Genomic DNA, 45,669 nt, shown 5'->3' with positions numbered 1-45,669 from the left:
CCCCCCCCCCCCCCCCCCCCCCCCCCCCCCCCCCCCCCCCCCCCCCCCCCCCCCCCCCCCCCCCCCCCCCCCCCCCCCCCCCCCCCCCCCCCCGACCCTCGCGGCGGGGAGCCGCCTCAGGACGCGGTGAGCAGGGCCTCCAGCGCGTTCGCCGTCCCGGGGTGACGGGCGAGGAGCGCCGCGCCGGTGGCCGTGCCCGGCTCGTCCCAGGTGCCCTCGCAGCCCAGGAGAGCCGCGATCGCGTCGCAGGCCGCCGGGTGCGCGGTGAGCAGGGGCAGCGCGGCCGGGCCCGACGGGCGGCCGGACCCGGGGGCGGCGGCCGGGGCGGGCCGGGCGCGCCACGGCGGTACCCAGGTGTCCAGGTCGTCCAGCCGTCCGGGGTAGATCCGGCCGGCCTCCCGTATCAGCAGCGGGGCCAGCTCGGAACCGCTGGAGCGCAGGCCGGTGATCAGGCTCGGCAGCCAGGGCAGCAGGACCGGATCGGGGAGCTCGGCGAAGGCGTTGGAGACGGCCTCGACGACGAAGTCGGTCAGCTGCGGCACGGGCTCCAGCGCGTGCAGGAAACCGCTGAGGTAGCGCGGGTAGGCGGGCACGATCAGGGGGTTGCCCAGCAGGGCGGCGCAGCGGGCGCGCAGTTCGTCGCGGGAGAGCCGGCCCAGGTGGGTCTGGGCCGCCCAGAGCAGGGCCGTCCTGTCCGGCTCCTGCGGATGGGACTGCGCGACGGCCAGTTCGAGCTGGGTGCGGTCGCAGCCGAGCGACAGGGCCAGGCTCTCCATGCTGAACAGGAAGCCGAACATGGCCGCGACCTGGCGGACGGTGGCGTCCTCGTCGGTGAACGCGGTCGGCAGCAGCGTGCAGTAGTGCGCGTAGCCGGTCTTGACGAAGGACTCGATCCAGCCGGGGAGCACGGGTTCGCTGGTGCGGTAGTACGCGAGCAGCCCGCGGACCCGGCGCAGCACCTCGGGTGCCCCGTCCACGCTGCGTTCCTGTGCGAGCACCTCTAGGGCGCGGGTGCCGAGTTCGTCGGCGAGACGGCGGCTTCGCAGATGGAGGATCGCGTCCTCGACTGCCCCGAGCACGGTCGCGGCCGTGGCCTTCGGGTCGTACGCGGTGCGTCGCAGCCGCTGTTCCAGGACCTGTTCGATGCTGACGCCCTCGTAGCCCAGCTCGATGAGGGCGCGTTGGTGGGTGCCCAGGGCGAGGTCCCAGGACTCCTGGATGGGCTTCTCGCCGAGCCGCCGGTCGCCCATGATCGGGCGGGCGGCGCCGTGCGGCATCAGGTACTTCAGGATCCACAGCACGTCGGAGCACTTCGCCAGATCGGGCTGTGAGGCGATGTCGAGCAGGGCCCGCTGGACGCCGCGCTGCTGGAGCTTGAGGTCGAGCGGGGCGAGGCGGTCGTGGACGTCGCGGGCGAGCGGCGGCAGGGCGTCGTAGCCGACCTGGCCGACGCGGTCGCCGCCCATCATGATCTCGACGAGCCTGCGGACGTCGCGCCGACCGGGCACGCTGTCCTTCTCGATGCAGGTGACGGCCGCGTCCTGGAAGTCGTACGGCGTCGGTCGGGCCCGGTCGCGCATCCCGGCCAGCAGGATGGACGTCTCGAAGACGGCGATGGCGTCGGCCGTCGAGGCGAGGTAGCCGTTGCGGCGGGCGGCGCGCACGATCTCCACCGACCAGCCGAGCAGTTCGGCCTCGTCGAGCGGGTCGAGGATCGGCGGGCGCTGCAGGAAGCCGGTCAGCCGGTCGGCGGTCGGGGTGTCCGCCATCGGCGCCGGGGGCGCCGCCGCCTCGGCCGGCTTCCTGGTGCCCGCCTGCCCGGCGAGCCGGTACGGCTTGACGCGGGTGCGCTTGAGGTTCTTCGCCCATTCCGTCGCCGCGATCGACACCGAGCCCGCGGCGAGGCCGAACTGCGCCTCGATCGCCGTGTGGCTGGACGGGATCAGTCCGTACTGCCACTTGGTGGCGGTGCGCGGCGAGATCTCGAAGCCGTCGCTGCCGCCGACGCCGAACTCCGCCACGCGGCTGGCCGCGTGGAAGGCGCCGCAGACGTACAGACAGTCGGCGGGGTCGGTGCCGGAGGCGGCGAGGTGCTCGCGCATCCGGGTCCACATGTAGCGCTCGCGGTCCTCGTCGACGCGGACCCGGCGGGAGTCGCCGGGGGCGAGGCGGCGGAAGAGGCTGCCGATGAGGAACATCACCTGCCGGTAGGTGTCGTGGTCGCTGTCGCCGAGCGGCAGCTCCACGTACTGGTGCCACCACTCCGACCAGTGCCGCACCTTGCCGTGCCGCAGCAGGTGCTCCTCCAGTTCGGCGAACCTGGGGCGCAGGTCGCCGATCTCGACGCCGACGGCGTCGCCGTGCAGCGCGGTCTCCTCCTCGGCCGCCGGCGCGTCCGAGTCGGCGTCGGCCGGGGTGTCCTCCTCGGGTTCCTGCCACTGGAAGACGTGGTCGCTGGAACGGTCGACGAGGACGAGTTCGACGCCGGGGGTGTCCAGGGCGTACGCGACGGCCTGGTACTCGGCGGAGGCCTCGGTGACCGGCGCGACGACCGACAGCGGGGCCCAGTCGGCGGGGAAGCCGTCGAGTTCGGTGGCGAAGGCCTGCACCGCCACCGGCAGGCGGCAGTTGCGCAGCTCGGTGAGCAGCGGGGCCATGTCCTCGCACAGCTCCAGGTACACCACCTTGGGCTGTTTCTCGCGCAGCCGGCGGGCCATGGCGAGGGCGGAGGCGGGTGAGTGATGGCAGACCGGGAATATCTCCAGGGGTTCGCGGACGGCCCGGTCGACGTCGTCGACCATGCCGAGGAGGATGCCCTCCAGGGCGCGGGGCCCGTCGGCGAACGTCGTGGCGGCCTGTTCCAGCTGGGCGCGCAGCGCCGTGAAGGTGGCCTCGCTCATGACAGGGTCGCGATCGCGTCGCGGCCGCCCTCCAGGAACTCCGGCCAGGATCCGCCCTCTTCCTTGCTGCGCGGCTCGACCACGCCGTGCAGGTACTTGTTGAGGATGGCCAGGTCCTCCGGTTCCCGCCGGGCGAGCGATCCGACGAGGGAGGAGGCGAGGGTGTGCGCGGTGAGGGTGCGCTCGCCGAAGAAGTTGCTGTGCAGGATGGCGTCCTCCAGGACGCCGATCTGCTCGGCGGTGGACAGGGCTGACTCCAGCTTCTCGTCGTCGCCCGCGGCCGCGGCGGAGGAGGCCCGCAGGTCGGCGAAGCTCTGGAGCAGGACGTCCAGCAGGGTGGGCGGCACGTCCAGCTCGATCCGGTGGCGGCGCAGCAGTTCCTCGGTGCGGAAGCGGACGATCTCCGCCTCGGCCTTCTTGTTGCTGACCACGGGGATGCGGACGAAGTTGAAGCGGCGCTTGAGGGCGCTCGACAGGTCGTTGACGCCCCGGTCGCGGCTGTTGGCGGTGGCGATGACCGAGAAGCCCGGCTTGGCGAACACGATGTTGTCGCTGTCGAGTTCGGGTACGGAGATGTACTTATCCGACAGGATCGAGATCAGCGCGTCCTGCACGTCGCTGGTGGAGCGGGTGAGCTCCTCGAAGCGGCCGATGGCGCCGCCCTCCATGGCGGTCATGATCGGCGAGGGGATCATCGACTCGCGGGACTGGCCCTTGGCGATCACCATCGAGACGTTCCACGAATACTTGATGTGGTCCTCGGTGGTGCCCGCGGTGCCCTGCACGACCAGGGTGGAGTTCCGGCTGATCGCCGCGGCCAGCAGCTCGGCCAGCCAGCTCTTGCCGGTGCCGGGGTCACCGATGAGCAGCAGTCCGCGGTCGGAGGCGAGGGTGACGATGGAACGCTCGACGAAGCTGCGGTCGCCGAACCACTTCTGCGAGATCTCGCGGTCCAGGCCGTCGGCACGCTCGGAGCCGAGGATGAACAGACGGACCATCTTGGGCGACAGCCGCCAGGAGAACGGCTTGGGGCCGTCGTCGACCGACTCCAGCCAGTCCAGCTCCTCGGCGTACTTGAGCTCGGCGGGGGCGCGCAACAGGTCGGACATGAGGTGGCCTTTCGTCACAAGTGCGGTGCGTGGTGAGGGGGTGTGCCGGTGCTGCGGCGGGGTCAGGCGAGGAACGTCTTGAGTTCCTGGACGAGCTTGCGGATGTGCCCGGATATCACCGGGGTGCCCTGGTCCTTGAACCGCTCGCGGAACCAGGGGTTGACGCTGCCGCGCCCGGAGCTGGTCACCGAGCCGACGGGGATGAACTTCACGCCGGAGCGGTGCAGGCCGGCCATCGACTCGAAGAGCTGCTCGCCGCGCCACTCGTAGAAGTCGGAGATCCACACCACGACGGTGTTGCGCGGTTCGGCGACCTTCGGCTGGGCGAGGGCCATGGCGACGGTGCCGTCGGTGCCGCCGCCGAGGTTGGTCCGCAGCAGCGTCTCGAACGGGTCGTGCACCCACGGGGTGAGGTCGAGCGCCTGTGTGTCGTACGCGATGAGGTGGACGTCCACCTTCGGCAGCCCGGCGAAGATGGACGCCAGGATGGTGCAGTTGACCATGGAGTCGACCATCGACCCCGACTGGTCGACGACCACGATCAGCCGCTGGGGCGTGGTCTTGCGGGCGGTGTGCCGGTAGTAGAGGCGGTCGACGTAGAGCCGCTCCTCCTCCGGGCTCCAGTTGGTGAGGTTCTTCCAGATGGTGCGGTCGAGGTCGAGGTTGCGGAACACCCGCTTGGGCGGCACCGAGCGGTCCAGCGGGCCCACGGTGCTCTTCTCGACCTGGGTGCGCAGCACTTGGGCGACCTCGTCGACGAAGCGCCGGATCAGCGCCTTGGCGTTGGCGAGGGCGACGCCGGAGAGGTTGTTCTTGTCGCGCAGCAGTTGCTCGATCAGCGACATGCTCGGGGTGAGCTTCGCGGCGAGCTGGGGGTCGGCGAGGACCTCGCGCAGGTGCATGCGCTTGACGAGGTCGGCCTCGATGGCACCGAGTTCGGGCCCGATCTCCGGGATCAGCCGGCTCAGGTCGGGGGTGTGGCCGCCGCCGCCCGTGCCGGTGGGGCTCGCGCCCGCGCCGGAGGCGCCGAGTGCGCCGGGACCGCGTCCCGCGCTCCGGCCGCCGCGCAGTTCGCCCGGCTTGCAGCCGAGGGCCCGCTCCAGCCAGTCGGCGTCGGCCTGCCAGCGGGCGAGCTGTCCCGCGGTGACCGTGCCGGAGCCGCTGTCGAACACGTTCAGCAGCACCTTCGACACCAGTGCCGCGCGGCGTACCTCGGCGGCGCGGTCGCGGTCGCCGTCCTCCTGCTCCGGGATCATCAGGCCGTCGAACTCCCCGGCCAGGTCCGGGTGTCGCTGCACCAGGGAGTCGACGGAGGTCTGCGGGTCGAGCAGCGCGGCCGGCAGGCCGATGTCCTCGACGACGGCGAGGCTCGCCGACTCCAGGGTCTGCTGCTCCTCACGGTCGAACAGCCGGGCCAGCAGGCGCCAGTAGAGCACCTGGCGGCGGTTGTCGTGGGCGTCGGGGGCGCCGTCCGCGGGCTGCCCGGCGGTGGTCGCGGCCGGGGCCTGCTCCGCGCCGGGCCCGGTCCCGGTCGTCTCCTCGGCGGTCGTGGGCTCGGTCATTTCCGCAGCAGCCTTCCGGCGCGCTCGCGCAGCACCTTCACGGCGTCGGTGGCCGCCTTCTCGGCCCTGACCCCGTTCTTGTCGGTGGTGCCGCCGGCCCAGGCACCCGCGTGCAGGGCGACGGTCTTCTTCCGTACGGTCGTCTCCACGGCGAGCGGCTGGACGGTGAAGGTGCCGTCGTCCCAGCGCAGCAGGCCGATGCAGGCGGTGGAGGCGGCGACGGCCTCGGGGGTGAGCGGTCCGGCGGTGGGGATGCGGTCGGTGTCCACGGCGAGCGGACCCGAGGGCAGGTCGAACACCGTGGTCCCGCCGTCGGTCCGGGGCGCGTAGCCCTCCAGGAAGACGGGGACGGCGAGCCGGGCCGGGTGGCGGTCCAGCGGCGCGGTGGCCGCGAGGGCTGCGGTGGGCAGGGCGACCCGGGCGGTGGCGAAGGCGTCGGCGGCCTCGCCGGGGCGGGCGTGCTCCTCGCTCCAGATCAGGTCGCCCTCCGCGGTGACCGGCATGGAGTCCAGGTCCATCGCGCGGCCCTCGCCCAGGGCGGCCAGCAGGGACATGTGGGGCCGCAGCAGCTGCCAGACACCGGCCTCGACGACCGTGTCGGGCTTGGGCACCGAGACGGCCGCGCGCAGCAGCCGGGGCGCGGTGCCGTCCGCGGGTTCGAGGACCGCGTGGACCTGGGCCTGGACCGCGGTGGCGTGTTCGTGCAGGTCCACGCCGAGCGGCAGCAGTCGCCCGGTGACCGTGGCGGGAGCGGGCGCGTCGGTGGCGCCGGGCAGGGCGAGCAGCAGGGCCCGTGCCCACAGGTCGCCCCAGCGGCGGGCCGGGACACGCTCCAGCGAGGCACCCGGGCAGGAGGCGGCGAGTTCGGCGGCGAAGCCGTCGAGGAGGGTGGCGAGGCGGCGCAGCGAGGTGTCCGGGAGCATCGCGGAGACGATCGGGGCCGCGCCCGAGACCAGGTCGTGATCGATGCCCTGCCAGCCCGCGCGGGCCAGGTCGGACAGCCAGGAGCGGGCCGCGGCCAGGAGGTTGGGCGTCTGGCCCGCACCCGGCGCGGCGGGGCCGGCGGGGTCGTCAGGGGTGCGTCCGGTCAGCTCCTCGGCGCGTGCGGCGAGGGCGTCGTAGGAGGCGCCGAGCAGCGCGGAACGGGCGGCGGCCAGGGCGACGAAGTGGTCCTCGCCCGCGCTGCCGGCCGCCGCCTTCTCGGCCGCCTCGGCGGCCCGCGCGGCCAGTGGGCTGCCCGCGACGGCGTCGGCGAGTCCGGTCAGCCCGGCCGTCCGATCGGCGCGGGGCCGCAGCAGGCCCGCGGTGAGCATGCCGTCGAAGGCGTCGACCGCGGCGAGCGCCTCGTCGAGGCCGTCGACCGGCGCGGCCATCGGACCGGCGGACTCGATGTCGCTCCCGGGCGCCTGCCCGCGGGTGGGCGGGAACCAGTGCATCTCCGGCAACGGCCCGGTGCCCGGCGCCAGTTCCAGGTAGGCCAGGTGGCGCAGGAAGCGGCTGAAGACGGGGGCCGCGGCGGCCTTGCCGTCGGCCGCCGCGGGCCGCGTGGCGGTCATCGCCTGGGCGAGGGAGGCCGCGGTCGGCTCGTCGTCGCCGAGGTCGACGCGCAGATAGCGGGCGACGCGCTCGGGGCCGTACTGGAGCACGGCCTCGGTGATCAGCGCCCGGATGTGGTTGCAGAACGAGCCGCGGGCGCCGCCGCAGGGGCGGTTGTTGTTGGTGCTGCACGCGAACGCGTACGTCGCGGCCGCCACCGAGGACACATAGACCCGTTCGACGTCCGAGCCGCTGGACACCACGCCTTGCAGTCGTCCGTCGGCCAGTTCGACGAACGGCACCTTGGCGAGCTTGCGCGGCCGGGCGGGACGCACCACCCGGGCCGTGCTCGACTTCTCCCAGTCGGACAACCCATCATCTCCTTCGCAGCGCATGCCACTTGAGCACGCGAAATCTCACGTGCCGACACCTTCCGGCGGGAACACGACCGAACATAGCGGCGCCCACTGACAACGCGATCTCCCGGCGGCCCGCCCCCGGCCCGCTCCACCGCGAGGCGCCGCGATCTCCCGGCCGCCCGCCCCCGTGCCCGCTCCACCACGAGGCGCCGCGATCTCCCGGCGGCCCGCCCCGTGCCCGCTCCACCACGAGGTGCCGCGATCACCCGACGGCTCGGCTCCCCATGAAGAGTGGTTGACGACTCACAGGTGTGAGTGATTGAGTAGTCACATGAAGACGGAAGCACGGAGACTGTCCACCGCCGAGGAGCGCCGGGAAACGGTGCTGCGCACCGCGATCGGGGCGTTCGCCGCCCGGGGCTACTTCGGGACCACCACCAGCGAGGTGGCGAAGGCGGCCGGCATCTCGCAGGCGTACGTCTACCGCCTCTTCCCGAACAAGGAGGCGCTGTTCACCGCGGTCGTCGAGCACTGCTTCGTGCGGGTGCGGGCGGCCCTGGAGCGCGGCGCCGCCGAGGCAGAGGGCAGCAGCCCGGAGGCCGTGCTGGACTCGATGGGTGACGCCTACGCCCGCCTGATCAGCGACAACGACCTGATGCTCGTGCAACTGCACGCCCAGGCGGCAGCGGTCTCCGAGCCGGCCGTCCGCGAGGCGGTGCGCACCGGGTACGCCCGCACCGTGGAGTACGTGCGCGGCGCCTCGGGCGGCGGCGAGGAGCAGATCCAGCAGTTCTTCGCCGTCGGAATGCTGTGCCATCTGCTCGTCTCGATCGACGCCGAGGCCGTCGACGCCCCCTGGACACGCACCCTCAAGGCGGGTATCACGCACTACTGACAGCGGGGCGACGCCCGGTTCCTCACGGCACCGATGGGTCGCCCTCTCTCGGCACACACGAGTGAGTGGTCAACCACACATCGCGGTCACCACACAACACAAGGAGTTGTCATGCGAGCGACCGAGATCGTCCTCCCCGCCGTCGGCGAGCCCGAGACCCTTCAGGTGCGGGTGCGCGAGCTGCCCCGGCCCGGCCTCGGGCAGGCACTGGTCCGGGTCGAGGCCAGCGGAGTCACCTTCGCCGAGCAGCAGATGCGGCGCGGCAAGTACTACGACATGCCCGCCTTCCCCTTCGTTCCCGGCTACGACCTCGTCGGCGTGATCGAGAAACTGGGCCCGCAGGCGCCGGGCGCGATCCCCCTGGCCGTCGGGCAGCGCGTGGCCGCGCTGACGAAGACGGGCGGCTGGGCCGACCGCGTCCTGCTGGAGGCCGCCGACCTGGTTCCGGTGCCCGACGGGGTGCCGGCCGCCGCGGCGGAGACGCTGGTCACCAACGGCGCGACCGCCTGGCGGATGCTCCACCGCACGGCCCGGGTCCGGGCGGGGGACACGGTCGTCGTGCACGGCGCCAACGGCGGTGTCGGCAGCGTGCTGGTCCAGCTGGCACGCGCCGCCGGAGTCACCGTCATCGGCACCGCCTCCGCCCGCAACCAGGAGGCGGTCGCGGCACTCGGCGCCGTACCGGTCGACTACCGCGGCGACCTCCTGGCCCGCGTCCGTGAACTGGCGCCCGGCGGGGTCGCCGCCGTGTTCGACCACGTCGGCGGCAAGGGCGTCAGGGACTCCTGGCGGATGCTCGCCCCCGGCGGCACCCTCGTCTCCTACGGCAGCGCCTCCACCCGCGACCGGGCGGGCAGCGGCATGGTCACCGTGCTCAGGCTCCTCGCCCGCCTCACCCTCTGGAACGTCCTGCCCAACGGCCGCAGCGCCCACTTCTTCAACCTCTGGGCGGGCAAGGCCCGCAAGGCCGACAGGTTCCGGGCCGAACTGCGCGAGGACCTCACCGAGATCTTCGCCCTCCTCGGCAGCGGAACGGTCCGGGCGACGATCGACCGCGCCTACCCCCTGCACGAGGCGGCCGCCGCGCTGCGGCACGCCGAGTCGGGCACGGCCGTCGGCAAGGTCGTGATCGTCCCGGACGCGCCGGTGACCTGATGGAACGTCAACTATTGCTCAGCGCAACAGAAATGAGAGCTGTGTATGGGCACGGAAACGATCCGCCCAAGGGCGGTTCAACGCCCGATCACGGTTCGCCCACGCCTCGTCATCATTCGGCAAGGGAAGCCGGACAGCCGGCGACACGGCCGTACGTTCGAACGCCGTGACCAACGACGCCACCTTCCCCGCCCCGCCCGTCTCCCCCGCCCCGTCCGCCTCTCCGGCCCGGCGCGCGTTGCTGTGGGCCGGGCTGACGGGGGCCGCCTCGCTCACCGTCGCCGCGCCCGCGCGGGCGGCCGGGCGAACACCCGCCGGGCCACGTCCGGAGACCCCCGCGCAGGCGCTGCGCGCCCTGGCCGTGGGGAACCTGCGCTGGCGTACCTACCGGGAACGGCATCCCGACGAGACACCGGCGGTACGCCACGCGCTGACGGCCGGGCAGCATCCCTTCGCCGTGATACTCGGCTGCGTGGACTCGAGGGTGCCGCCGGAGCTGGTGTTCGACCAGGGCCTCGGGGACCTGCTGACCGTGCGGGCGGCCGGGGAGGTGCTGGACGAGGCCGTGCTCGGGAGCATCGCGTACGGGGTGCTGGAGCTCGCCGTACCGCTGGTGATGGTGCTCGGGCACCAGTCGTGCGGGGCGGTGCGGGCGGCCGTGGAGGCCGAGCGGACCGGGGAACCGCTGCCGGACCACATCCAGTACCTGGCCGACCAGATCCGCCCCGCCATCGACCACACCACGGAGGGCGACGCCCGGGTCGACGCGACGATCGACGCCCAGGTGCGGCTGGTCCGCTCGCGCCTGGCCGCGGTGCCCGATCTCGCCGCGCGGGTCGCGCAGGGGCGGCTCGCGGTGGTGGGCGCGCGGTACGAGCTGACCAGCCAGCTGGTCCACCGGGTGGACTGACCGGCGCGCCGGGAGCGCCTCGGCTCAGGAGGTCTCGACGAGCGCGGCGAGGTTGGCCAGGGCCATGCGCGTGCCGGTCTCGTTGTCGGCCGGCGGCACCACGTCGGGGACGCCCTCGTGCACCATCACGACCTCGGTGCCGCCGCCCTCGCGCGCGGTGAGCGTGGTCGTCATGGTCATCGTGCCGCGCAGGGCAGGGTCGTCGGTCTCGAACTCGAGTTCCTCCACCACCAGACGGTCCTGCTCCAGGCGTAGGAACCGGCCGTGATAGGTGTCGGTACGGGCGCCCGACTTGCCGGTGGCGTCGGGGAGTTCGTAGGTGAGCGACACCCGGAAGCGGCCGCCCTGCCTGGCGTCGAACTCGTGGACCCGGCCGCTCATCCCGTCCGGCACCCGCCAGCGTCCGACCGCGTCCGCGTCGACCAGCGCGCGGTAGACGGCGGCGGGCGGGGCGTTCACATGCCGGGACGTGCGGGTCACGTACATGGGATCAGCCTAGGGGGTGTCACGAGAACCTGGCCCGCCCCGCGACGTCCGGGCGCCAAGGAGGACCCGTCACTCCATGAGCCCCGCGGCGAGCACGGCTCCCAGTTCCCAGCAGGCCTGGAGGTCGTCCTTGGACGGTTCGCCGGTCACGGTCACGGCGTCCGTGGCGCGGCGCCAGCCCAGGCCGGTGGTGATCGCCTCGACGGCCCGTACGGCCCCGGTCACGTCGTTCCCGCCGTGCACGTAGTACCCGAACGGGCGGCCGCGCGTCTCGTCCAGGCAGGGGTAGTAGACCTGGTCGAAGAAATGCTTGAGGGCGCCGGAGATGTAGCCCAGGTTCGCGGGGGTGCCCAGCAGATACGCGTCCGCCTCGAGCACGTCCGACGCCGTCGCGGACAGCGCCGACCGCCGTACGAGCCGTACGTCCTCGATCTCCGGGGCCGTCGCACCCGAGACGACGGCCTCGAACATCGCCTGGCAGTTCGGGGAGGGCGTGTGATGAACGATCAGCAAGGTGGCCACTCCCGAACCCTGCCCCGCCCCGGCCCCCGCGCGCAACCACCGCCGGCCACGGTGCCCCGGTGCTGCCGCTCCCGGCCGGTCAGCCCGCCGCGACCGGCGCCAGCTCCGGCCGCTTCGCGCTGCGCCCGTCCCCCGAGGAACGTCCCCGCAGGCGGCGGCCCAGCCAGGGGCCGAGGAAGGAGGCCGCCCAGCGGACCTCTGCGGCGACGGCGTGCCGGCCGGCCGGTGCCGGGGGGCCGGCGGGCAGCGGGTCGGTCCACGCGGTGTCGCTGCCGGGCACGTCCAGGGCCTGGGCCATGGCCGCGGCGATACGGTCGTGGCCCAGCGGGCTGGCGTGCAGGCGGTCCTGGCTCCAGAGCCGGGGGTCGACGGCGACGGGGACGACGGCGGTGTCGGCCACGATGACGTCGTGGCGGCGGGCGGCCTCGCGGATGCGGTCGTTCAGGACGGTCACCCGAGGGGCCAGGCCACGGGCCAGGGGGCTGATGCGGGAGGGGTCCGGGAAGGTCAGGGTGGCCACCTGCGCGCCCTGGGCCGTGAGCGCGGCGAACATCGCCTCCAGATGGCCCACCACCTCGTCCGGGTCGAAGCGCGGGCGCAGCAGATCGTTCACCCCGGCGAGGACCGTGGCCAGGTCCGGGCGCAGGGCGAGGGCGGGGGCGAGCTGCCCGGCGCGGACCTGGCCCGCGAGGCGGCCCCGGACGGCGAGGTTGGCGTAGCGCAGTCCGGGGTTGTGGCGGGCGAGCCGCTCGGCGAGGCGGTCGGCCCAGCCGCGCAGCCCGGTGAGGTCGTCGCCGTCACCGACGCCCTCGGTCTGGCTGTCCCCCAGGGCGACATAGCGGGTGTACGGGGCGGTCATGAGGTGTCGCCTTCCTTGCCGTGCGCGGCCCTCCCGGCGGGCCGCTGTCACGTCTGCCGGACCTCCGGAGACACCTCATGATACTCATCTAGTTGAATAGCTCCAGAAGAGATTATTAGGCGCTGCTCGCCGGTATCCGCTCCAGCACTCCGCCCGCGAAGACGTCGTACAGCGGGAGCGTCTCCAGGTGGACGTAGCCGATGTGGCAGTCGCACACGGCCAGCGGGCAGGCGCGCGGCCGCAGCGCCTCGCGGTAGGAGCCGTCGTAGAGGTTGCCGAGCTCGGCGGGTACGAAGTGGCAGCGGCGGACCGTGCCGTCGCCGTCCACGGAGATCACCGACTCGCCGGTGCGGCAGGGCAGCCCCGCGCTGGTGTGCGGACGGCGGCTGTACGGGAAGAGCGGGTCCAGGTCGGTCCACAGGCGGGCCGCGGCGTCGTCGTAGAGGTGGCCCTCGGCGGCGTTGACCCAGAGGTACACGTGCTCGGGCAGGTCTGCGCGCAGCCGTCGGGCGTGCTCCAGATGCTCGGGCAGCCCGACGATCCCGACGCTGAACCGGACCCCTGCCCCGGCCAGTTCACGGCACTTGGCCAGGAAGCGGTCGTACGGCGTCTGGCCCGGGTGGTACGTGCACCACAGGGCGAGGGTGCCGAGGTCGGCCTCGGCGAGCCAGTCGGTGCGGCAGCTCAGGTTGGTCTGGATGGCGACCCTTCGCACATGGGGAAGGCGGGACAGCCCGGTGAGGGCGCCCCGGTACCAGGAGCGGACCAGGCCCTCGCCCCAGGGCGTGAACAGGACCGACAACCGGTCACCGGTCTGCTCCTCGGCCCATCCGGCGAAGCGCTCCAGACAGGCCCGGTCCGTGCGCAGCCGCTCCGGGGAGTCGCGCCGCTTCGCGAACGGGCAGTACGGGCAGTCGTAGTCGCAGGACGCCAGCGGGCCGCGGTAGAGCAGGGTCAGGTCCATCGCGGTCACTTCCGCTCGTAGGCGGCCATCGCCGCGCTCACGGCCGGGGAGAACAGCTCGGGGCCGATCGCGTCGGAGTGCGCGAGGCCCTCCGGGGTCAGGCGCAGTACGGGCCCGTCCGTGTCCGTCAGCCAGCCACGGGCGGCGAACCGCTCCAACTCGGCGCGGAAGCCGTCCGACGGCAGCTGTCCGAAGCGGCTTTGGAAGTCGGCGGTGTCGAGGCCTTCGGCCTGGAGCAGCGACTGGAGCAGATGCCTGCGCCGGGTCTCGTCCGGGTCCATCCGCCGGCCGTACTCGGCGTGCGCGAAGTCCGCGGCCGGGCGGGCGACGTAGTCGTCGATGATGCCGCGTATCTCGTGCATGCCGACGGCGTAGTCGAAGGAGTAGTGCAGACCGGCCGTGTAGGAGCGGGCTCCGCAGCCCAGGCCGATCATGCCGTCGGTCTGGCAGGCGTAGTCGTCGGCGCCCTGGGGCGGGGCGTCCGCGCGGCGGAACATCCGCATCGACTGCTGGGTGTAGCCGTGGGCGAGGAGGTGGTCGCGGCCGAGGCGGTACAGACGCAGCCGCTGGGCGTCCCAGGCCGGGTCGTGGTCGCCGGCGCGACGGCCGAGGCCGGTCAGGGGGCGGATGTAGAGCGGGTAGAGGTAGAGCTCCTCGGGCCGCCAGGCGAGCGCCGCGTCCAGGGACCTCAGCCAGCTGTCCCCGGTCTGGCCGTCGATGCCGTAGATCAGGTCGATGTTGAGGACCGGCAGGCCCGCGTCCCGGACGCGGCCGAGCGCGGCCTCGACGTCGGCGCGGCGCTGCGGTCTCACCGCGGACCGGGCCTCGGTGTCGTCGAAGCTCTGTACGCCGAGGCTGAGCCGCGTGGCGCCGCGTTCGGCGAGGACGGCGAGCCGGTCGGCGGTGGCGGTGGCGGGCGAGGCCTCCACCGACAGAGGGACGGCCCCGAGGCCGGCGCCCATGCCGTGCTCGGCGATGTCGCACAGCCGCTCCAGCTCGGCGGCGGTGAGGAAGGTGGGCGTGCCGCCGCCGAAGGCCGCGGTGGCGAACCGGACCGGCTCCCGCTCGCCCAGCGCCTCCCGTACGGCCGTCGCCTGCCGCTCCAGGGCGTCGAGGTAGGCACCGGTGAGGCCGTCCGGGGCGCCGATGCGGGTGAACAGGTTGCAGAAGCCGCAGCGGATCTCGCAGAACGGGATGTGCAGATAGAGGGAGAGCGCGTCCTTGGGCTCCGCGTCCCACAGGTCGCGCAGCAGGGGGCGGTCGGGCAGCCTCCGGTAGGCGGTCTTGTGCGGGTAGGCGTAGACGTAGCTCTGGTACGGGCGGACGGGCTCGGTCACCTGGCCGCCCCCGCCTCGAGGAAGAAGTGGGCGTACGGCACGGTCCACACGGACTCGTGGCCGATGCGGTGGCCGGTGTAGCCGTCGTCGCCGTAGGCGGTGCCGTGGTCGGAGCAGACGATGGCGAAGGCGGGTCGTCTGCTGCTCACAGCGGCGAAGAGACGGCCGATGTGCCGGTCGACGTACTCCAGGGCGGCGGCGTGCGTCTCGCGGGAGTCGCCCGCCTCCCGGGTCGCGCCGGGCAGATGGAACCAGTTGGGCTGGTGCAGGGCGGCCACGTTGACGAACAGGAACAGCTTCTGTTCCTCGGGCAGTCGGCGTACGACCTCCTCGGCGCGGGTGACCTGGGCCTCGAAGGAGGTGGGTGAGGTGACGCCGAACTCCGGCTCCCAGTGGGACTCCTGGAACAGGCCGGGCAGCACGGAGCCGAGCGGGCCCTGCTTGTTGAAGAAGCCGACACCGCCGAGGCAGACCGTGCGGTAGCCGTCCGCGGCCAGCGCGGAGACCAGGTCGGGGGTGTCGTAGGTGTACGTCCGCTCGGCCGTGGTCTCGCTGCCCGCGAAGCTCGCCGCGAACAGCCGGGGGTGCCGGCCGGGTGCGGCCGGGGTGGGCAGGAACCCGGCGAAGATCGCCTGGTGGGAGGCGTAGGTGAAGCTGCCGGGCGCGTGCCGCCGCTCCCAGCGGCCGCCGGGCAGGCAGCGGGTGAGGTGGGGGATGCGCCCGGCCTCGGCGAGCTCGGCGGCCACGTCGTGGCGGAGGGTGTCGAGGGTGACCAGGAGCAGGTCGTGGCTGCCGACGATCTCGTTCATGTCGAGGGGTGTGTCGGCCCGGGGTTCAGGCGCCGGCATGGGCGGGTTCCGTTCTGTGCGGGTGGTGCGGTGCGCGGCGCCGTACGAGGGCGGCGAGCTGCGCGGCGTACGTGTCGAGGCCCTCGGCGCCGCTGCCGGGCAGGCCGGTCAGCCGGGGCAGCAGATCGCCGAAGGCGTTGACCTCGGCGACGGCGGCGCGGCGCCAGCCGGTGGCGGGCAGCAGGTCGACGCCGACGCACAGGGTGCGCGGGAAGCAGGCGGCGGCCCGCTCGCACACCTCCAGCACGTCGGCCCAGCGGGCACCCGCCTCCTCGAAGGCCTGCCGGGCCAGGGCGAGATCGCCCCGGCTGCCGCCGAGGTGCAGGTTGGTCATGGGCGAGGCGCTGGTGCGCACGACCGCGTGGGTGGCCCGGCCGTCCACCACGAGGACCCGCAGGTCGGCGGCCCGGCCGCGCTGGGAGGCCTTGGGCAGCCAGCGCTCCAGGTGCAGTCCGTCCGGGGCGAGCGCGTCGACGACGGCCGCGATGTCCCGCTCCCGGTCGTAGCGGCGCACCTTGAGGGAGTTGAACAGGGCGCCCCCGTCAGTCAGTTCGACCGAGGTGGTGGCCCTGATCCGGCCGTTCGCCGCCGACTCGACGGCCAGCACCCCGGACCCCGAGGAGCCGTGCGCGAGTTTCACGAACAGCCGTGGCATACGGTGCTCGCGCATCAGCGCGCGGACGTCGTCCCAGCCGTGCACGGGCGCGCCCGACGGACCGGAGGTGGGCGAGTACGGCACGGGGACGCCCGCGGCGCTCAGGACCCCGTGGCAGCGCCGTTTGTCGAACAGCACCGCGAGTTCGTCGGGGTCGTCGAGGCGGATGCCGCCGCGCAGCGAGCGCACGGCCGCCAGGAAGGCCGTGTGCCAGCGCGCCGAGCCCTCGACCCGGGTGGGGTCCTCGGCGCCGCGCAGCAGCCGGTCGACGTCCGCGCTCTCACCGGGCGAGTCGAGCCGCACGGTCTCCTCGGGCGCGAAGTCGGCGCGGCCCTCGCTCAGCACGCGCGCCCAGGGCACGACGCGGGGCGCGGGCAGACCGGCCGCCCGGACCGCGTCGGCGAACAGCGTCACCCGCCGGTTCTCGGGGTTGCCGACGACGGCGAGGCGCACCGGGCCGCCGTCATTCGCCGACGGCGACAAAGCGGGCCTCCGGGTCGTGGTTCGAGCGCCGGGACGGTGTCAGGGAGAGCCGTACCCCGTGGGGTTCCAGCGTCCGGCGCAGGCGGTCGGTCAGCTCCTCGGAGAGGAAGTGGTGGTCGAGGTTCAGCGACCGCAGATGGGTGAGCGGCTGCCCGGCGAGCAGCGCGGCGCCGCCCTCGTCCCCGAGGGTTCCCATGCTCAGGTCGAGGTGCTCCAGTCCGGCGACGACGGGCGCTGCGGCGAGGGCCGCGGCGATGTCGTCCTGAATGTCGCTGTTGCGCAGGCCGAGACGGCGCAGCCCGGGGCAGCGGGCGAGTCCGGTCAGCAGCGGGGCGATGTCCTCGGCCGTGCAGTCGCCGCCGTACCAGGTCGTGCCGAGCCACAGTTCGAGGCGCTCCAGGGCGGGGAACTCGCAGGCGCCCAGGGCCCGTACGGGCTCGCCCGGCAGTCCGCCGGACTCGATCCGCAGGTCGCTCAGCCCTTCGTGCCGCAGGGGTTCGACCATGAGGCCCTCTCCGCCGCGCACGCCGAGCTCACGCAGACCGGGCCAGGCCCGCAGCACCCGGGTGACCTCGCCCTGCCGGATCCAGGAGATCTCCATCTCCTCGGACACCAGGTCGCCCAGGAACACGCCCCGCAGACGGGGAAGGCGCCCGGCGTCGGCGGTGATCAGTTCGAGCACCTGGTCGATGCGGCTCGGGTCGTAGTCCTCCCACCAGGGCCCGAGGACCAGGGCGGTGACGTCCTCGCCGGACACCTGGTCCAGGAAGCGCCGCCAGATCGGTTCGAAGGGGAGGTCGCCCTCGGTGGTGAGCCGCCAGGCCACCGAGGCGGCACCGGGCAGCGGGCGGCCGCCGGGCACCTCCTCGGGCGGGAAGGTGTGGACGGGCAGGCCGTGGAAGCCCCGGAGAGGGGAAGGGTAGTAGCGCGGCACGGCGTGGTCACTCCCCCACGGCCACGTAGCGCCAGACCGTGCCGTCGTCGTCCTCGTCGGCGTCGGCGTCGTCCTCGTCGAGGTCGAGCTCGACACCGGCCGGTCCGAGGGTCTCGCGCAGGCGGTCCTTCAGGGGGCCGCTGATGTAGTTGTGGTGCAGGTCGAGCCGCTCGAGGTGGGTGAGCGGCTGGCCGCCGAGGAGGGCCGCGGCGCCCTCGTCGGTCAGGACGCCCATCGACAGGTCGAGCGCCGCCAGACGGGCCACGACCGGGGCGGACGCGGCGGCCGCGGCGATCTCGTCCTGGATCTCGCTGTTGCGCAGGGCCAGATGACGCAGGCTCGGCAGGCGGGTGCCGGACAGCAGGGGTTCCAGGTCGGACACCTCGGAGTCGGCGCCGTACTCGGAGGTGCCGAGCCACAGGTCGAGGTGGACCAGCGCGGGCAGGTCGCTCGCGCCGACCCCGCGCACGAAGGCGACCGGCATGCCGCCCGTCTCCGCGGTGAGCTTCCTCAGCCGCTCGTGGCGCAGGCCGCTCAGACCCAGGCCGCTGCCGCCGCGCACCCCGAACTCCTCCAGCTCCGGGAAGCCGGTCAGCAGTGCGGTGACATCGGTCTGGTTGATCCAGGAGATCTCGCACTCCTCGAAGACCATGTCGCCGAGGAACAGTGCCCGCAGCGCGGGCAGCCGGTCACGGGCGGCCAGCAGCGCGGCCACGACCGCCGAGGGGTCGGTGTCGTACGCCTCCCGCCAGGCGCCGACGATCAGCGCGCGGACCCCGGTGGTGTCGACCTGGGCGCAGAAGCGCTCGAAGGCCGCCTCCCACTCCTCGTCGGCGTCGTACACGTCGCTGGTGACCCGCCAGGCCACGGCGTCGGCCGCGGGCAGCTTCGCCTCCTCGCCCGGCCCGGGGAAGGTGAACGCGGGCAGGCCGTACAGCTCCCGCAAGTGCTCGCCGATGGTCATGCGCGCTGCTCCTGACGTGATGGACGGGATCCGTGGTGCGCCAGCAGTTGTATCAACCGGCACCGACAGCGCGGGCCGCGGGCCCGGGGCCGTTGTCAGTGGCGGCTCGTACTGTCGAAGTCATGGCCGGTGCGCCGTGCGCCGGGCCGGAGGGGAGAGCCGTGTACCGGCAGGGAGATGTGCTGATCGTGCCCGTCGCCGAGGACGCTGTGCCCTCGCAGGCGGCGCGGGCGCCGAGGGAGCCGCGCGACGGCCGTGGCCGGCTGGTGCTGGCCCTGGGGGAGGTGACCGGGCATGCCCACGCGGTCGTGGGGCCGGGCGAACTGGTGCGGGAGGCGGGCCCGTTCGGGCCGATGCTGCTGCATCTGCCGGAGGGCGGCCGGGTGGTGCACGAGGAGCACGCGGCGATCGCGCTGCCGAAGGGCTGGTTCCGGGTGATCCGGCAGCGCGAGTACGTGCCGGGTTCCGTGCGGATCGTGGCCGACTGAGCTGACGGGAGCGGGTGTTGGAGGCCGGGGAGATGACGGGGACGGGCGCGAAGGGTGCGACGGAGGTGCGGGGTATGACGGGTTCCGGGACGGTGGACGAGGTCGTGGATCGGGTGGGTACGACGCGGGCGCCCGCACCGGACGCGGTGGCGCTGTGGCGGGAGTGCGCCGCCGCGGCCGTGCCGGCCGACCGGGCCGAGGCCGAGGCGGGTGTCCGGCTGGCGTACCGGCGGGCGGGGCTCGCGGAGCCGGAGCGGGTGGTGTGGGCGGGGTCGCCGCGCGAGGGCGTGGAGCTGGTGCGCTCGCTCCAGGACGCGGGGGCGAGTGTGCGCGAGGCCGTGCGCACGGCCCCGTGGGCGGAGGAACGCGCCCGGATGCTGGCCGAGTTGGGCGCCACAGGATGGTCGCGGCACTGGTCCGCGACCGGGGAGCGGCTGTGGGCGACCACGCAGACACTGGTCGACCGCGTCCGCCGGGGGGTGCTGGAGGAACTCGGCACGGACCGGGCGCTGGAGACCCAGGTCCGGCTGATCCTGCTGGACGCCGTGCTGGGGCAGCACGACGCGCCCTGGCTCGCCGCGTTCCCCACCGACCGGGCCCCGCTCGACGGGCTGGCCCGGGTGAGCCGGAGCGCGGGCTGGTGGTGGCCGTTCGAGAGGGCGGCGGTCGTCTGCGAACGGCCCGTCGCCCTGCACCGCGACGAGGCGGGCCGCCTCGACCGCGGGGACGGCCCGGCGCTCGCCTACCCCGACGGATTCGAGCTGTACGCCTGGCGCGGGATGCCCGTCCCGGCGGAGTTCCTCCGCGAGCTGGGCAGCCTGACACCGGAGCGCATCCGCGGCGAGGAGAACGCCGAGCTGCGCCGGGTGATGCTGGAGCACTACGGCTACGACCGCTACCTCGACGACTCCGGCGCCCGTCCCGTCCACCGCGACGAGACGGGCACCCTGTGGCGGATCGACCTGGACGGCGACGAGCCCGTGGTCATGGTCGAGGTCCTCAACTCGACGCCGGAGCCGGACGGCACGACCCGTACGTACTGGCTGCGCGTGCCGCCGGGCACCATGACGGCCAGAGAGGGGGTCGCCTGGACCTTCGGGCTGAGCGCCGAGGTGTACACACCGCTGCGCGAGACATGAGGTCCCCGGTCCCGCCCCGGCCGCGCGCCCCGGCTCCGGCTCCGGCCGCGTCAGTCGTCGATGACGTCCAGGACGTCGCCGAGGTCGACGAACTTGAAGCCGGTGCCCTCGCGGTCGCCGTCGGCCGGGGTCTCCTGGCCGTCCTGGACGACGAGGAGACCGTTCGGGTAGCGAGAGCCCAGCGAGGCGTTGAGCACGGCGGCGCCGTCGCAGGCCTCCGAGCCGTCGAGGGTCTCCGAGACGCCGGTGACGCGGAAACCGGCCTCGTACTCGTTGTCCTCGGCGCGCTCGCGATCGTAGGCGGCGAAGGTGTCGTCGCCCTGGCTGGAGGCGAGCAGGTAGCCGTCGCCGTCGCGCTCGGTGAGGATCGTCAGGCCCTCGACGTCGGCCGACAGGTGCTCGCCGCCGTAGCCGGGGTCGGCGCCGGGCGCGCACTCCTCCGTCTCCTCGTCGTACGTGCCGGGGACGCCGTACTCGCGGACCTTGTCCATGAGCCGGGGCTTGCCGGTCAGGTCGGCGCGCAGCCGCCAGATGCCGACGTCCTCCTGTCCGGCGTACAGGGTGCCGTCGGCGGGGTCGACGACCATGCCCTCGACCTGGGGGCGCTCGTCGGGCTCGCCGCAGGGGGACCAGGAGGTGCCGTCCGGGAGCCGGAAGGAGGAGGGCAGATCCAGGGTGCGCACGGTGCGGTAGCCGACGGTGCCGCGCGGGCCGGCGGTGAGTTCCAGCAGCGCGAGCCGGGTCTCGTTGCGGCGGCTGACGAGCGCGTAGGCCTTGCCGGTCGCCCGGTCGGTCCAGGTGGCCAGGCCGTAGACGGTGCGCTGGTCGTTGATCTCGGCCTGGTCGGCGGAGAAGACCGGGCGGGCGGCCGGGTCGGTGACATCGGTCAGCGGGCCGCTTGGGCGGTCGCGGTCGATGCGGTAGATCCGCAGCCGGTCGCTGCCGCGGTCGCTGACCACGGCCAGATCGGCGCGGCCGCCGGACAGTCGCATGCCCTGCACCAGGTCGACGTTGTTGAAGCGGCCCGGGGCGTCGTCCGCGCCCGGGGCGGCCGGGGCCGGTATCGACTGGACCTCGCGCGCGTCGAGGTCGTAGACGCGCAGGCCGCCCTCCTTGGCGGTGGCGACGACCAGGCTGCGGTCCGGCGAGGCGGCGTTGCGCCAGATGGCCGGGTCGTCCGCGTTGGCGTTGCCGCCCGCCTCGTCGTCGTACAGGGCGGCGGTCTCGGCGCGCGGGTGCACCTGCGGCAGCGAGGCCGCCTCCGCCGGAACGGTGGCCGCGGCGGCCATCACCAGACCCAGCACACAGGTCGCCGCCCGAAGCGACTGACGCGTCGTCACATTTTGTCCTCTCCATGGGGGTTGCCGGACGGCCTCGACACTGTCCTCGGGTGACTGACGGGCGAGGGCCGTTCGCCCAAGGACAGGTGAACGGCAGGGCAACGCTGCGAGGTGTTCGGCGGGCCGGACACGCGCGCCGGCCGGCCCCCGTCTTCGCCTAGGGCGTCGGGTCGGGGTCCGGGGAGCCGGTGAGGGCGTGGGCGAAGGCCCTCAGCGTGCCGAAGTCCGGGGTGCGCAGGCCGCGGCGGGCGTCTATGCGGTGCAGCAGGGCGCTGGCGGGATGGTGGGCCGCCACGTAGACGCGGTCGGCGTCCCGGAGTTCGTCGTCGACCCAGGCGAACGGGCGCCCCGCGGCGTGCGCGAGGACATGGCGGGTCTTCCAGAACGTGCCCTCGGGGCCTTCGTCGAACATGCCCGGCCAGTCGACGAACGGCAGTTCGGGCAGTCCGAGGACGGGCGCGATCAGGGTGTTGGCGTCGCCGCACCAGGTCGTGGCCCACACCAGGTCGTACAGCTCGCTCAGTTCCCGCAGCCGTAAGCCGTGCTCGGGGTTGAGCCAGACGCGCAGGGGCCGCACCAGGTGCCGTTCCCGGACCGGGTGCCGGGCGAGCCAGCCCTCGGGAGCCATGCGATGGGTCGTGTAGCCCTCGGGGCGGCGTTCCGGCTTGGCGGCGTACGGGTTCAGCGGCCCGTCCACGTCGAGATAGAGCAGCGGGCGTCGCACGGAGCGAGCTCCTCTCCCGGGCGGATCACGGTGGATCGGGGGCGGTTCGGACGGGGGGTGGTACGGATGCGGCGGACCGTGCGGCGCAGCGGTGTCGCGCTGACCGACATCCTGCCAAAGGACCTCCCTCGCGGGGGCGTTCACCCGTGACGACCCGCGCCCGGCACACCCGGATCGCCGACCGCCGCCCCTCGCTCCGGGCCCTTCCCCTCTCACCTCGTCCCTCGCCCCTCGTCCCTCGCCCCTCGTCCCAGGCCCTCACCCCACCGGCCCCGTACCCTGGGCGGCATGAGCCGCCGCACCGACGCGCGCAGGGACCGCGAGGCGCCCGCCGCAGTCGTCGCGCGGCTGACCGGGCAGGAGGCGACCGGGCGGGAGACGACCGGGACACGGAGGGTGTCCGGCGGGCCGGCCGAGGTCGTGCTCGCCGACGGTACGGCGGTGATGGTCAAGCGGGGCGACGGTCCGAACGCGGCGCGGGCGGAGGCGGCCGGACTGCGCTGGCTGGCCGGGGCGGGAACCGTGCGCGTCCCGGCGGTGCTCGGCGCCGACGACACCTGGCTGGTCACCGAACGGGTGCGGACCGGCCCGCCCACCCGGGAGGCGGCCGCGCGCCTCGGCCGGGATCTGGCCGCGCTGCACGCCTCGGGCGCCCCGGCGTTCGGCGCGCCGCCTCCCGGAGGCCCCGCGGACGCCTGCATCGGCACGGCCCCGATGCGGAACAGCCCCGGGGACGACTGGCCCCGCTGGTACGCCGAGCAGCGCGTGCTGCCGTATCTGCGCCGGGCTGTCGACGACGGCACGGTCCGCGCGGCCGAGGCCGTCACGATCGAGACGGTGTGCGAGCGCCTGCCCGCCCTCGCGGGACCGCCCGAGCCGCCCGCCCGGCTGCACGGCGACCTGTGGAACGGCAACGTGCTGTGGGCCGCGAACACAGCACGCACGGCACACACAGCATGCACGGCACACACAGCGCGCCCAGCGCACAGGGCACACACGGCACACCCGGCACGCACACCACCGGACGACACCGAGGCCTGGCTCATCGACCCGGCCGCCCACGGCGGTCACCGCGAGACGGACCTGGCGATGCTGCGGCTGTTCGGCTGCCCGTACCTGGACGACGTACTGGAGGCCTACGACCGGGCCGCGCCTCTCGCCCCGGGCTGGGCGGACCGCGTCGGGCTGCACCAGCTGTTCCCGCTGCTGGTGCACACCGTGCTGTTCGGCCGGGGCTACGCCGAGCAGGCCCTCGCCGTGGCCCGCTCGGCGCTGGACCGCCAGTAGTCGACGGGGCGGATCCGGACACGGGACCCGTAGGCACCAGGAGCCACACCCGCGGCGCCCGACCCGTAGGCACCGGGAGCGGCACCCGGGCGCGGTCCTCGCGGACCGGACGGACAGCCTCACACAGAAGTCTCCGGCTCCCGCCCAGGTGCCCCCCACGCCGTACCAGGGCATTCTGGCTGTGTCCCTGCGCGGCGGGACATCGATGAGGTAAGGGCCGATGACTGGGAGCGCCGAGAGCGGGATGCCGGGTCGGCGGGACGCGCTGCTCGCCGAGGTCGCGACCGAGGCGATCAGCGCGGTCCGCGGAACCGTCGCGGCCGTGTACCTGCCCTCCGAGGCTCCGGGGGTGCTGCGGCTGGCCGTGCTGGCGGGGCTGCCGGGCCCGCTGTTCCGGCCGTGGTGGCGGGTGCATGTGGACCGGCGGTTCCCGGTCTCGGAGGCGTTCCGTTCCGGCGTCCAGGTGCTGCTGCCGAACGCGACGGAAACGATGCGGCGCTTCCCCCAGTTCGCCGCCGCGCTGCCCATTCCGCTCGGATCGATCACCCTGCCCGTCACGGCGGGCGCGGAGCCCCTCGGCGCGCTGACGGCACTGCGGCCGCCCGTCGGCGACGTGACCGAACTGCTGGCAGAGCGGGACCGGCTGTCCGGACTGGCGGACGGCCTCGGCCGGCAGCTGAGCGCGCTGTCCCGGTCCGGCGCCGCGAACGTCTGGGAGGAGGACCCGCTGTGTCTGCGGCCCCCGCCCGCCGCGCTGGGCTCCGCCCGGGTGGGCCGCTTCACCTGGGACCCGGCCGCCGACCTGGTCACCGCCGACGACGGCGCGCGCACCCTGCTGGAGCTGGACCCGCAGGAACTTCCCGGACCGGCCGAGGCGCTGGCGCGGGCCGTGGACCGCGGGGACGCGCTGCGGCTGCTGGCCCTGCTGCGGGAGACGGCCCGCGGCCTCACGCCCGCCGGTCCGCTGCCGGTGCGGATCACACACGGCGCGCTGCGCATGGTCGATCTGCGCCCCGCCTCCGGTGCGCGGCTGGTGGCCGGTGTGGTGCTGGAGGCGGACCCGGTGGCCGACACCGCGGCCGAGCTCCTGCCCCAGGGCGTGTTCTGCCTGGACCGCCTCGGACTGGTCGTCTACGCCAACCCGCGCGCCGGACACCTGCTGGGCCAGGACCGTGAACGGCTCGTGGGGCGGGCGCTGTGGGCGGCCGTGCCGTGGTTGCAGCAGCCGGTGTGCGAGGACCATCTGCGGGCGGCGCTGCTCGCCGTGGAGGCGGTCCACTTCCATGTGCGGCGGCCGCCCGAGCCCGGCCGGCAGTCGTACGAGGGTGACTGGCTGGCCTTCTCGGTGCGGCCCGGCCCGGACGTCCTGACCTGCACGGTCGTACCGGCGAACCGGCTGCTGGACTCCCCCGTCCCGTTGGCGGAGCCGCCGCCCGCTCCGACGCACGCCCCCGGTCCCCCGCCCCCGCCGACACCGGCCTCGGGGCCGCCCGTGAACCCGCCCGCGGCACCGACCCACGCTCCCGGGCCGACGCCCCACGAGCCGGCCACCTCGACCGCGCTGCCGGCGAACGCCGCGCTGCCGCCGCTGCCCACCCGCAAGCGGGCCGCGGACGCCCCGCCGCCCGCCGCGGAGCCCGCCGCCTCGGCCGCCCCGCACTACCGCCCCATCACGCTCGCCATCGCCCTGACCGAGGCGGTCACCGCGCGCCAGGTCTCGGCCGTCGTGATGCAGGAGCTGCTGCCCGCCTTCGGCGGCCGGCGGCTCGCCATCTACCTGGTCCAGGACCGGCATCTGTACCTGGCCTGGGAGACCGGCTTCCCGGAGGGCTTCCTGGCCCCCTACGACGGGGTGAGCCTGGACACCCGGCTGCCCGGCGTGGAGACGCTGACCACCGGCCAGCCGTTGTTCTTCGACTCGATGGAGCAGCTCGCCGCCGCCTATCCGGGGATAGCGCTGGACGCCTCGGAGGGCGCCCGCGCGTTTCTGCCGCTGATCGCCTCGGGCCGCCCGGTGGGCTCCTGCATCCTCGGCTTCGACCGGCCCCGCAGCTTCGCCCCGGAGGAGCGCACGGTGCTCACCGCGCTCGCCGGGCTGATCGCGCACGCCATGGAGAAGGCCCAGCGCTACGACAGCGAGGCGGCGCTGGCCCGCGGTCTCCAGCGCGCCCTGCTGCCCCGGCGGCTCTCGGTGCACCCCCGGCTGGAGACGGCGGGGCGGTATCTGCCGGGCACCGAGGGCATGGACGTGGGCGGGGACTGGTACGACGTCGTCGAGGCGGGCGACGGGATGGCGTTGGTCATCGGCGACGTGCAGGGCCACGGTGTGCAGGCCGCGGCCACCATGGGCCAGCTGCGCAGCGCGGTCCGGGCGTTCGCGCTGGACGACCGGCCGCCGGAGCAGGTGCTCAGCGGCACCAACCGGCTGCTGATCGAGCTGGACCCCGGCCAGTTCGCGAGCTGCTGCTACGTATGGCTCGACCCGGCGACCGGCCTCGCCCGGATCGCCCGGGCCGGGCACCCGCCGCCGCTGCTGCGCCACCCGGACGGCCGTACACAGATCCTCGACACACCGGTCGGCGTGGTGCTGGGCGTCGTCGCGCACGCCACGTACCCGGTGACGGAGGTGAAGCTGGATCCCCACGCGATCCTCGCGCTCTACACCGACGGTCTGGTCGAGCGGCCCGGCCATGACATCGACGACGGGATCGGTGCCCTGCGAGTCGCCCTGGCCCGGGTGGGCGCGCCCGCCGCGCGCCCCGACGGGCGGTCCCTGATGTCGGTCGCCGACCGGCTCACCGCCACCATGCGGCACGCCGCCGACCGCCCCGACGACATCGCCCTGCTGCTCGCCGCGCGCCGAGGCGGGGACGGAGCACCGGCATGACCGCCCGGCCGCGGACCCGGACCGCGCGCGCGAGGCCGTCGGCGCGGACCCCGCCGGGCGCCACCGTCCCTGGTGCCGCCTCTCGCCTCACGGGCCGCGGGAGAGTAGACAGGGCTCATGGTCCGGCTTGCGGGGCGGTCCGGAACACGGCCGGCCCGCCGTCTCGGGGGCGGGCGCCCGCCCGCCCCGGCCCGTCCCATGCGTGAGCGGGGCGCCCGGCACGCGGCGGGACGCCCGCCGCCGCGCCGGACCGTGACCGGACGCCCCCGTCCGGGGCGCCTCGCGCGGCTGCGCGCCGCGCTCGGCGTGCGCAGCCTGGCCGGACAGGTGTTCGTCCTCCAGTTCGTCATCGTGCTGCTGCTGGTGGTGGCCGCGGTGTCGGCCCTGGTGCTCCAGAGCCGGGTGGACACCACGACGGAGGCCCGCAACCGCTCCGTCGCCGTGGCCCAGACGTTCGCCAACGCGCCGGGCACCGCGGCGGCGCTGGCCACCCGAGATCCCACCGCCCTGCTCCAACCGCGCGCCGAGGCCGCGCGTGAGCTCTCGGGAGTGGACTTCATCGTCGTCACGGACACCGAGGGCATCCGCTACACCCATCCCAATCCCGACCGGATCGGCAAGCAGTTCGTCGGGAACATCGAACCCGCGCTGGCCGGCGAGGTCGTGGTCGAGGAGATCGACGGCACGATCGGCCGGCTGGTACAGGCCGTCGTCCCGGTCAGGGCACTCGACGGCACGGTGGTGGGCCTGGTGTCCGCGGGCATCACCACCGAACGCGTGGGCGGCACCGCGAACGAGCAGCTGCCCCTGCTGCTGGGCGCCGCGGCGGCCGCGCTGGCGCTGGCGCTGGCCGGCACCGCGCTGGTGAGCCGGCGGCTGATGCGCCAGACGCACGGGCTCGGCCCGGACGAGATGACCCGGATGTACGAGCACCACGACGCGGTGCTGCACTCGGTGCGCGAGGGCGTGATCATCGTCGGCGCGGACGGCGAACTGCTGCTCGCCAACGACGAGGCGCACCGGCTGCTCGACCTGCCCGCCGACGCCGAGGGACGCCAGGTGCGCGACCTCGGTCTCGACCCGGACACCGCCGACCTGCTGGCGTCGGCGCGGATGGCCACGGACGAGGTGCACCTGGTCGGCGACCGGCTGCTGGCGGTCAACCAGCGGCCCACCGACCTCGCCGGCGGCCCGGCGGGCAGCGTGGCCACCCTGCGCGACTCCACCGAGCTGCGGGCCCTGTCCGGGCGGGCCGAGCTGGCGCGGGAGCGGCTGGACCTGCTGTACGACGCGGGGGTGCGCATCGGCGGCAGCCTGGACGTGACGCGTACGGCGGAGGAGCTGGCCGAGCTGACCGTGCCGCGGCTGGCCGACTTCGTCACGGTGGACCTGTTCGGCGCGGTGCTCGACGGTGAGCCGCCGGAGGCCGGTACGGAGCTGTGCCGCACGGCCTCCAGCGGCATCCGCCCGGACGCGCCGCTGTACCCGGTGGGCGAGCGCATCCGGTTCGTGCCCACCTCGCCGCAGGCCCGCGCGCTGGACTCGGGCGAGTCGGTCCTGGAACGGGATCTGAGCGCGGCGCACGGCTGGCATGCGCAGGACCTGGAGCGGGCCGGGCAGGTGCTGGAGTACGGCATCCACTCGCTGATCACGGTGCCGCTGCGGGCGGGAGCGCTGGTCCTCGGCCTGGTCACGCTGTGGCGTTCCCGGCAGCCCGAGCCGTTCGACGACGAGGACCAGGCGCTGGCGGAGGAGCTGGTGACGCGGGCGGCGGTGTCCATCGACAACGCGCGCCGGTTCACCCGCGAGCACACGATGGCGGTGACGCTCCAGCGCAGTCTGCTGCCGCGCACCCTGCCGGAGCAGTCCGCGCTGGAGATCGCCTACCGGTATCTGCCCGCGCAGGCGGGCGTCGGCGGCGACTGGTTCGACGTGCTGCCGCTGTCCGGGGCTCGGGTGGCGCTGGTGGTGGGCGACGTGGTGGGGCACGGGCTGCACGCGGCGGCGACGATGGGCCGGCTGCGCACCGCGGTGCACAACTTCTCGGCCCTGGATCTGGCACCGGACGAACTGCTCGGGCTGCTGGACGAACTGGTGGCCCGGCTCCAGGACGAGGCGGCGGAGGGCGGCGGCGCTCTGGTGACGGGCGCGACCTGTCTGTACGCGATCTACGACCCGGTGAGCCGGCGGTGCGCGATCGCGCGCGCGGGCCATCCGCCGCCCGCGGTGGTCCGGCCGGACGGCGGGGTCGAGTTCCTGGACGTGACGGTCGGTCCCCCGCTGGGGCTCGGCGGGCTGCCGTTCGAGACGTCGGAGGTGGAGCTCGCCGAGGGCAGCAGGCTGGTGCTCTACACGGACGGGCTGGTCGAGGACCGGGGCCGGGACATCGACGTCGGCCTGGAGCTGCTGCGCGAGGCGCTGGAGCAGGCGGGTCCGTCGCCGGAGGAGACCTGCCGGACGGTGCTGGACGCCCGGCTGCCGACCCGGCGGGGCGACGACATCGCGCTGATCGTGGCGCGGACGCGGGCGCTGCCGTCGGAGCGGATCGCCGAGTGGGACGTCCCCGCCGAACCTGCCGCGGTCGCCCGGGTGCGGGCGGCGGTCACCCGGCGGCTGGCCGAGTGGGGCCTCGAGGAGCTGACGTTCGGCACGGAGCTGATCCTCAGCGAGCTGGTGACCAACGCGATCCGCTACGGCGCCGCGCCGCTGCGGGTGCGCATGCTGTACGACCGCACGCTGATCTGCGAGGTGTTCGACAGCAGCAACACCGCCCCGCATCTGCGGTACGCGGCGATGACCGACGAGGGCGGGCGCGGGCTGTTCCTCGTCGCACAGCTCGCCGAGCGCTGGGGCACCCGCTATGTCGCCGACGGCAAGGTCATCTGGGCGGAACAGCCGCTGCCGTAGGCCGGGGGCGCGGAACGGCGGTGGACGCATCCGGGTTCGTCCCGGGGCGGCGTGGGCGACGGCCGGGTTCGTCCCGGGGCGCCGGAACGGCCGCTGCCGTGCGCGACCCGGGGTCGGTCGGGGTCAGTCCGGGGCGGCGGGGAGCAGGCGCGGCTCGAGGCGCTCCTCCACGGCCCGGCCGCCCTCGGCGCGCACCACGTAGGCGCCCTTGCCGGGGGTCTCGGTCACGGCCTCGGCCAGCCGGGTGCCCCGGTAGACCAGGCCGACCCCGTCGTCCGTGCAGTGGGCGACCGGGAAGGTGCCGTCCGCGACGAGCCGGTGCATCAGCGGGCGCCGGCCCTCGTCGGAGTCGTAGTGCACGCCGTTGCCGTACGGCAGGAGGCCGAGGGCGTCGGAGACGGGCCTCAGCTCGGGTCCGTACGAGTCGGTCGTGCCGCCCTGGAACCAGCAGATGGAGCCCGCGCTCACCCCGCTGAGCACGACCCCGGCCTCCCAGGCGCGGCGCATGATCCGGTCCAGTCCGTGCACCCGCCACACGGCCAGCAGGTTGGCGACCGAGCCGCCCATCACCCACACGACGTCGGCGGCGAGGACCTCACCCTCCATGTCCTGGAGGTTCGGCATGGGGAACAGCTGCAACGGCGTGAGGTCGAAACCGGCCACCCGGGCCGCCTCCGACATCCGGGCGGCGGTGACCTCGGAGTCGCCGACGGCGGTGCCGACGTACACGATCCGCGGACGGCGGCCGTGCGCGCCGGAGAGCTCCACTGCGTGGTGGACCAGGGAGTCGAACTGCACCATGGTGCGCCGGCCTCTGCGGTGGCCGCCCGAGGTCGCGAGGATGGTCGGTTCCGGAGCCGTCATGGCGCGATCCTATCCACGGAGACTCCGCCGGCAGGGGTCAGCCCACGTCCCACAGGAACCGATGGGTGTGGATGCCGAAGTACGGGAAGGAGCGCACCTCTTCGACGCCCTCGACGGGCCGTACGACGTCGTTGACGAAGTCGAGGAGCTCGCGCGGGCCCGGGGCGACGACCTCGGCGAACAGGTCGAAGCCGCCGGAGGTGAACACCGAGTAGACCACCTCGGGGCGTTCGGCCAGGGTGTCGGCCACGGTCCGCGGATCGCCGTCGACACCGATGCCGAGCAGCGCCATGGCCTGTCCGCCCATCGCCATCGGATCGGTGACGCCGACGACCTGGACCGCCCGGGTGTCCAGCAGTCGCTGCAGGCGCTGGCGGGCCGCCGACGCCGACAGGCCCACCCTGGGCCCGAGTTCGGCGTAGGCGATCCGCCCGTCGGTCTGGAGCTCGCGCAGGATGGCCCGGTCGATGTCGTCCATGGTGTTCCTTTGTTCTCCCTTTCGGGGGGTCGGCCGGATCACCCTAACCTCGCCCGTCCGCACCCGAGTTCGGCCGGTTCGTCGGCCCCGGCCCGGCCGGACACCATGTTTTGCGACAACTCCCTTGTGGCGATGGCCTGTTATGCGTACTGGTCAGTAGCCGGGGGGTGTGGCTACCGTGGCGTCGGCCTTCCGCCGCCCCCACGTCTGGAGACCGCGTGACCGTGTCCGAACGCATCCGGCTCGACCCGCTGGGCGCCGACATCCCCGGCGAGAGTGCCCGGTTGCGCGCCCTCGGCCCGATCGTGCCCGTCGAACTGCCGGGCGGCATCCCCGCCTGGGCACCGACCCGCCACGCCACTCTGCGGAAGCTGATCCTCGATCCGCGGGTCAGCAAGGACGCCCGCCGGCACTGGAGGCTGTTCCCCGAGACGGCCCGGCGCCCCTCCTGGGGCTGGGTGCTGAGCTGGGTGGGCGTGGTCAACATGCTCTCCACCTACGGCACCGACCACGCCCGGCTGCGCCGGCTCGTCGCGCCGAGCTTCACCCACCGGCGCACCGAGGCCCTGCGGCCGCGGGTCACGGCGGTCACCGCGGAGCTGCTCGACGACCTGGCCAAGGCCGGGGCCGGCGGCGCGGTGGTGGATGTGAAGGCGGGGCTCGCGCACGCGCTGCCCATGCGCATCATCTGTGAACTGGTAGGCGTCCCCGAGGAGTTGAGGGAGGGCGCGGGCCGGCTGATCGCCGCCATCATGGACACCTCCGACCAGAGCCCGGAGCAGGCCGCACGCGTGCAGGAGCAGATCGGCACGGTGCTGGGCGCGCTGATCTCCCACCGCCGTGAGCACCCGGGCGACGACATCACCACCGAGCTGATCCGGGTGCGCGACGAGGACGGCGACCGGCTGAGCGACGAGGAGCTGCTGCACACGCTGCTGCTCGTCATCGGCGCGGGCTTCGAGACGACGGTCAACCTGATCGGCAACGCGGTGGTGGCCCTGCTGCGCCACCCCGAGCAGCTCGCGGCCGTGCGCTCGGGCGAGATCGGCTGGGAGGCCGTCGTCGACGAGACCCTGCGTGTGCACCCGTCGATCGCCTCGCTGCCGCTGCGGTTCGCCGTCGAGGACATCACGGTCGACGGGGTCACCGTCCCGGCCGGGGACGCGATCATCACGACGTACGCCGCCGCGGGACTCGACCCGGAGCACTACGGTCCGGACGCCGGGGAGTTCGACGCCCGGCGCGCCGTGGACGAGCAACTGGCCTTCGGGATCGGGGTCCACCGCTGCGTGGGCGCGCCGCTGGCCCGGCTGGAGGCGCTCGCCGCGCTGCCCGCGCTGTTCGACCGCTTCCCGGCGCTGCGGCCGGCCGACGGGGAGCTGCGCCAGGTGCCGTCCTTCATCGCGTACGGCTGGCAGGAGGTGCCGGTCCGGCTGGACGGCTGAGACGACGGTCCGGCGCCGGGCGGATCCGCCCGGCGCCGGTCACGAGGGTTGCCGCGAGGGGCCGACCGGTCCCCCGTGCCGGTCGTGCCCCTGCGGCTCTGTGAACCTACGTGGACGACCGCCCGGTTGTGAACCGTGCCGGTGCCCGATCGGGCGGCGGGAGGACTCACCTGTGCACAGGCGAGTCCGAATGACCCCGGTTCGCGGCGGATGCGGCCCTGCGGAACACGCCCGGGTCGCCGGGCCACGTGTTCTACGCGCGGCCCGGATCGCCGGGCCGCGCGTCCTACGCGGCGGGCAGCGCGGGCGGCGCGAGGTCACCGACCGCGAGATGCGCGAGCACGACCTCGTACAGGTCGCCGCCCGCGGCGAGCAGCTGCCGTTCCATCACGGGCTCGGCGGCGCGCACATGGTCACGGACCGTCTGGGCGTGCACTCCGAGGTGCTGTGCGGCCCGTTCGGCGTTACCGCCCGCGGCGAGCCAGGCACGGACCGTGCGCCGCAGGTCACGGCCGTCGCCCTCCAGCCGCCCGAGCAGCTCCTGCGCCCAGGCGCGCAGCGCGGGCCCGGCCAGCAGCCCGGCGAAGGGGTCCGGGAGCGCGGCGGCGTCCGCGCGCGGCGTCTCGGCCAGTCCGGCCTGGACGGTGAGCCCCAGATGGACGGCGGCGCGTACGGCGAGGTCGGAGAAGTCGGTGCCCAGCAGGCCCTCGACGCGTTCCATCCGGGCACGCACGGTGTTGCGGCTGACGCCGAGCAGTTTCGCCGTGCTGACCGCGGTGAACTCCAGGCCCAGACGGGTGGTGGCGAGCAGGTCGGCGCGGGTGTGGTGGGCGAGGCCGTCGAGCGGGCTGAGCAGCCGGGTGGTCCAGGTGTGCAGCGCGCCGGGGTCCATGAGCCGCTCGGGACGGGTGCGTTCGGCGTACACCGCGGCCCGGTCCGGGCGGAAGCGGGCGACCGCGAGCGCGCTGACGGCCTGTCCGTAGGCGAGGGCGGTCCGGGCGAGGCCGTGCCGGGCGCTGCCGCCGAGGAAGGTGTCGCGGCGGCGGCCCGCCAGGTCGCGCAGCCGGGCCCCGTCCGCCTCGCCGGGCACGACGACGATCACATGGGAGTCGACGGCCGGGCAGCGCACGACCAGCGCCCGTTCACCGGTGACGTCCAGGCAGTCCCCGACCAGACGGTCTCGGTCCCCGGGCGTGGTCTCCGCGACGTAGACACAGGCCGTGTCGGTGTCCAGCAGGCCCGGCCACAGGCCCGCGGCGACCCGGCGGGCCGCGACGATGTCCTCGACCATGAGCAACTGGAGGATGGCGAGCCGTAGATCGGCGGCGGCCCGGTCGAACCGCCGGGCCGCCTGGAGTCTCTCGCCCGCGCCCAGGAGCAGTTCGACGACCGAGGCGGTGTGGGTGACGACGTCGGCGGCCCGGCGGTCGAAGGGCGCGGTGCGGCACACGGCCAGGACGGCGTCGGGCTCGGGCCCGGTGCGGACCACCCGGACCAGCCGCTGGTGGCGCCCGCCCTCCTCCAGCGCGGCGGAGGCGATGCGCCCCGCGGCGACCTCGGCGGTCAGGGTCTCGTCCACGGGGACCGGCCGCCCGGCGAGCAGCGTGCCGTCCTGTCCGCGCAGGCAGACGGTGCCGTCCACCGTCCTCGCCAGCCAGTCGACGACGCGGCCGAGATCGCGGCCCGTCGGCCGCAGATGCTCCAGCAGTTCGTCCGCCCAGACGGAATGCCCGTCGTCCCGCCCCTCGAGGCCGGCCATGCCGCCTCCTTCTCGTCTGTCGTACGGCCCCCGTCAGCTGCGACGTTACCTCAGGGACCCGCGGCCCCGTGCCGGCCGGACCCGGCGGGGCTGCGCGGACGGCCCCGGCGCGAGGCATAAGCTCGCACAATGGCGAAGTACTACGACGTGCACCCCGACAACCCCCAGCCGCGGACCATCGCCCAGGTCGCCGACAGTGTCCGCGCGGGCGCGCTGATCGCGTATCCGACGGACTCCTGCTACGCGCTGGGCTGCCGCATCGGCAGCCGTGACGGCATCGACCGGATCCGGTCCATCCGCAAGCTGGACGACCGGCACCACTTCACCCTCGTGTGCCAGGACTTCGCCCAGCTCGGCCAGTTCGTGCGGGTGGACAACGACGTCTTCCGGGCGGTCAAGGCCTCGACGCCGGGCAGTTACACGTTCATCCTCCCGGCGACGAGGGAGGTGCCGCGGATGCTCCAGCACCCGAAGAAGAAGACCGTCGGCGTGCGCATCCCCGACCATGTCGTCACCCAGGCGCTGCTCGCCGAGCTGGGCGAACCGCTGCTGTCGAGCACGCTGCTGCTGCCCGACGAGGACGAACCCCTCACCCAGGGCTGGGAGATCAAGGACCGGCTCGATCACGTGGTGGACGGCGTTCTCGACTCCGGCGAATGCGGCACCGAACCGACCACCGTGATCGACTTCTCCGGCGGCGAGGCCGAGATCGTACGGTACGGGGCGGGCGACACGACCCGGTTCGAGTAGGTCCAGGACTCCCGGCAGCACGCCGCCGACCGCCCGGAGAGGCAGATCCGTCATGACCGCCGTAGTGGGACAGGCCGTGGACATCCCCACCGGGGACGGCGTCGCCGACGCCTATCTGGTCCGGCCGGCCGAGGGCGGCCCGCACCCCGGGGTGCTGATGTACATGGACGCGTTCGGGCCGCGGCCGTCGCTGCGGGCGATGGCGGACCGGCTGGCGTCCGCCGGGTACACCGTGCTGCTGCCGAACGTCTTCCACCGGCACGGCCGCGCCCCGGTGGTGCCGCTGCCGGAGTTCATCGACCACGCGGCCCAGCGCGCGCTGTTCGAGCGTCTCGGGCCGATCCTGCGGAGCCTGACGCCCGATCTGTCCATGCCGGACGCGGCGGCGTATCTGCGCGCGCTCGCCGAGTGTCCCGAGGCGGCGGACGGACCCGTGGGGGTGACGGGCTACTGCATGGGTGCCCGGCTCGCCCTGCTCACGGCGGGTCACCACCCGGACCGGGTGGCCGCTGCGGCCGGTTTCCACGGCGGGCGCCTGGCGACCGAGGCGCCGGACAGCCCGCACCTCGTCGCGGACCGGGTCACCGCCGAGCTGTACTTCGGACATGCCGACGCCGACCCCTCGCTGCCGCCCGAGCAGATCGAGCGGCTGGAGCGGGCCCTGACCGCGGCGGGCGTACGCCATCGCTGCGAGGTGTACCCGGGCGCCCCGCACGGCTTCACACAGGCGGACCTCGCGGCGTACGACCCGGACGCCGACGCACGGCACCGGGCGGCGCTGCTCGACCTGCTGGACCGCACCCTCAAGTCCCGCTGACGACAGGTCCGTCGCTGGTCAGCGCCGTGCAAGTCCCCCGCCTACAGGGGGCGTTAACCCGGCGTGGTCAAGTGTTCACCCGGAGCTGCCCGGAACGGCTTGTCGCGGGGGCCCGTTCGGCCGTAGACCTACGCCTGGAACGCGAGCACGACTCCGGGGGGAGCCGGCACATGCAAGGCACAGTGGACGGATTCGGCTACGGTGCGGTGACTCCCGTGACGGCCTTTCTGACGGCCTGTCTGGGCGGCTCCCTGGGGCTGCGCTGCACGGCACGGTCGCTGCTCGACAAGCGCTCCTGGAGGGGTGGCTGGCTCGCCCTGGGTGCCGCGTCCGCCGGCAGCGCCGTCTGGGCGGCGCACATCGTCGTCATGCTGGGCTTCCGCGTGACGGAGACCCGCGTCCGCTACGACGTCCCGCTGCTGCTGACGACCCTCGGCGTGTCGGTCGCGGTCGCGGGCATCGGGGTGTTCCTCGTGGGCTATCTGGGCGCGAACACCGTCACGCTGCCGCTCGCGGGGATCACCCTCGGGCTCGGCGTCGTCGCCACGCACTACCTTGTCCTGGCCGCGCTGCGCCTGGACGGCGACGTCCACCGCGCCCCGGCCGGGTTCGCGCTGTCCGTCGCCCTCGCGGTCGCCGCCTCGACCGCCGCGCTGTGGGTCGCGGTCACCGTCCGCGGCTTCCGGGCGGCCCTCGGGGCGAGCCTGGTGACGGGCGTGGCGATCACGGGGTCGTACTACGCCGCGATGGCCTCCGTCACCGTCGAGGTGCACGGTGTCCCGGGCGGCACCTGGGAGGGCGACTCGGCCGCCGCCCAGCTGTTCCCCACCCTGCTGTGGCCCGCCGTCTTCCTGGCACTGGCCAGCGTCATCGTGCTGCTCGACCCGCTGCTGGTCCTCGGCGACGGCGAGTGGAGCCGCACCGTCGCCCGGCACACCCCGCAGCCCGGCCGTCAGAAGCCGGACTCCCTGTTCGACCCGCCCGGCCGCCAGGACCCGGGCTCCCTGTTCGAGCCGCCCGCCCGGTCCGGGGACGGCGGCCCGGCACGCCACCGCGCGCACTGAGGGCCGCCGCGGGCCGGGCCGTTCACCAGCGGCCCGCCTCGGTCCCCGTGACCGGCTCCGACTGCTTGCCGTTCACCCCGACCGGCACCTCACCGGCGAGCATCACCCGGTGCATGGTGCGCGGGAAGCCGAGGTGGGCGTTGTCGCCGGGCGCGAGATGGATGGTGGCGCGGTTGTCCCAGAAGGCCACGCTGCCCGGCTCCCAGCGGAAACGGACGGTGTACTCGGGCCGGACCGCCTGCTCCAGCAGCATCTCCAGCACCGCGGCGCTCTCCGCGCGGGAGAGACCCTCGATCTGCTCGACGTAGTAGCCGTTGACGAACAGCACCCGCTCGCCGCTGACGGGGTGCACCCGGACCAGCGGGTGCACGGTGGCGACCTGGTGGTCCAGGAGGTGCCGGACGTAGGCGTCGTCGCCGGGCCGCGGCTGGTAGCCGACGCCGAGCCGGTGCTCGGCCCGCAGCCCGTCGACGAACTCCCGTACGGGCGCGGACAGTCCGGCGTACGCGGCCGCGAGATTGGCCCAGGTGGTGTCACCGCCGTACGGCGGCACGGTCTCGGCCCGCAGGATCGTCGCGGCGGGCGGGTCGACCCTGGCCCCGTGGTCGCAGTGCCAGCCGCGCAGCAGGGTGTGCCTGCGCCGCGCCAGCCACTCCTCGTGCTCCATCCCGAAGCGTCCGCCCAGCTCCAGCCGGTCCGCGGTCGTCTCGATCTCGGGCACCCCGGCCGGCGAGGCGCTGCCGCGCCGGGGCAGCACGACGGGCTCGCCGAACCGGCGCGCGAACGCCACATGCCCGGCGTGATCCAGACGCTGCCCCCGGAAGAACACCACCTTCCAGCGCAGCACGGCCGCCCGGATCACCCCGACGGTCTCCTCGCTCAGCTCCTCCGTGAGGTCCACACCGCTGATCTCGGCCCCGATGTGCCCCGCCACCGGACGCACCTCGACCCCGCTCGTCGTCTCCCGCTCCACCGTCCGCCCTCCGCCGGTCGCCGCCACCGATCACGCCCGATGGTGTCAGCGATCACCCCGACGGGCCACAGTGCCTTGCGGGCCGGCCGTTCCGGCGGGGCCGGGCGAAGGAGGTGGGGGGCGCCGGGTCGTCCGTTCCGGCCGCGCAGGGCAGCGAGAGCGGCGGTCAGCCGTTCTGCTCGCGCAGGGCCGCGAGGGCGCGGTCGGCGTGGGTGTTCATGCGCAGTTCGCTGCGCACGACCTCCAGCACCGTCCGGTTGCGCCCGATGACGAAGGTGACCCGCTTGGTGGGGGCGAGGCTGAACCCGCGCTTCACGCCGAACCGCTCACGGATCGACCCGTCGGTGTCCGACAGCAGCGGCATGCCCAGGGTGTGGCGCCCGGCGAACTCGGCCTGCTTGTCCACACCGTCCCCGCTGATCCCGACGGGGCGCGCGCCGACCGCCGCGAACTCCGCCGCCAGGTCCCTGAAGTGGCACGCCTCGGCGGTGCAGCCGGGCGTCATGGCCGCGGGGTAGAAGAACAGCACCACGGGCCCCTCGGCCAGCAGCTCCGACAGCTTGCGCGTGGCGCCCGTTTCGTCCGGTAGTGCGAAGTCCTCGACGACATCGCCGACTTGGGGATGTCCAGCCATGCTTCCTCCTCCGGGTGGTCTGCCGCGCGATCGTACTGGACGGTAGGGACGGACGGAGGGGCGCCCCCACGCATCGAGCCAGTCGTACGGCCGGGACCGAAAGACGCCCTGCTCACGGGCCCGTCGCGGGCTCGACCGCCCCGGAATCGGCCCGGAAACAGCCGCCCCTGACCAGTCCGGAAGCAGCCGTCCCCGACCGGCCCCGGATCCCCTCGGCACCACCCCGCCAGGACGCCGTTCAGGCGAACCCGCCGCCGCGCGCGTATGCCGGGCTCCTGCCCCGTCGACACCATAAGCCGTGACCCTGCCGCTGATCGCCCCGATGCTCGCCACCCCCGGCCCCCTGCCGCCCGCCGCGCAGGACACGCGCTGGGCCTACGAGACCAAGCAGGACGGACAGCGCGCGGTGGTCTACCTCCCCGGGGACGGCACGGTGACGCTGCGCGCCCGGTCCGGCGAGGAGATCACCGCCGCCTACCCCGAGCTGCGCGGACTCGGCGCCGCGCTCGGCGGTACGGCCGCGGTCCTGGACGGCGAGGTGCTCGCGCCGGACGAGGGCGGCCGCGCCGACTTCCAGGCGCTCCAGTCACGGATGGGTCTGGCGCACGCCCCGGCGAAGGCGGCGCGCATGGCGGCCGAGGTGCCGGTGCACCTGGCCCTGTTCGACGTGATGCACCTCGACGGCGAGTCGCTCCTGCGTCTGCCCTACCGGCGCCGCCGCGATCTGCTGGAGGGTCTCGCGCTGCGGGGGCCGTACTGGTCGACGCCCGCCGCCCTGGTCGGACACGGCGAGGAGGCCCTGCGCGCCACCCGTGCCCACGGGCTGGAGGGCCTGGTCTGCAAGCGGCTGGACTCGCCCTACGAGCCGGGCGTGCGCTCCCGGTCCTGGATCAAGATCCGCAACATGCGGGGCGTGGACGTGATCGTCGGCGGCTGGCTGCCCGGCAAGGGCCGGCTCACCGGGCTGCCCGGCTCGTTGCTGCTCGGCCAGCGCGGGGCGGGCCGGCTGCGCTATGTCGGCGCCGTGGGCACCGGCTGGAGCAAGGCCGAGCGCGCCGAACTGGCCGCGCTGCTGCGGGCGGACGCCACGGACGTCTGCCCCTTCGACCCCGTGCCGCGGGTCCGGGGCCCCCACTGGGTGCGACCCCGCCTGGTCGGCGAGGTCCGCTACAGCACACGGACCCGCTCCGGCCTGCTGCGCCAGCCGTCCTGGCTCAGGCTCCGGCCCGACCTCACTCCCGAGGAGTCCTCGGCCGACCTGCCCGACGACGCCGTATGACACGGCCTGTTGATCTGTCCTTCACCACTGTGACTCCCGCGGCCTCTTGGCGCCGGAGGGAATCGACGGCAAGCTGAACTGCCTTTCCCCCCACAGCCGTTCGGCTGCGCCCGCATCAGAAGGAGGACGCAGTGTCACAGAAGTCCACGCGCATCCGCAGGAGATGGCTCACCGGCCTGGCCGGAGCCGCCGCGCTCGTGATCGCCTTTCCCGGCACCGCCCTGGCCGCGCCCCCGCAGGCGCTGCCCGCCAACGCGGACGGCCTGGAGCAGACGTTCCAGCCCGCCTACGACTACGACACGGACGGCTGCTACTCCACGCCGGCCATCGGTCCCGACGGCACGGTCAACGGCGGGCTGAAACCGACCGGCGCCCTCAACGGCCAGTGCCGCGACTCCTGGGACCTGGACAACACCAACGGCTACTCGCGCTACAAGTGCAACAACGGCTGGTGCGCGATCCTCTACGGGCTGTACTTCGAGAAGGACCAGGCGCTGTCCGGCAGCAGCATCGGCGGCCACCGGCACGACTGGGAGCATGTCGCGGTCTGGGTGCAGGACAACCAGGTCAAGTACGTCTCGACGTCCAACCACGGCTCGTTCACGGTGCACAACGCCTCGAGCATCCGCTTCGACGGCACGCACCCGAAGATCGTTTACCACAAGGACGGCATCAGCACCCACTGCTTCCGCGCGGCCAACTCCAACGACGAGCCGCCGGAGAACCACGAGCGCACCTGGCAGTACCCGCCGCTGGTCGGCTGGAACGGCTACCCCGCGGGCATCCGCGAGAAGCTGGTCTCGTACGACTTCGGCAGCGCCAACTTCGGTCTGAAGGACGCCAGTTTCGCCTCGCACCTGGCGAAGGCCAAGCCGACCGGCATCCCCTTCGACCCGTACGCCTGACCGGCCCTGCGGCCAAGTCCTCTGACCCGTACGGCAGTTCCCGGCCCTCCCGCGCGCACGGCCCGCGCGGGAGGGTGCCGGACCGGTCCTAGGACCCGAGTCCCCGTCCGGTGTCGGCCGACGGTCCGATCCGCCGCGCGGGCAGGCTTTCTAGGATCAACGGCATGAACGCCCACGACACGAGCGGCCGACTCGAAGAGGCCCTGGAACGACTGCACCTCAGCGGTCCGGAGCGGCTCGGCCGGCTCACCAACCACGCGCCCATGGTGGTGGAGTCGCTCGCCGCCCGCGGCCGCGCCGACGCGCTGCACAGCTGGCTGGACCTGTACGAGGCCAGGCTGGAGGACTTCCCGGCAGCGCGCGAACCGGTCACGGACGCCAACTGGCGCTCCGCGCTGGGCGATCCACGCCGGGCCGCCGACTGGATCGCCCACTTCACCCGGGCCCTGGAGGAACGTCCCTGGCGTGACGTCCTGGCCGAATGGTGGCCGCGTCTGCTCCCGGGCCTCTACGGCGGCTCCACCCACCCGGTCATCCGCGTCGGCCACGCCGTACGCGCGCTGGAACTGGGCGAGTCCGCCCCGCGGCGCACCGAACTGGCGCACGGGCTGGGCTACTGGGCGGCCCAGCACCACCCGGTCTCCGGAATCATGACGACGCCAGGGGCCGACCGGGCCGCCGAGACACTGGACCGCGTCGAACCGGTCCAGCTGGAGGACGAGGAGTTCCCGGCCCGGCTGGCCGCCGTCCGCAGGCTGCCGGTCTGGGCGACGGACGTGAGCGATGCGGACACCGCGAAGGAACGGCTCACCGAGCTCGTGCGGGCCGCCACCCACCGCTACGCCACCCACGGCCACGGCGAGGAGACGATGCTGGTGCACGCGGCCACCGCCCCCAACGCCGTGCTGCGGACGCTGGATTCGCTGCCGCGCGAGCTGTGGGTACCGAGTCTGCGCGCGGCCTGGACCGCCTCGGCGGCCGTCACCGCGATGTACGCACCCGACGCCCCGGTGGACTACGTCCCGCCCGCCCGGCTCACCACCGAGGAGGTGCTGGAACGCGCCCTGGCGCACGGCGACGAGCATGTCATCAAGCTCACCGACACCGCCCTGGACGTCGGCGACGAACAGGCCCTCGCGGCGGCGCTGCGCTCGGTCGAACTGAGCGCGCCGCTGGTCTGACCCGGGCGCCCCGGCACCCGCGCGCGACCGACGGCACGGGACGGAGCCATTGTGGTGGACGATCCCGTACGACGGCCGCCGAACGGGGGGATACGTCGGACGGGCCCCTCCGGGGGCACTATCGTGTCCGCATGTCCGTTCCCGAACTGATCCGGATCGTCTCCCGTGACTCGCCCATGGCGCTGGCGCAGGTGGAACGCGTACGCGCCGAACTCACGGCCCTGCACCCCGGGGTGCGCACCGAGGTGGTGCCGGTGAAGACGACCGGCGACAAGTGGCTCGGCGACCTCTCGCTGGTCGAGGGCAAGGGCGCCTTCACCAAGGAGGTCGACGCCGCGCTGCTGGCCGGCGAGGCCGACCTCGCGGTGCACTGCGTCAAGGACGTGCCCGCCGACCGGCCGCTGCCCGCGGGGACCGTGTTCGCCGCGTTCCTCAGGCGTGACGACATCCGCGACGCGCTCGTCCACCCGGGCGGGCTCACCCTGGACGAGTTGCCGGACGGCACCCGCGTCGGCACCTCCTCCGTCCGCCGCGTCGCCCAACTGGCAGCCACTCACCCGCAGTTGCAGTGCGTGCCGTTCCGCGGCAACGCGAACCGGCGACTGGAGAAGCTCGCCGCGGGCGAGGCCGACGCGCTGCTGCTCGCGGTGTCGGGGCTGGAGCGCATCGGCCGCCAGGACGTGATCAGCGAGGTGCTCTCGCCGGAGGCGATGATGCCCCCGATCGGCGCGGGCATCCTCGCGCTCCAGTGCCGCGAGGGCGACGCGGAGCTGATCGACGCGGTGAGCGCCCTCGGCGATCCGGCCACCCACCGGGAGGCCACCGCCGAACGGATGTTCCTGCACGTCCTCCAGGGACACTGCAACAGCCCGATCGCCGGCTACGCCCAGGTCGACCGCCGGGGCGAACTCTCCCTGCGCGCCTGTGTGTTCACCCCGGACGGCAAGACCCGGCTGAACGCCCACGAATGGGCGGGCCCGCTCGACCCGGCCACGCTCGGCACCTCGGTCGCCGTGGCGCTGCTGCGGCAGGGCGCCCGCGAGATCATCGACGGCATCCCGCACTGACGGAACGCCGGGTCCGGCCGGTCAGCCTCTGGGGCCCGCCTCAGGCGGTGCCCTCCTCCGCCTGGTCGCGCAGGAAGTTGCTCACCTGGTGGGCGACACCGCAGCCCTGGCCGGAGTGGGCGCCGAGGACGTCCTCGTGGAGGCCGAGACCGCCCACCCACATGCGGCGGTCGGCCCACTCCTCGTCCACGCGCAGCTGGATCTGGACGTCCACGTGGTCGAGCGAGGCCTCGGGCCCGGCGGCGAACAGCACGGCGGTGGCGCGGCGCAGCGGATAGACGTCGAAGCCCTCGATGAACTGGGTGTTGCGCCAGTCGATGAAGGCGCTCTCGCCGTCGGCGCCGATGCGCACGTCGATCTGACCGTCCTCCAGATGGATGCCGAACTGCTCCGTGCCACGGTTCTCGACGGTGACGCGGAGGCTGAAGTAGGTCAGCCCTTCGGCCGCGTCGTCACGTCCGCGCGGCGGTTCGCCCCGCTCCAGACGGTGGACGCGGACGCGCAGACCGGCATGCTCGTCGTACTCCTGCCAGTCCCCGACCACGTTCGGCTCGCACACATTGCACCTCTCGACTTCCAAGGGTGCTTCCTATCCGTGCGCCGATCGCACTGTCAAATGAGCAGAATGCGCTGTGGCCAGGGATTTCCGGGCCTTGATCGGCGATCAAGCGCTGCGCAGGAAGAACTCGCCGGACGGGCCCGCCATGCCTCGCGGCCGCGTGCCGCACATCACGTTCCGCCCCGATCGTCCCGCGCCCGGCCCGCCGCCCCGCCGCACGGTGCCGGGCGCCCCTCGCGCGGTACCGCTGCGCGGTCGCCCGGTCGCTCAAGGTACAACTTTTCATGAAATAGGTTTCATCCTTTCCCGGCGCGGGCATCCGGCCCATGTGCTTCGGACCGGAGGCACGACCGTGGGAATCACGTGTCGGCCCCCGGCGTCTCCGCGAGCCCGCACCTCCCACGGTGGCCCCCCATACGGCACCACCCGATCGGGGAGGTGCGCATCCGTGCGTGTCACCGGCAGAACGAAGCAGCATCCTCATGACGACGCCCCCGACACCGCCGAGGCCTTCGACCGGCTGAGGCGGCTGCCCGAGGGGACGGAGCGCGAGGAACTCCGCAACGAACTGGTCAGGGCCTGGCTGCCCATGGCCGAGCGCATCGCCGTCCGCTTCCGCGGCCGTGGCGAGAACCTGGAGGATCTCTACCAGGTGGCGGCCCTCGGGCTCGTCAAGGCCGTCGACCACTACGACCCCGAGCTCGGCCACGCCTTCGAGGCGTACGCCGTCCCGACCGTGACCGGTGAGCTCAAGCGGCACTTCCGCGACCATCTGTGGACCCTCCATGTGCCGCGCCGCGTGCAGGAGCTGCGCAACCGGGTCCGCCGGGCCCTGAAGGAGCTGTCCCAGACCACTCCGGGCCGGGCGCCGACCGTCGCCGAGATAGCCCTGCACACCGACCTCAGCGAGGGCGAGGTGCGCTCCGGGCTGGAGGCCCTGGACTGCTTCTCGGCGCTGTCCCTGGACGCCGAACTGCCCGGCACCGACGGCTACGCCCTGGGCGACGCGATCGGCGAGCCGGACCCGGGCTTCGACCGGGTGGTGGACCGGGTCGCCGTACGGCCCTGTCTCCAGGCGCTGCCGGAGCGTGAGCGCACCATCCTCTATCTGCGGTTCTTCCGCGGTATGACGCAGAGCTCCATCGCCGAGCAGCTCGGTATCTCGCAGATGCATGTGTCCCGGCTGCTCAGCGGCTGTTTCGCACATCTGCGCGAGGAGCTGCTCGCCGAGGCCGGCTGAGGTGGCCGGCGGGGAACGCCGCTCTTCATCCGAACGCCGTTCTTCACCCGGACGGGCTACCGGGGATCTGGGTCGGGCCGTGGCGGTCGAGCGCCGCCTCGAACTCGGCCCGGATCTCGCCGGGGATCTCCCCCGTGCGCCCCCACAGCAGGATCAGCTCGGCGACCTCGCGGAGCTTGATGTTGGTGTGCTGCGAGACCTCCCGCAGGACCGTCCAGCCCTGCTCGGGATCGACCCGGCCCATGGCGACCATCATCCCGATCGCCTGGTCCACCACGGCGTGCGACGTGACGGCCTCCTTGAGCTGCTGGACCTCCTCCTGCAGCTCAACGATCCGGTCCGTCTCGTCAGCGGGTCCGCCCGTTCCGTGCACCACGCGTACATCCTCCGCCCGGACAGCACCCCGTGCCAACGGTTCCTCGGCAGGCGCCCGGCGCGGATCCGGTTGGACACTGGGAGGAGACCGCGGGCCACCGGCCTACGACACCCAGGACGAGTGCCATGAACCACCATCCGACCCCCTCCGCCCCGGAGGTCGTCACCACCCAGAACGTGTTCGGCGCACCCTGTTGGGTGAGTCTGACCAGCCGCGATCTGCCGGCCACCGAGGCCTTCTACACGGCCGTGCTGGGCTGGCGGTGGCGGTCGGCCAAGCTGGGCGACAAGTTCCGGATCGCCCTGGTGGGCGAGGCGCCCGTCGCGGGCATCGCGGCCGTCGCCGCGATGTGGCAGATGGCGGTGGCCTGGACGCCGTACTTCGCGGTCGCGAGCGCCAACGAGGCCGCGGCCCGCGCCCAGGAGCGCGGCGGCACCGCGGCCGTCGGCCCGATCTCCTTCCCGCCCGGCCGGGCGGCGCTGCTCGCGGACCGCGACGGCGCCACCTTCGGCATCTGGGAGGGCGAGCTGTTCACCGACTGGGAGACCTGGCGCCGCGCGGCCCCCGCCTTCATCCGGCTGCACACCCGTGACGCCTTCGACGCCGCGATCTTCTACGGCGAGGTCCTGGAGTGGGCCGCTTCCCGGCCCGGCGGCTGCGAGGTGCACTACGAGGGCGACGAGGTGGTGCTGCGCAGCCGGGGCGACGTGGTGGCCCGGATCGAGTCGGGCGCGCTGGAGGCCGCCCCTGACCCCACGATCCGGCCGCACTGGCAGGTCCACTTCGCCGTCGACGACGTGGAGGCCTGCGCCCGCGCCGCCGAGCTGAACGGCGGCAGCGTCCTCGGCAGGAACACGGAGAACGCTGTGCTCCGCGACCCGGACGGCGCCCAGTTCACGGTGACGTCCCGCCTGCCGCGCTGACGGACCCCGGCACGACGGAGGGGGGGGGGGGGGGGGGCGCCCCCCCCCCCCCCCCCTCCCCCTACCAGTACGAGGAATGCTCCACCCCCCCCTTCCCAAATCCTT

40 protein-coding genes and 1 pseudogene are annotated in these 45,669 nt (G+C 73.9%); 18 read left to right on the top strand and 23 right to left on the bottom strand.

Features of this window, described 5'->3' with window-relative positions; translation table 11 throughout:
- Positions 1-116 precede the first annotated feature (116 nt).
- The 5 genes and pseudogenes from ACZ6SQ_RS35745 to ACZ6SQ_RS35725 form a co-directional block, all read right to left on the bottom strand.
- Complete coding sequence (locus ACZ6SQ_RS35745; RefSeq protein WP_469569706.1) at positions 117-2,900, bottom strand: DUF5682 family protein; 2,784 nt, start codon at positions 2,898-2,900, stop codon at positions 117-119.
- Positions 2,897-4,009 carry an ATP-binding protein gene (locus ACZ6SQ_RS35740; protein ID WP_469569705.1) on the bottom strand — a complete coding sequence of 371 codons (1,113 nt, stop codon included), beginning with the start codon at positions 4,007-4,009 and terminating at the stop codon, positions 2,897-2,899. Before ACZ6SQ_RS35740 ends, ACZ6SQ_RS35745 begins: the two co-directional genes overlap by 4 nt.
- 62 nt (positions 4,010-4,071) lie before the next feature.
- On the bottom strand, positions 4,072-5,571 hold the full coding sequence (locus tag ACZ6SQ_RS35735; RefSeq protein ID WP_469569703.1) for a vWA domain-containing protein: 1,500 nt from the start codon (positions 5,569-5,571) through the stop codon (positions 4,072-4,074).
- Positions 5,568-6,944, bottom strand: a complete 1,377-nt coding sequence (locus ACZ6SQ_RS35730; protein WP_469569712.1) for a hypothetical protein — start codon at positions 6,942-6,944, stop codon at positions 5,568-5,570. Before ACZ6SQ_RS35730 ends, ACZ6SQ_RS35735 begins: the two co-directional genes overlap by 4 nt.
- A 30-nt stretch (positions 6,945-6,974) precedes the next feature.
- Positions 6,975-7,502, bottom strand: a pseudogene (locus ACZ6SQ_RS35725) (hypothetical protein); the annotation flags it as partial.
- Positions 7,503-7,797: 295 nt separating this feature from the next.
- Here ACZ6SQ_RS35725 and ACZ6SQ_RS35720 point away from each other — a divergent pair.
- The 3 genes from ACZ6SQ_RS35720 to ACZ6SQ_RS35710 all read left to right on the top strand — a co-directional run bounded on the left by ACZ6SQ_RS35720 (position 7,798) and on the right by ACZ6SQ_RS35710 (position 10,426).
- Positions 7,798-8,361 carry a TetR/AcrR family transcriptional regulator gene (locus ACZ6SQ_RS35720; protein ID WP_469569701.1) on the top strand — a complete coding sequence of 188 codons (564 nt, stop codon included), beginning with the start codon at positions 7,798-7,800 and terminating at the stop codon, positions 8,359-8,361.
- 111 nt (positions 8,362-8,472) lie between these two features.
- Positions 8,473-9,516 (top strand): medium chain dehydrogenase/reductase family protein, encoded by a 1,044-nt coding sequence (locus tag ACZ6SQ_RS35715; protein WP_469569699.1) that lies wholly within the window; start codon positions 8,473-8,475, stop codon positions 9,514-9,516.
- 166 nt (positions 9,517-9,682) lie between these two features.
- On the top strand, positions 9,683-10,426 hold the full coding sequence (locus ACZ6SQ_RS35710) for a carbonic anhydrase (RefSeq protein ID WP_469569697.1): 744 nt from the start codon (positions 9,683-9,685) through the stop codon (positions 10,424-10,426).
- A gap of 24 nt (positions 10,427-10,450) precedes the next feature.
- On the opposite strand, the gene ACZ6SQ_RS35705 is transcribed toward ACZ6SQ_RS35710, so the two are convergent.
- The 9 genes from ACZ6SQ_RS35705 to ACZ6SQ_RS35665 all read right to left on the bottom strand — a co-directional run bounded on the left by ACZ6SQ_RS35705 (position 10,451) and on the right by ACZ6SQ_RS35665 (position 18,478).
- Positions 10,451-10,912: an SRPBCC domain-containing protein gene (locus tag ACZ6SQ_RS35705; protein WP_469569696.1), complete on the bottom strand. Its 462-nt coding sequence runs from the start codon at positions 10,910-10,912 to the stop codon at positions 10,451-10,453.
- Between the two features lie 69 nt (positions 10,913-10,981).
- Positions 10,982-11,434: a flavodoxin family protein gene (locus ACZ6SQ_RS35700; protein WP_469569694.1), complete on the bottom strand. Its 453-nt coding sequence runs from the start codon at positions 11,432-11,434 to the stop codon at positions 10,982-10,984.
- A gap of 79 nt (positions 11,435-11,513) precedes the next feature.
- Entirely contained in the window at positions 11,514-12,293 is a 780-nt protein-coding gene (locus ACZ6SQ_RS35695) for an SGNH/GDSL hydrolase family protein (RefSeq protein ID WP_469569691.1), read from the bottom strand.
- A gap of 115 nt (positions 12,294-12,408) precedes the next feature.
- A complete protein-coding gene (locus ACZ6SQ_RS35690) occupies positions 12,409-13,257 on the bottom strand; it encodes an STM4011 family radical SAM protein (RefSeq protein ID WP_469569711.1) in 849 nt (282 codons plus the stop codon).
- A gap of 5 nt (positions 13,258-13,262) precedes the next feature.
- Complete coding sequence (locus tag ACZ6SQ_RS35685; protein ID WP_469569690.1) at positions 13,263-14,594, bottom strand: STM4012 family radical SAM protein; 1,332 nt, start codon at positions 14,592-14,594, stop codon at positions 13,263-13,265.
- Positions 14,591-15,403, bottom strand: coding sequence for an STM4013/SEN3800 family hydrolase (locus tag ACZ6SQ_RS35680; RefSeq protein ID WP_469569688.1), 813 nt, complete (start codon positions 15,401-15,403; stop codon positions 14,591-14,593). The genes ACZ6SQ_RS35685 and ACZ6SQ_RS35680 overlap by 4 nt, the downstream gene beginning before the upstream one ends.
- Before the next feature lie 25 nt (positions 15,404-15,428).
- Positions 15,429-16,550, bottom strand: a complete 1,122-nt coding sequence (locus ACZ6SQ_RS35675) for an STM4014 family protein (protein WP_469569686.1) — start codon at positions 16,548-16,550, stop codon at positions 15,429-15,431.
- 10 nt (positions 16,551-16,560) lie between these two features.
- A complete protein-coding gene (locus tag ACZ6SQ_RS35670; RefSeq protein WP_469569684.1) occupies positions 16,561-17,514 on the bottom strand; it encodes an STM4015 family protein in 954 nt (317 codons plus the stop codon).
- 7 nt (positions 17,515-17,521) lie between these two features.
- The gene (locus ACZ6SQ_RS35665) at positions 17,522-18,478 is read right to left on the bottom strand and encodes an STM4015 family protein (RefSeq protein WP_469569682.1); all 957 of its coding nucleotides are present in this window, start codon (positions 18,476-18,478) and stop codon (positions 17,522-17,524) included.
- Between the two features lie 161 nt (positions 18,479-18,639).
- Here ACZ6SQ_RS35665 and ACZ6SQ_RS35660 point away from each other — a divergent pair, with 161 nt between their 5' ends.
- Both ACZ6SQ_RS35660 and ACZ6SQ_RS35655 read left to right on the top strand, forming a co-directional pair.
- Complete coding sequence (locus ACZ6SQ_RS35660) at positions 18,640-18,966, top strand: hypothetical protein (RefSeq protein ID WP_386385861.1); 327 nt, start codon at positions 18,640-18,642, stop codon at positions 18,964-18,966.
- A gap of 74 nt (positions 18,967-19,040) precedes the next feature.
- A complete protein-coding gene (locus tag ACZ6SQ_RS35655) occupies positions 19,041-20,105 on the top strand; it encodes a DUF6745 domain-containing protein (protein WP_469569680.1) in 1,065 nt (354 codons plus the stop codon).
- 50 nt (positions 20,106-20,155) lie between these two features.
- Here the strand turns inward: ACZ6SQ_RS35655 and ACZ6SQ_RS35650 are convergent, their stop codons facing one another.
- Positions 20,156-21,445 (bottom strand): phytase, encoded by a 1,290-nt coding sequence (locus ACZ6SQ_RS35650; RefSeq protein WP_469569678.1) that lies wholly within the window; start codon positions 21,443-21,445, stop codon positions 20,156-20,158.
- Positions 21,446-21,602: 157 nt separating this feature from the next.
- Complete coding sequence (locus ACZ6SQ_RS35645) at positions 21,603-22,169, bottom strand: hypothetical protein (RefSeq protein WP_469569676.1); 567 nt, start codon at positions 22,167-22,169, stop codon at positions 21,603-21,605.
- Between the two features lie 288 nt (positions 22,170-22,457).
- Between ACZ6SQ_RS35645 and ACZ6SQ_RS35640 the strand changes: the two genes are divergently transcribed.
- The 3 genes from ACZ6SQ_RS35640 to ACZ6SQ_RS35630 all read left to right on the top strand — a co-directional run bounded on the left by ACZ6SQ_RS35640 (position 22,458) and on the right by ACZ6SQ_RS35630 (position 29,250).
- Complete coding sequence (locus ACZ6SQ_RS35640) at positions 22,458-23,456, top strand: fructosamine kinase family protein (RefSeq protein WP_469569673.1); 999 nt, start codon at positions 22,458-22,460, stop codon at positions 23,454-23,456.
- Between the two features lie 220 nt (positions 23,457-23,676).
- A complete protein-coding gene (locus ACZ6SQ_RS35635; RefSeq protein WP_469569670.1) occupies positions 23,677-26,343 on the top strand; it encodes a SpoIIE family protein phosphatase in 2,667 nt (888 codons plus the stop codon).
- A 117-nt stretch (positions 26,344-26,460) separates the two neighbouring features.
- Positions 26,461-29,250 carry a SpoIIE family protein phosphatase gene (locus ACZ6SQ_RS35630; RefSeq protein ID WP_469569667.1) on the top strand — a complete coding sequence of 930 codons (2,790 nt, stop codon included), beginning with the start codon at positions 26,461-26,463 and terminating at the stop codon, positions 29,248-29,250.
- Between the two features lie 123 nt (positions 29,251-29,373).
- Here the strand turns inward: ACZ6SQ_RS35630 and ACZ6SQ_RS35625 are convergent, their stop codons facing one another.
- Both ACZ6SQ_RS35625 and ACZ6SQ_RS35620 read right to left on the bottom strand, forming a co-directional pair.
- Positions 29,374-30,114, bottom strand: a complete 741-nt coding sequence (locus ACZ6SQ_RS35625; protein WP_469569665.1) for a Type 1 glutamine amidotransferase-like domain-containing protein — start codon at positions 30,112-30,114, stop codon at positions 29,374-29,376.
- A gap of 37 nt (positions 30,115-30,151) precedes the next feature.
- Entirely contained in the window at positions 30,152-30,592 is a 441-nt protein-coding gene (locus ACZ6SQ_RS35620) for an Lrp/AsnC family transcriptional regulator (protein WP_386385846.1), read from the bottom strand.
- Between the two features lie 218 nt (positions 30,593-30,810).
- Between ACZ6SQ_RS35620 and ACZ6SQ_RS35615 the strand changes: the two genes are divergently transcribed.
- Positions 30,811-32,037, top strand: a complete 1,227-nt coding sequence (locus ACZ6SQ_RS35615; protein ID WP_469569663.1) for a cytochrome P450 family protein — start codon at positions 30,811-30,813, stop codon at positions 32,035-32,037.
- A 286-nt stretch (positions 32,038-32,323) separates the two neighbouring features.
- On the opposite strand, the gene ACZ6SQ_RS35610 is transcribed toward ACZ6SQ_RS35615, so the two are convergent.
- The gene (locus tag ACZ6SQ_RS35610) at positions 32,324-33,796 is read right to left on the bottom strand and encodes a helix-turn-helix domain-containing protein (RefSeq protein WP_469569662.1); all 1,473 of its coding nucleotides are present in this window, start codon (positions 33,794-33,796) and stop codon (positions 32,324-32,326) included.
- Positions 33,797-33,925: 129 nt separating this feature from the next.
- Between ACZ6SQ_RS35610 and ACZ6SQ_RS35605 the strand changes: the two genes are divergently transcribed.
- The 3 genes from ACZ6SQ_RS35605 to ACZ6SQ_RS35595 all read left to right on the top strand — a co-directional run bounded on the left by ACZ6SQ_RS35605 (position 33,926) and on the right by ACZ6SQ_RS35595 (position 36,427).
- On the top strand, positions 33,926-34,546 hold the full coding sequence (locus ACZ6SQ_RS35605) for an L-threonylcarbamoyladenylate synthase (RefSeq protein ID WP_469569660.1): 621 nt from the start codon (positions 33,926-33,928) through the stop codon (positions 34,544-34,546).
- A 52-nt stretch (positions 34,547-34,598) separates the two neighbouring features.
- Positions 34,599-35,363 carry a dienelactone hydrolase family protein gene (locus ACZ6SQ_RS35600; RefSeq protein WP_469569658.1) on the top strand — a complete coding sequence of 255 codons (765 nt, stop codon included), beginning with the start codon at positions 34,599-34,601 and terminating at the stop codon, positions 35,361-35,363.
- A gap of 170 nt (positions 35,364-35,533) precedes the next feature.
- The gene (locus tag ACZ6SQ_RS35595; RefSeq protein WP_469569656.1) at positions 35,534-36,427 is read left to right on the top strand and encodes an MHYT domain-containing protein; all 894 of its coding nucleotides are present in this window, start codon (positions 35,534-35,536) and stop codon (positions 36,425-36,427) included.
- A 22-nt stretch (positions 36,428-36,449) separates the two neighbouring features.
- Here the strand turns inward: ACZ6SQ_RS35595 and ACZ6SQ_RS35590 are convergent, their stop codons facing one another.
- Entirely contained in the window at positions 36,450-37,400 is a 951-nt protein-coding gene (locus ACZ6SQ_RS35590; protein ID WP_469569654.1) for a TauD/TfdA dioxygenase family protein, read from the bottom strand.
- Between the two features lie 166 nt (positions 37,401-37,566).
- Positions 37,567-38,034, bottom strand: coding sequence for a peroxiredoxin (locus ACZ6SQ_RS35585; RefSeq protein ID WP_469569652.1), 468 nt, complete (start codon positions 38,032-38,034; stop codon positions 37,567-37,569).
- Between the two features lie 298 nt (positions 38,035-38,332).
- Here ACZ6SQ_RS35585 and ligD point away from each other — a divergent pair, with 298 nt between their 5' ends.
- The 4 genes from ligD to hemC all read left to right on the top strand — a co-directional run bounded on the left by ligD (position 38,333) and on the right by hemC (position 42,466).
- Positions 38,333-39,313, top strand: coding sequence for a non-homologous end-joining DNA ligase (gene ligD / locus ACZ6SQ_RS35580; RefSeq protein WP_469569650.1), 981 nt, complete (start codon positions 38,333-38,335; stop codon positions 39,311-39,313).
- Between the two features lie 131 nt (positions 39,314-39,444).
- Positions 39,445-40,218, top strand: a complete 774-nt coding sequence (locus ACZ6SQ_RS35575; RefSeq protein ID WP_469569649.1) for an NPP1 family protein — start codon at positions 39,445-39,447, stop codon at positions 40,216-40,218.
- A 164-nt stretch (positions 40,219-40,382) separates the two neighbouring features.
- Positions 40,383-41,399 carry a questin oxidase family protein gene (locus tag ACZ6SQ_RS35570; RefSeq protein WP_469569648.1) on the top strand — a complete coding sequence of 339 codons (1,017 nt, stop codon included), beginning with the start codon at positions 40,383-40,385 and terminating at the stop codon, positions 41,397-41,399.
- Positions 41,400-41,530: 131 nt separating this feature from the next.
- Positions 41,531-42,466 carry a hydroxymethylbilane synthase gene (gene hemC / locus ACZ6SQ_RS35565; RefSeq protein ID WP_469569646.1) on the top strand — a complete coding sequence of 312 codons (936 nt, stop codon included), beginning with the start codon at positions 41,531-41,533 and terminating at the stop codon, positions 42,464-42,466.
- 40 nt (positions 42,467-42,506) lie between these two features.
- Here the strand turns inward: hemC and ACZ6SQ_RS35560 are convergent, their stop codons facing one another.
- On the bottom strand, positions 42,507-43,025 hold the full coding sequence (locus ACZ6SQ_RS35560) for a hypothetical protein (protein ID WP_469569708.1): 519 nt from the start codon (positions 43,023-43,025) through the stop codon (positions 42,507-42,509).
- Positions 43,026-43,473: 448 nt separating this feature from the next.
- Here ACZ6SQ_RS35560 and ACZ6SQ_RS35555 point away from each other — a divergent pair, with 448 nt between their 5' ends.
- Positions 43,474-44,265 carry a SigB/SigF/SigG family RNA polymerase sigma factor gene (locus ACZ6SQ_RS35555; RefSeq protein ID WP_469569644.1) on the top strand — a complete coding sequence of 264 codons (792 nt, stop codon included), beginning with the start codon at positions 43,474-43,476 and terminating at the stop codon, positions 44,263-44,265.
- Positions 44,266-44,308: 43 nt separating this feature from the next.
- On the opposite strand, the gene ACZ6SQ_RS35550 is transcribed toward ACZ6SQ_RS35555, so the two are convergent.
- The gene (locus ACZ6SQ_RS35550) at positions 44,309-44,641 is read right to left on the bottom strand and encodes an ANTAR domain-containing protein (protein ID WP_469569642.1); all 333 of its coding nucleotides are present in this window, start codon (positions 44,639-44,641) and stop codon (positions 44,309-44,311) included.
- A 125-nt stretch (positions 44,642-44,766) separates the two neighbouring features.
- On the opposite strand from ACZ6SQ_RS35550, the gene ACZ6SQ_RS35545 reads away from it, so the two are divergent.
- Complete coding sequence (locus ACZ6SQ_RS35545; RefSeq protein ID WP_469569640.1) at positions 44,767-45,564, top strand: VOC family protein; 798 nt, start codon at positions 44,767-44,769, stop codon at positions 45,562-45,564.
- The last annotated feature ends 105 nt before the right edge of the window (positions 45,565-45,669 follow it).

It is taken from the genome of Streptomyces sp. NPDC048600 (genome assembly GCF_055587025.1).
Note: the sequence above shows the minus strand (reverse complement) of the source record. Positions and strands in the feature narration are given on the sequence as shown.

Coding starts and splice junctions, on each gene's coding strand:
- ACZ6SQ_RS35745 (WP_469569706.1), bottom strand. CDS start 2,900: ATGAGCGAGGCCACCTTCACGGCGCTGCGCGCCCAGCTGGAACAGGCC.
- ACZ6SQ_RS35740 (WP_469569705.1), bottom strand. CDS start 4,009: ATGTCCGACCTGTTGCGCGCCCCCGCCGAGCTCAAGTACGCCGAGGAG.
- ACZ6SQ_RS35735 (WP_469569703.1), bottom strand. CDS start 5,571: ATGACCGAGCCCACGACCGCCGAGGAGACGACCGGGACCGGGCCCGGC.
- ACZ6SQ_RS35730 (WP_469569712.1), bottom strand. CDS start 6,944: ATGGCCGCGCCGGTCGACGGCCTCGACGAGGCGCTCGCCGCGGTCGAC.
- ACZ6SQ_RS35720 (WP_469569701.1), top strand. CDS start 7,798: ATGAAGACGGAAGCACGGAGACTGTCCACCGCCGAGGAGCGCCGGGAA.
- ACZ6SQ_RS35715 (WP_469569699.1), top strand. CDS start 8,473: ATGCGAGCGACCGAGATCGTCCTCCCCGCCGTCGGCGAGCCCGAGACC.
- ACZ6SQ_RS35705 (WP_469569696.1), bottom strand. CDS start 10,912: ATGTACGTGACCCGCACGTCCCGGCATGTGAACGCCCCGCCCGCCGCC.
- ACZ6SQ_RS35695 (WP_469569691.1), bottom strand. CDS start 12,293: ATGACCGCCCCGTACACCCGCTATGTCGCCCTGGGGGACAGCCAGACC.
- ACZ6SQ_RS35690 (WP_469569711.1), bottom strand. CDS start 13,257: ATGGACCTGACCCTGCTCTACCGCGGCCCGCTGGCGTCCTGCGACTAC.
- ACZ6SQ_RS35680 (WP_469569688.1), bottom strand. CDS start 15,403: ATGAACGAGATCGTCGGCAGCCACGACCTGCTCCTGGTCACCCTCGAC.
- ACZ6SQ_RS35665 (WP_469569682.1), bottom strand. CDS start 18,478: ATGACCATCGGCGAGCACTTGCGGGAGCTGTACGGCCTGCCCGCGTTC.
- ACZ6SQ_RS35655 (WP_469569680.1), top strand. CDS start 19,041: ATGACGGGTTCCGGGACGGTGGACGAGGTCGTGGATCGGGTGGGTACG.
- ACZ6SQ_RS35640 (WP_469569673.1), top strand. CDS start 22,458: ATGAGCCGCCGCACCGACGCGCGCAGGGACCGCGAGGCGCCCGCCGCA.
- ACZ6SQ_RS35635 (WP_469569670.1), top strand. CDS start 23,677: ATGACTGGGAGCGCCGAGAGCGGGATGCCGGGTCGGCGGGACGCGCTG.
- ACZ6SQ_RS35630 (WP_469569667.1), top strand. CDS start 26,461: ATGGTCCGGCTTGCGGGGCGGTCCGGAACACGGCCGGCCCGCCGTCTC.
- ACZ6SQ_RS35625 (WP_469569665.1), bottom strand. CDS start 30,114: ATGACGGCTCCGGAACCGACCATCCTCGCGACCTCGGGCGGCCACCGC.
- ACZ6SQ_RS35620 (WP_386385846.1), bottom strand. CDS start 30,592: ATGGACGACATCGACCGGGCCATCCTGCGCGAGCTCCAGACCGACGGG.
- ACZ6SQ_RS35610 (WP_469569662.1), bottom strand. CDS start 33,796: ATGGCCGGCCTCGAGGGGCGGGACGACGGGCATTCCGTCTGGGCGGAC.
- ACZ6SQ_RS35605 (WP_469569660.1), top strand. CDS start 33,926: ATGGCGAAGTACTACGACGTGCACCCCGACAACCCCCAGCCGCGGACC.
- ACZ6SQ_RS35600 (WP_469569658.1), top strand. CDS start 34,599: ATGACCGCCGTAGTGGGACAGGCCGTGGACATCCCCACCGGGGACGGC.
- ACZ6SQ_RS35595 (WP_469569656.1), top strand. CDS start 35,534: ATGCAAGGCACAGTGGACGGATTCGGCTACGGTGCGGTGACTCCCGTG.
- ACZ6SQ_RS35585 (WP_469569652.1), bottom strand. CDS start 38,034: ATGGCTGGACATCCCCAAGTCGGCGATGTCGTCGAGGACTTCGCACTA.
- ACZ6SQ_RS35570 (WP_469569648.1), top strand. CDS start 40,383: ATGAACGCCCACGACACGAGCGGCCGACTCGAAGAGGCCCTGGAACGA.
- hemC (WP_469569646.1), top strand. CDS start 41,531: ATGTCCGTTCCCGAACTGATCCGGATCGTCTCCCGTGACTCGCCCATG.
- ACZ6SQ_RS35545 (WP_469569640.1), top strand. CDS start 44,767: ATGAACCACCATCCGACCCCCTCCGCCCCGGAGGTCGTCACCACCCAG.